The sequence below is a fragment of the Acinetobacter geminorum genome (genome assembly GCF_013009345.1).
Taxonomy (GTDB): Bacteria; Pseudomonadota; Gammaproteobacteria; order Pseudomonadales; family Moraxellaceae; genus Acinetobacter; species Acinetobacter geminorum.
Genome location: NZ_JABELE010000008.1, coordinates 57672 through 115342, shown reverse-complemented (window position 1 = coordinate 115342; position 57671 = coordinate 57672). Strand labels below are relative to the sequence as shown.

General features: G+C 39.4%; 59 protein-coding genes, 1 tRNA gene and 2 pseudogenes (1 of these 62 only partly in view). 33 read left to right on the top strand and 29 right to left on the bottom strand.

Annotated elements, in window-relative coordinates; translation table 11 throughout:
- Positions 1-34: 34 nt before the first annotated feature.
- The 4 genes from HJG58_RS09395 to map form a co-directional block, all read right to left on the bottom strand.
- A complete protein-coding gene (locus tag HJG58_RS09395) occupies positions 35-1249 on the bottom strand; it encodes an MFS transporter (protein ID WP_086265820.1) in 1215 nt (404 codons plus the stop codon).
- Between the two features lie 170 nt (positions 1250-1419).
- The gene (locus HJG58_RS09390; protein WP_170248675.1) at positions 1420-2766 is read right to left on the bottom strand and encodes an MFS transporter; all 1347 of its coding nucleotides are present in this window, start codon (positions 2764-2766) and stop codon (positions 1420-1422) included.
- Positions 2767-3170: 404 nt separating this feature from the next.
- Positions 3171-4289 carry an OmpW/AlkL family protein gene (locus HJG58_RS09385; protein ID WP_170248674.1) on the bottom strand — a complete coding sequence of 373 codons (1119 nt, stop codon included), beginning with the start codon at positions 4287-4289 and terminating at the stop codon, positions 3171-3173.
- Positions 4290-4495: 206 nt separating this feature from the next.
- Complete coding sequence (gene map, locus HJG58_RS09380; RefSeq protein WP_046811653.1) at positions 4496-5320, bottom strand: type I methionyl aminopeptidase; 825 nt, start codon at positions 5318-5320, stop codon at positions 4496-4498.
- Positions 5321-5530: 210 nt separating this feature from the next.
- Between map and rpsB the strand changes: the two genes are divergently transcribed.
- From rpsB to HJG58_RS09350, 6 genes are all read left to right on the top strand, one after another.
- The gene (gene rpsB, locus HJG58_RS09375; RefSeq protein WP_002118204.1) at positions 5531-6283 is read left to right on the top strand and encodes a 30S ribosomal protein S2; all 753 of its coding nucleotides are present in this window, start codon (positions 5531-5533) and stop codon (positions 6281-6283) included.
- A gap of 137 nt (positions 6284-6420) precedes the next feature.
- Complete coding sequence (gene tsf / locus HJG58_RS09370; protein ID WP_002118238.1) at positions 6421-7296, top strand: translation elongation factor Ts; 876 nt, start codon at positions 6421-6423, stop codon at positions 7294-7296.
- Between the two features lie 65 nt (positions 7297-7361).
- Positions 7362-7847, top strand: coding sequence for a DUF3465 domain-containing protein (locus HJG58_RS09365; RefSeq protein ID WP_170248673.1), 486 nt, complete (start codon positions 7362-7364; stop codon positions 7845-7847).
- 105 nt (positions 7848-7952) lie between these two features.
- Positions 7953-8777 (top strand): helix-turn-helix transcriptional regulator, encoded by an 825-nt coding sequence (locus HJG58_RS09360; protein WP_170248672.1) that lies wholly within the window; start codon positions 7953-7955, stop codon positions 8775-8777.
- An 88-nt stretch (positions 8778-8865) separates the two neighbouring features.
- Positions 8866-9582: an AzlC family ABC transporter permease gene (locus HJG58_RS09355; protein WP_170248671.1), complete on the top strand. Its 717-nt coding sequence runs from the start codon at positions 8866-8868 to the stop codon at positions 9580-9582.
- Between the two features lies 1 nt (position 9583).
- Positions 9584-9901 carry an AzlD domain-containing protein gene (locus tag HJG58_RS09350; RefSeq protein WP_086265825.1) on the top strand — a complete coding sequence of 106 codons (318 nt, stop codon included), beginning with the start codon at positions 9584-9586 and terminating at the stop codon, positions 9899-9901.
- A 44-nt stretch (positions 9902-9945) separates the two neighbouring features.
- Here HJG58_RS09350 and HJG58_RS09345 read toward each other — a convergent pair whose 3' ends face one another.
- The 8 genes from HJG58_RS09345 to HJG58_RS09310 form a co-directional block, all read right to left on the bottom strand.
- Entirely contained in the window at positions 9946-10395 is a 450-nt protein-coding gene (locus HJG58_RS09345) for an Mpo1 family 2-hydroxy fatty acid dioxygenase (protein ID WP_108011225.1), read from the bottom strand.
- A 574-nt stretch (positions 10396-10969) separates the two neighbouring features.
- On the bottom strand, positions 10970-11581 hold the full coding sequence (locus HJG58_RS09340) for a septal ring lytic transglycosylase RlpA family protein (RefSeq protein ID WP_086265827.1): 612 nt from the start codon (positions 11579-11581) through the stop codon (positions 10970-10972).
- A gap of 288 nt (positions 11582-11869) precedes the next feature.
- Complete coding sequence (mltB, locus tag HJG58_RS09335; RefSeq protein WP_170248670.1) at positions 11870-12871, bottom strand: lytic murein transglycosylase B; 1002 nt, start codon at positions 12869-12871, stop codon at positions 11870-11872.
- A 19-nt stretch (positions 12872-12890) separates the two neighbouring features.
- On the bottom strand, positions 12891-14033 hold the full coding sequence (gene rodA / locus HJG58_RS09330) for a rod shape-determining protein RodA (protein ID WP_170248669.1): 1143 nt from the start codon (positions 14031-14033) through the stop codon (positions 12891-12893).
- A 126-nt stretch (positions 14034-14159) separates the two neighbouring features.
- Entirely contained in the window at positions 14160-14810 is a 651-nt protein-coding gene (locus HJG58_RS09325; protein WP_033847654.1) for a hypothetical protein, read from the bottom strand.
- A gap of 23 nt (positions 14811-14833) precedes the next feature.
- On the bottom strand, positions 14834-15646 hold the full coding sequence (gene queF, locus HJG58_RS09320; protein ID WP_170248668.1) for an NADPH-dependent 7-cyano-7-deazaguanine reductase QueF: 813 nt from the start codon (positions 15644-15646) through the stop codon (positions 14834-14836).
- Positions 15643-16416: an ABC transporter permease gene (locus HJG58_RS09315; RefSeq protein ID WP_002118099.1), complete on the bottom strand. Its 774-nt coding sequence runs from the start codon at positions 16414-16416 to the stop codon at positions 15643-15645. The genes queF and HJG58_RS09315 overlap by 4 nt, the downstream gene beginning before the upstream one ends.
- Positions 16413-17348 (bottom strand): ABC transporter ATP-binding protein, encoded by a 936-nt coding sequence (locus tag HJG58_RS09310; RefSeq protein WP_002118101.1) that lies wholly within the window; start codon positions 17346-17348, stop codon positions 16413-16415. Before HJG58_RS09310 ends, HJG58_RS09315 begins: the two co-directional genes overlap by 4 nt.
- A gap of 298 nt (positions 17349-17646) precedes the next feature.
- Here HJG58_RS09310 and HJG58_RS09305 point away from each other — a divergent pair.
- The 8 genes and pseudogenes from HJG58_RS09305 to HJG58_RS09270 all read left to right on the top strand — a co-directional run.
- A pseudogene (locus HJG58_RS09305) lies at positions 17647-18232 on the top strand (site-specific integrase); the annotation flags it as partial.
- 169 nt (positions 18233-18401) lie between these two features.
- Positions 18402-18779, top strand: a complete 378-nt coding sequence (locus HJG58_RS09300; protein WP_235944497.1) for a hypothetical protein — start codon at positions 18402-18404, stop codon at positions 18777-18779.
- Between the two features lie 80 nt (positions 18780-18859).
- On the top strand, positions 18860-19285 hold the full coding sequence (locus tag HJG58_RS09295) for a hypothetical protein (RefSeq protein WP_002061969.1): 426 nt from the start codon (positions 18860-18862) through the stop codon (positions 19283-19285).
- A gap of 533 nt (positions 19286-19818) precedes the next feature.
- Entirely contained in the window at positions 19819-20286 is a 468-nt protein-coding gene (locus HJG58_RS09290; protein ID WP_110138879.1) for a hypothetical protein, read from the top strand.
- The gene (locus HJG58_RS09285; protein WP_140992034.1) at positions 20283-20780 is read left to right on the top strand and encodes a DUF1833 family protein; all 498 of its coding nucleotides are present in this window, start codon (positions 20283-20285) and stop codon (positions 20778-20780) included. The genes HJG58_RS09290 and HJG58_RS09285 overlap by 4 nt, the downstream gene beginning before the upstream one ends.
- Positions 20780-21163 carry a hypothetical protein gene (locus HJG58_RS09280; RefSeq protein ID WP_170248667.1) on the top strand — a complete coding sequence of 128 codons (384 nt, stop codon included), beginning with the start codon at positions 20780-20782 and terminating at the stop codon, positions 21161-21163. The genes HJG58_RS09285 and HJG58_RS09280 overlap by 1 nt, the downstream gene beginning before the upstream one ends.
- The gene (locus HJG58_RS09275; RefSeq protein ID WP_170248666.1) at positions 21129-23963 is read left to right on the top strand and encodes a host specificity factor TipJ family phage tail protein; all 2835 of its coding nucleotides are present in this window, start codon (positions 21129-21131) and stop codon (positions 23961-23963) included. Before HJG58_RS09280 ends, HJG58_RS09275 begins: the two co-directional genes overlap by 35 nt.
- Positions 23964-24018: 55 nt before the next feature.
- Complete coding sequence (locus HJG58_RS09270; RefSeq protein ID WP_170248665.1) at positions 24019-26523, top strand: SGNH/GDSL hydrolase family protein; 2505 nt, start codon at positions 24019-24021, stop codon at positions 26521-26523.
- Between the two features lie 26 nt (positions 26524-26549).
- Here the strand turns inward: HJG58_RS09270 and HJG58_RS09265 are convergent, their stop codons facing one another.
- Positions 26550-26963: a hypothetical protein gene (locus tag HJG58_RS09265; protein WP_170248664.1), complete on the bottom strand. Its 414-nt coding sequence runs from the start codon at positions 26961-26963 to the stop codon at positions 26550-26552.
- A gap of 172 nt (positions 26964-27135) precedes the next feature.
- Here HJG58_RS09265 and HJG58_RS09260 point away from each other — a divergent pair, with 172 nt between their 5' ends.
- From HJG58_RS09260 to HJG58_RS09240, 5 genes are all read left to right on the top strand, one after another.
- Positions 27136-27525 (top strand): acyltransferase family protein, encoded by a 390-nt coding sequence (locus tag HJG58_RS09260; protein WP_170248663.1) that lies wholly within the window; start codon positions 27136-27138, stop codon positions 27523-27525.
- Positions 27526-27759: 234 nt separating this feature from the next.
- On the top strand, positions 27760-28116 hold the full coding sequence (locus HJG58_RS09255; protein ID WP_000138208.1) for a hypothetical protein: 357 nt from the start codon (positions 27760-27762) through the stop codon (positions 28114-28116).
- Positions 28113-28331, top strand: a complete 219-nt coding sequence (locus HJG58_RS09250) for a hypothetical protein (RefSeq protein WP_001083663.1) — start codon at positions 28113-28115, stop codon at positions 28329-28331. Before HJG58_RS09255 ends, HJG58_RS09250 begins: the two co-directional genes overlap by 4 nt.
- Positions 28321-28875, top strand: a complete 555-nt coding sequence (locus HJG58_RS09245; protein ID WP_170248662.1) for a lysozyme — start codon at positions 28321-28323, stop codon at positions 28873-28875. Before HJG58_RS09250 ends, HJG58_RS09245 begins: the two co-directional genes overlap by 11 nt.
- Positions 28876-28999: 124 nt before the next feature.
- Positions 29000-29197, top strand: coding sequence for a hypothetical protein (locus tag HJG58_RS09240; protein WP_049589906.1), 198 nt, complete (start codon positions 29000-29002; stop codon positions 29195-29197).
- Between the two features lie 74 nt (positions 29198-29271).
- Here HJG58_RS09240 and HJG58_RS09235 read toward each other — a convergent pair.
- The 3 genes from HJG58_RS09235 to HJG58_RS09225 form a co-directional block, all read right to left on the bottom strand.
- Positions 29272-29348: transfer RNA gene (locus tag HJG58_RS09235), tRNA-Arg, on the bottom strand.
- Between the two features lie 102 nt (positions 29349-29450).
- Positions 29451-30080: a hypothetical protein gene (locus tag HJG58_RS09230; protein WP_170248661.1), complete on the bottom strand. Its 630-nt coding sequence runs from the start codon at positions 30078-30080 to the stop codon at positions 29451-29453.
- A gap of 144 nt (positions 30081-30224) precedes the next feature.
- A complete protein-coding gene (locus HJG58_RS09225; RefSeq protein ID WP_068563355.1) occupies positions 30225-30911 on the bottom strand; it encodes a putative quorum-sensing-regulated virulence factor in 687 nt (228 codons plus the stop codon).
- A gap of 118 nt (positions 30912-31029) precedes the next feature.
- On the opposite strand from HJG58_RS09225, the pseudogene HJG58_RS18870 reads away from it, so the two are divergent.
- A pseudogene (locus HJG58_RS18870) lies at positions 31030-31173 on the top strand (alpha/beta hydrolase); the annotation flags it as partial.
- A 32-nt stretch (positions 31174-31205) separates the two neighbouring features.
- Here HJG58_RS18870 and HJG58_RS09220 read toward each other — a convergent pair.
- Positions 31206-31358, bottom strand: coding sequence for a hypothetical protein (locus HJG58_RS09220; RefSeq protein WP_170248660.1), 153 nt, complete (start codon positions 31356-31358; stop codon positions 31206-31208).
- A gap of 60 nt (positions 31359-31418) precedes the next feature.
- Between HJG58_RS09220 and glyA the strand changes: the two genes are divergently transcribed.
- Positions 31419-32672, top strand: coding sequence for a serine hydroxymethyltransferase (gene glyA, locus HJG58_RS09215; RefSeq protein ID WP_002118126.1), 1254 nt, complete (start codon positions 31419-31421; stop codon positions 32670-32672).
- Between the two features lie 47 nt (positions 32673-32719).
- On the opposite strand, the gene HJG58_RS09210 is transcribed toward glyA, so the two are convergent.
- The 3 genes from HJG58_RS09210 to adeF are packed head-to-tail and all read right to left on the bottom strand — an operon-like array spanning position 32720 to position 38599.
- Positions 32720-34180, bottom strand: coding sequence for an efflux transporter outer membrane subunit (locus HJG58_RS09210; protein ID WP_170248659.1), 1461 nt, complete (start codon positions 34178-34180; stop codon positions 32720-32722).
- Between the two features lie 12 nt (positions 34181-34192).
- Positions 34193-37372, bottom strand: coding sequence for a multidrug efflux RND transporter permease subunit AdeG (gene adeG, locus HJG58_RS09205; protein ID WP_170248658.1), 3180 nt, complete (start codon positions 37370-37372; stop codon positions 34193-34195).
- 6 nt (positions 37373-37378) lie between these two features.
- Positions 37379-38599: a multidrug efflux RND transporter periplasmic adaptor subunit AdeF gene (gene adeF / locus HJG58_RS09200; protein ID WP_170248657.1), complete on the bottom strand. Its 1221-nt coding sequence runs from the start codon at positions 38597-38599 to the stop codon at positions 37379-37381.
- A gap of 200 nt (positions 38600-38799) precedes the next feature.
- Between adeF and HJG58_RS09195 the strand changes: the two genes are divergently transcribed.
- The 5 genes from HJG58_RS09195 (at position 38800) to HJG58_RS09175 (ending at position 43066) form a co-directional block, all read left to right on the top strand.
- A complete protein-coding gene (locus HJG58_RS09195; protein ID WP_170248656.1) occupies positions 38800-39828 on the top strand; it encodes a LysR family transcriptional regulator in 1029 nt (342 codons plus the stop codon).
- 175 nt (positions 39829-40003) lie between these two features.
- Positions 40004-40789 carry an ABC transporter substrate-binding protein gene (locus HJG58_RS09190; protein WP_005068246.1) on the top strand — a complete coding sequence of 262 codons (786 nt, stop codon included), beginning with the start codon at positions 40004-40006 and terminating at the stop codon, positions 40787-40789.
- Positions 40790-40880: 91 nt separating this feature from the next.
- Positions 40881-41570, top strand: coding sequence for an ABC transporter permease (locus HJG58_RS09185; protein WP_170248655.1), 690 nt, complete (start codon positions 40881-40883; stop codon positions 41568-41570).
- Complete coding sequence (locus HJG58_RS09180) at positions 41567-42280, top strand: ABC transporter permease (protein WP_170248654.1); 714 nt, start codon at positions 41567-41569, stop codon at positions 42278-42280. Before HJG58_RS09185 ends, HJG58_RS09180 begins: the two co-directional genes overlap by 4 nt.
- A 9-nt stretch (positions 42281-42289) precedes the next feature.
- The gene (locus HJG58_RS09175; RefSeq protein WP_170248653.1) at positions 42290-43066 is read left to right on the top strand and encodes an ABC transporter ATP-binding protein; all 777 of its coding nucleotides are present in this window, start codon (positions 42290-42292) and stop codon (positions 43064-43066) included.
- Positions 43067-43139: 73 nt separating this feature from the next.
- On the opposite strand, the gene abeS is transcribed toward HJG58_RS09175, so the two are convergent.
- The 4 genes from abeS to HJG58_RS09155 all read right to left on the bottom strand — a co-directional run bounded on the left by abeS (position 43140) and on the right by HJG58_RS09155 (position 46859).
- Positions 43140-43469, bottom strand: coding sequence for a multidrug efflux SMR transporter AbeS (abeS, locus tag HJG58_RS09170; protein WP_017402972.1), 330 nt, complete (start codon positions 43467-43469; stop codon positions 43140-43142).
- Positions 43470-43711: 242 nt separating this feature from the next.
- Positions 43712-43963 (bottom strand): YfhL family 4Fe-4S dicluster ferredoxin, encoded by a 252-nt coding sequence (locus HJG58_RS09165; RefSeq protein WP_170248652.1) that lies wholly within the window; start codon positions 43961-43963, stop codon positions 43712-43714.
- A 2-nt stretch (positions 43964-43965) separates the two neighbouring features.
- Positions 43966-45336 carry a prephenate-dependent tRNA uridine(34) hydroxylase TrhP gene (gene trhP / locus HJG58_RS09160; protein WP_170248651.1) on the bottom strand — a complete coding sequence of 457 codons (1371 nt, stop codon included), beginning with the start codon at positions 45334-45336 and terminating at the stop codon, positions 43966-43968.
- A gap of 56 nt (positions 45337-45392) precedes the next feature.
- Positions 45393-46859, bottom strand: coding sequence for an aminotransferase-like domain-containing protein (locus HJG58_RS09155; RefSeq protein ID WP_170248720.1), 1467 nt, complete (start codon positions 46857-46859; stop codon positions 45393-45395).
- A gap of 230 nt (positions 46860-47089) precedes the next feature.
- Here HJG58_RS09155 and HJG58_RS09150 point away from each other — a divergent pair, with 230 nt between their 5' ends.
- The gene (locus HJG58_RS09150; protein ID WP_170248650.1) at positions 47090-47959 is read left to right on the top strand and encodes a PhzF family phenazine biosynthesis protein; all 870 of its coding nucleotides are present in this window, start codon (positions 47090-47092) and stop codon (positions 47957-47959) included.
- Between the two features lie 54 nt (positions 47960-48013).
- On the opposite strand, the gene HJG58_RS09145 is transcribed toward HJG58_RS09150, so the two are convergent.
- Positions 48014-48793 (bottom strand): ferredoxin--NADP reductase, encoded by a 780-nt coding sequence (locus HJG58_RS09145; RefSeq protein WP_002118187.1) that lies wholly within the window; start codon positions 48791-48793, stop codon positions 48014-48016.
- A 101-nt stretch (positions 48794-48894) separates the two neighbouring features.
- Between HJG58_RS09145 and tsaA the strand changes: the two genes are divergently transcribed.
- The gene (gene tsaA, locus HJG58_RS09140) at positions 48895-49629 is read left to right on the top strand and encodes a tRNA (N6-threonylcarbamoyladenosine(37)-N6)-methyltransferase TrmO (protein WP_170248649.1); all 735 of its coding nucleotides are present in this window, start codon (positions 48895-48897) and stop codon (positions 49627-49629) included.
- 6 nt (positions 49630-49635) lie between these two features.
- On the opposite strand, the gene HJG58_RS09135 is transcribed toward tsaA, so the two are convergent.
- Positions 49636-50907: an MgtC/SapB family protein gene (locus HJG58_RS09135; protein ID WP_170248648.1), complete on the bottom strand. Its 1272-nt coding sequence runs from the start codon at positions 50905-50907 to the stop codon at positions 49636-49638.
- Positions 50908-51195: 288 nt separating this feature from the next.
- Here HJG58_RS09135 and HJG58_RS09130 point away from each other — a divergent pair, with 288 nt between their 5' ends.
- The 4 genes from HJG58_RS09130 (at position 51196) to HJG58_RS09115 (ending at position 55500) form a co-directional block, all read left to right on the top strand.
- On the top strand, positions 51196-52953 hold the full coding sequence (locus tag HJG58_RS09130) for a type IV pilus assembly ATPase TfpB (protein WP_170248647.1): 1758 nt from the start codon (positions 51196-51198) through the stop codon (positions 52951-52953).
- Between the two features lie 80 nt (positions 52954-53033).
- The gene (locus tag HJG58_RS09125; RefSeq protein ID WP_170248646.1) at positions 53034-53393 is read left to right on the top strand and encodes a NirD/YgiW/YdeI family stress tolerance protein; all 360 of its coding nucleotides are present in this window, start codon (positions 53034-53036) and stop codon (positions 53391-53393) included.
- A 107-nt stretch (positions 53394-53500) separates the two neighbouring features.
- Positions 53501-54163: a response regulator transcription factor gene (locus HJG58_RS09120; protein WP_170248645.1), complete on the top strand. Its 663-nt coding sequence runs from the start codon at positions 53501-53503 to the stop codon at positions 54161-54163.
- Positions 54160-55500: a sensor histidine kinase gene (locus HJG58_RS09115; RefSeq protein WP_170248644.1), complete on the top strand. Its 1341-nt coding sequence runs from the start codon at positions 54160-54162 to the stop codon at positions 55498-55500. The genes HJG58_RS09120 and HJG58_RS09115 overlap by 4 nt, the downstream gene beginning before the upstream one ends.
- A 72-nt stretch (positions 55501-55572) precedes the next feature.
- Here HJG58_RS09115 and hemP read toward each other — a convergent pair whose 3' ends face one another.
- Positions 55573-55743, bottom strand: coding sequence for a hemin uptake protein HemP (gene hemP / locus HJG58_RS09110; protein WP_002118129.1), 171 nt, complete (start codon positions 55741-55743; stop codon positions 55573-55575).
- 136 nt (positions 55744-55879) lie between these two features.
- Between hemP and HJG58_RS09105 the strand changes: the two genes are divergently transcribed.
- Positions 55880-56776 carry an NUDIX domain-containing protein gene (locus tag HJG58_RS09105; protein WP_170248643.1) on the top strand — a complete coding sequence of 299 codons (897 nt, stop codon included), beginning with the start codon at positions 55880-55882 and terminating at the stop codon, positions 56774-56776.
- A gap of 25 nt (positions 56777-56801) precedes the next feature.
- Here the strand turns inward: HJG58_RS09105 and HJG58_RS09100 are convergent, their stop codons facing one another.
- Both HJG58_RS09100 and mrcB read right to left on the bottom strand, forming a co-directional pair.
- The gene (locus tag HJG58_RS09100; RefSeq protein WP_170248642.1) at positions 56802-57350 is read right to left on the bottom strand and encodes a tetratricopeptide repeat protein; all 549 of its coding nucleotides are present in this window, start codon (positions 57348-57350) and stop codon (positions 56802-56804) included.
- Positions 57351-57371: 21 nt separating this feature from the next.
- Positions 57372-57671, bottom strand: the end of a protein-coding gene (mrcB, locus tag HJG58_RS09095; protein ID WP_170248641.1) for a penicillin-binding protein 1B. Its footprint extends 2097 nt past the window's final position; only the last 300 of its 2397 coding nucleotides appear in the window; its start codon lies beyond the right edge, outside the window; its stop codon occupies positions 57372-57374.

The window sequence follows — 57671 nt, the reverse complement described above, 5'->3', positions numbered from 1 at the left end:
GAGCAAAGTCATAATTGTTTTCAAAAGTAAGGCATTATGCGTCATGAATAACAGCCTCCTCATTTACAAAGAAATGTACGATTACCCCTAATATACTCAATGCTATTGAACATAGCCAAATCGCATTGTAATTACCTGTTAAATCATGGTTAACACCGCCAAGCCAACCGCCAAAGAAAGAACCGACTTGATGGGTGAAAAACACAATACCACTGAGCATTGAAAGGTATTTAACACCGAACATATTTGCGACAATGCCGTTGGTAAGTGGAACTGTAGAGAGCCATAAAAGTCCCATAATGACGCCAAAAGCATATACCGTATAAGTGCTTAGAGGTAATAGTAAAAATGCGATGATTGCGATGCCTCGGCTACCGTAAAGCGCCATTAATAATTTAGGTTTTGAGAATCGATCTCCTAGCCAACCTGCCCCATAAGTTCCTACAATATTAAATAGTCCTACTAGGGCTAGAAACACAGTACCTGTAGCTGCATCAAAGCCGTGATCTATTAAATAGCCCGGTAGATGAACACCTAAGAAGACCACCTGAAATCCACACACTAAAAAGCCTAAAGCTAACCACCAGAATGGCTTATGTTTTCTAGCAATATTCAGTACTTGTTTAAATGTGAGCTGAGGTTGAGTAATTGCTTTTGGCGTTTGGTTGCTTGGTCCTTTTAGCATCCACGCTAGGGGAATGATAAGCGCAATTAACAACGCACTCACCATTAAAGCTGACGACCATCCTACCGTTTTAAGTAAGAGAAGGGTGGAAGGTAGCATAATAAACTGACCAAAAGAGCCTGCTGCACTGGCAATACCCATTGCCATACTTCTTTTTTCTGGAGGGGCGGCTCGGCCTACTGCACTCAGTAAAACCGTAAAAGAGGTTGCTGATAAAGCTAAACCAATAATAAGACCTAAGCTTAAATTCAAAATGAGTACACTTGAACTAAAAGCCATTAAAAGTAGACCTAGGGTATAAAGTAAGCCACCAACAGCAACTACAACTTTACTGCCATATTTATCTGCAATTGCCCCGGTAAAAGGCTGAACAGCTCCCCAGATCAGGTTCTGCATGGCTATCGCAAGACTAAAAACATGCTGTCCCCAGCCAAATTCATGGCTCATTGGTACAAGGTAGAGACCGAAACCATGACGGACACCTAATGAAAGGGCCAGAATAATTGCACTGCCAATCAGCATATAGATGAGGGACTGAGAAAATTGGTTGCCAGTTTTAGTCATGATTAATGGAAAATTATAATAATGATGATTTATTGTAGAAGATATATCGAAAAATATCGATATAGTTGGAGGGAATATTTAAGAAGAATTAAAAAGTTCTTAAGGATCTTATTTTATGAGAAGAAAATTAAAGAAGCAGACATCATTTTGATCTCTGCTTCTTGTAAAAATTAAGCAGCAGAGTTACGTTCCAGTAATGCTTGTTCAAAAAGGACTTGTTCCTTTTCTTTATGTTCTGTTGTAAAGCGAATCAAAATTACGCTACAGCCAGCGACTATAACCAACCCACCTAAAATAAATAGACAAGTTTGAATATCGAGTACACCTTTTAATAAAAAACCAGCTGCAACTGCACCCACATTTCCGCCTGCACCAATAATTCCTGCAACACCACCTAAAGCATTACGATCAATAAATGGTACGAGAGCATATGTCGCGCCACAAGCCATGTGAGTAAACAGGGCAAAAATCGTCATAGAAATAATTGCAAGAGCAACCACATTCATTTGAGAAAAGAGAATTAAGAATAAGCCTTCACCTAAAATCATGAGTACCAGTACTTTAGTGCGGCCATCTAAACCTTTTTTGAGTGCGACTTTATCGGAAATAATACCGCCAAGTGCACGAGCAAAGAGTGCAAGAAGACCAAATATCCCCGCGGTTAAACCAGCAGTTTTTAAATCCATTTTGAACTGATCAACATAGTACATTGCTGCAACGTTATGGATAAAAATTTCAATCCCGAAACATGCACCGTAAGCCACAAATAAAATCCAGACACGGTAGTTGCGAGCAGCTTGCATTAAAATAGCCATACCACCTTTTTTACCACTGCCAACTTCAATACCTTGTGCGCGGACTTCTTTAAAGTTTCCTTGAGGGCAGTCTTGGGTGAGTTTCCAATAAAGAATACCAACAATGATCATCATTACGCCTGGTACGATTAATGCAACACGCCAACCCATAGCTTGTTCGACACCGAACATTACAATCGCACCGAGCAATAAAGGCATTAAGGCTTGAGTTGCACCGCCACCAGCATTACCCCAACCAGCAGCAGCTGCATTTGCCGTGCCTACAACATTAGGTGCAAACATAACACTTGTATGGTATTGCGTAATAACGAAGCTTGCGCCAATTGCACCAATTAGTAAGCGGAAGAATAAAAAAGACTCATAACTGTTGGCAGCAGCAACACCAAATACAGGAATACTGCCAAGCAAGAGAAGGGCTGTATAGGTAACCCTCGGTCCATATTTATCACAAAGCGGACCTACGACAAGTCGTACTAAAATCGTAATTGCAACGGCGGCAATATTAATATTGGCAATCTGGTCTTTGGTTAAGCCGAATTCCCCTTTAATAACTGGCATGAGTGGAGCACAGGCAAACCATGCGAAGAAGCACACAAAGAATGCGAGCCATGTCATATGGAAAGCACGCATTGCAGGAGTAGAAAAGCTAAATAATTTTATTTCAGTTGCTTTTTTTGTATCTCGATTGACATTTGAAGACATACGGCGTCCCTCTGAACTGAACGAAATTTTAATTTGCAAGGCGATTTATTGCCTATCTGCAAACCGATCAGAGCGGACATCGTTGGCCGTCTTGGTTTATTCATTGAATCATCGTTGACTCATCTTGCTATGAATAAAGCAAAGCTTGTGCCAAAAAAATAATTTTACTAAAAAGGAAAAATTACTTTCTAATTCTATTGAGTTAGTTTATTAAAAATAAAATTAATTAAAAAATAGAAATAAATCAGTAAATACTCATAAGAGAGGAGAGTAGTAAATTTTTTCTATTGGCTTCATGAAAGTGCTCATTTTTTTAGCATTTTGATTTAAAAAGAAGCAAAATCTACAAAAAAGAAAGCTATAAAAACGTGCATAAGTTTTTATAGCTTTGTGTGACACAAAAGTTAGAAGCGGTAACCGATACCAACATATGTAATGAGTGGGTCAATATCAATTTTGGTGTTCGCTTTAATTAGTTCTTTACCTGTATTTTGATCAGTCACATAGATTTTTGCTTCACTATTCATTTTGGAATATGAAACTGAGCCAACAGCAAACCAGTTTGGATTGAAGTCATAAGATGCACCTAAAGTTACAATAGGGGCAAAAGTATCGGTCGCTTCTAGTTTAACGATAGGATTTGCTGATGATGTTTTGCGATCTAATGCTGCACCAGCTTTACCATCATGGATATTCTGGATCATGTGACCCGCTTGAATTAAATCTGCCTCAATACTGGGATTCATTTTTAAATCATTAAAGTATGCATACATCACGCCAGCTCCGATATAAGGACGGAACTTATTTACTCCTGATTTACCAAATTGATAATGTAGTTCAACGGCTGGTAACCATGCACGAGCAGTCGCAGCCTTACCCCCCTGAGAAAGATCAGTAATATGCAGGTCTTGTTTTAAAGGAATATCTCCACCCGCCTCGGAAATTCCATCTCCTATGATTCCTCCTATTAAAGATCCGTCTTTTAGAGGAGTCGCTTTTCCAGAAAGGGGAGCATAAATATTACCTTTTCCATTAATATCTACTTTAGGTGGAATACCACCTTTAATTTCTAAAGATAAATTGTCCGTAAAGTTGTAATTAAACATAAGACCAACAGTATCAACATCAGCAGCTTCTAAGCCAGAACCTTGTTGTTGCCATTGAGAAAGACCATTAACTTCTGCTGTACCTGCAAGTGATGAGGGAAGAGTGTCTGTAAACTTATCAAGAAGGCTAATAGTGCTATACCAGAATTTTCCTGAAGTTTTACTTTGGTCGATTGCATCTAAAACGGCTTTTGTAGATACATCTCCAACTTTAGATGTTGTACCTTCTGCAACGCTAGTATTGATATTAACAGGGTTTCCTGAGCCTTGAGGCATGGCATGGAGCCAACCAGCTGAGACAGAAAAACGTTTGAAGCCATCGCCATCTTTTAAACTAAAATATGGAGATGCAGCGTAAGTGGCTGTTGGCAGAGCAAAAAAGGCAGCTGTCATACAAAATAATGACTTTTTCATCATAAAAGGACTCCATGTCCGGCATTTGTTTACTGATTTTTATTGAGCCCACCATAGCGTGTTTTATTAAAATGATTGTGTATTAAAAATTAATAATTGTAATTTTTTTGAAATATTTGTTTATATTTAGAAAGATTTATTAATGAAAAATACATAATAAATAATAAAAGGCTACATAAAGTAGCCTTTTATTTAAGTTTGTTAAACTATTAGTTGAAGCGAGATAAGTCTTCTTCAGGACGAGCAGTTAAGACTTCAATGCCCGTTTGAGTAACTAAAATAGTATGTTCATATTGAGCTGAAAGTTTATGGTCTTTGGTTACGACAGTCCATTTGTCACCTAACAATTTAGTTTGCCATACACCTGCATTTACCATAGGTTCAATCGTAAAAGTCATACCTGCTTCAAGACGCATACCTGTACCAGCTTGACCATAGTGTAATACTTGAGGTTCATCATGGAAAACGGTTCCAATACCGTGACCACAATATTCTCGTACTACGCTAAAACGTTCTGATTCGACATACTTTTGGATTGCATGGCCGATATCGCCTAAATATGAACCATCTCTAACGGTTGCCATCCCGCGATACATCGCTTCTTGAGCAACTTTACATAGACGGTTGGCTAAAATAGAAGTTTCACCACCAACGACATACATCATGTTGGTATCGCCGTGATAACCATCTTTAATGACAGTGACGTCAATATTAAGGATGTCACCATTTTTTAAAATTTTATTTTCAGAGGGAATACCATGACAGACAACATGGTTAACCGAAGTACAAATAGAGTGTTGAAAAGCAGGGCGCCCAGGAGCTCCACCATAGCCTACACATGCAGGAATAGCATGCTGCACATTTTCAATGTGATTACGACAAATGGTATCAAGTTCAAGTGTACTTACACCTGCCTTAATATGGGGCTTGATCATCTCTAGAACTTCAGCTGCCAGTCGTCCTGCAATGCGCATTTTTTCAATTTCATCTGGAGTTTTGATTAATCGACGTGGAGCTGTATAAGTACTGTTCATGATCTCTAAAAACTTTTGGTAATTTACAAGCGTCTATGGTATAAATAGCCGCCCATTTTATCAAATGCTTTTCGTGAATATCTTTTACGAAGAATTTTGATAGATGGAGTAAAAAATCCGCACATATATCGTCACATTACTCTGGGTGCCTGTAAAAGGGTGGAGAATGCGGATATATGGAGGCCTAACCCAACTTTTAAGGTAAAGAAAATGGCAGATTACAACGTAAGCATGCGCGACCTTCTTCAAGCAGGTGCGCACTTTGGTCACCAAACTCGTTTCTGGAACCCAAAAATGCGTCAATACATTTTTGGCGCGCGCAACAAAATTCACATCATCAACCTTGAGCACACTGTTCCTGCGTTAAATGATGCTTTGAACTTCGCTAACCAATTAGCAAGCAAAAAGAACAAAGTTTTGTTCGTTGGTACAAAACGTGCTGCTTCTAACATCATCCGTGAACAAGCTCAACGCGCTGGTCAACCATATGTAGATCACCGTTGGTTAGGTGGTATGTTGACGAACTGGAAAACACTTCGCCAATCTATCAACCGTTTAAAAGATCTTCAAACTCAATCTCAAGATGGTACTTTTGCTAAGCTTACTAAACGTGAAGCTTTAGAACGTGCTCGTGAGATGGAAAAACTTGAGCGCTCTTTAGGCGGCGTTAAAAACATGGGTGGTTTACCTGACGCATTATTTGTAATCGACGTTGATCACGAAGCGATTGCAATCAAAGAAGCGAAGAACTTAGGTATTCCTGTTATCGGTATCGTTGATACAAACTCTAACCCAGATAACGTTGATTACGTTATTCCTGGTAACGACGATGCGATCCGTGCAGTAACTCTATATGCTTCAGCTATGGCTGACGCAATTCTTGCTGGTAAAGAATACGCTCAATCTCAAGCGAACGCTCAAGCAAAAGGCGATGACGCTGCGAAAGACGCTTCTGAGGCTTAATGCGTTTTGACGCAGGCTTGTCATTTTTGCGACATGTAATGGTGGCAAATTAAGCGTCGAGAGTGCAAACGGCCCAGAGTTTCTTTGGGCCGTTTTTGTTGAAAAGATTTATTTTCTACCGATTTTAGGAGATCAACATGACTGCAATTACTGCAAGCATGGTAAAAGAATTACGTGACCGTACTGGTCTTGCAATGATGGAATGCAAAAAAGCATTAACAGAAGCGAACGGTGACATCGAGCTTGCTATTGATAACCTTCGTAAATCTGGTCAAGCTAAAGCTGCTAAAAAAGCTGGTAACATTGCTGCTGACGGTGCAATCACAATCGTTCAAGAAGGCAACAAAGCAATTTTAGTTGAAGTTAACTGTCAAACTGACTTCGTTGCTAAAGACGAAAACTTCTCTAACTTCTCAAAAGCTGTTGCTACTGCTGCTTTAGCTGCTGGTGAAACTGATGCTGCTAAAATCGCTGAATTAAAATTAGCAGACGGTCAATCAGTTGAAGAAGCTCGTATTGCACTTGTTCAAAAAATCGGTGAAAACATCCAAGTTCGTCGCGCGAAAATCGTTGAAGGCGAAAACTTGGCTATCTACAAACACGGTTTAAAAATCGGTGTTGTAGTTTCTTATACTGGTGATGCTGATACTGGTAAAGGTATTGCAATGCACGTTGCTGCATTCAACCCAGTAGCTGTAAATGCTGAAGCTGTTCCTGCTGACCTTATCGCTAAAGAAAAAGAAATTGCTGAAGCGAAAGCGTTAGAATCTGGTAAACCAGCTAACATCGTTGAGAAAATGGTAACTGGTTCAGTTGATAAATACTTGAACGAAGTTGCTCTTGATCGTCAAATGTATGTAATCGACAACGACAAGAAAGTTGCTGATGTATTAAAAGCAACTGGTACTACTGTTGCTGAATTCGTACGTTTCGAAGTTGGTGAAGGTATTGAGAAGAAAGCAGAACTTAGCTTCGCTGAAGAAGTTGCTGCTGCTCAAGCTGCTGCGAAGTAATTCGTATCACAATAAAAAAAGCCCCATTGGGGCTTTTTTTATCTCAGTTAAAATAAGGGTATACAATGACAAATAAAAAAAATCTCAGTATTGGTGGTGTGATTATTTTATTGATTGCTGCGTATTTTGGTCTGGATTTATCTGGACATAAGCAAAGTCAATCACCATCATCAACTATACCCGCAGCTCAGCGTAATGAAACTACACTTTCAAATAATGGGGTGGACACTGTAAAAGCTGCTTATGAGCAGAGACAAAGTAATGTTCAAGTGCAGGGAAGTGGTCGAGTCAAAGCAATTTTAAGAGATGATAATGATGGGTCAAGACACCAGAAATTCATTCTAGTATTAGAAAATGGCCTTTCAATTTTGGTTGCACATAATATCGATTTGGCACCTAAAATTTCTAATCTAAATAAAGGTGACATCGTTGAGTTTTATGGCGAATATGAATACAACCCAAAAGGTGGTGTACTACATTGGACTCATCACGATCCACAAGGTCGTCATGAAGGTGGATGGCTTAAACATGACGGACAGATCTATCAATAAAGCCCAAGTAAACGTTTAATCAGATTATTTTCATAGAGCAATTTTGTTCTATTCAGTTTGTTAAAACATGCTATGGTTTTTTTATTGAATAGATGAGACGTATTTATGCAGCGGGAGCAAGCCGATTATCTGCATGTGCGAGAGTTGGGCGGTTTAGAGTTACTAAAAGCACATTATCACCAAACACAATTTTCAAAGCATACTCATGAAGGGTACTGTATTGGGGTAATTGAAGAAGGAGCACAGTCTTTTTTTAGGACGGGACAGCTACATGTAGCTCCTAAAGGCGATATTATTTTAGTAAATGCTGACGAGATTCATACTGGCTCATCGGCTGTTGAATCGGGGTGGCGTTATCGAGCGATCTATCCAACACCTGAAATGTTGGCAGAAGTTAGCCAAGATTTTTTTGAAAATCCACATGGTGCACCATGGTTTCCTCAAGCTGTGATTCGCGACCTAGGTTTGGCTCAACAGCTTTGCTTGCTTTTTGATTTATTAGAACAAAAAGATAATTTTCTACTCAAAGAAACGATGTATTTAACGACGTTAGCTTGTCTTATGAAGAGGCATGGTAAATCAAATCATACTTTTTGTGAGTTACCTGAAGCATATTCAAAAATATTAAGAATTAAAGAATTGCTCGTAGAAATGCCTGAAACCAACTTTTCTTTACAAGATTTGGCTGACATGGTCGGCTTGAGCGCCTGGCATTTCTTAAGGCAATTTAAAAAATATGTGGGCTTGCCACCTCATGCTTGGCTTGTACAAGCACGTTTACAAAAAGCAAGACAATTATTAAAGCAGGGGGACCAAATTGCCATGGTGGCACAACAATGTGGTTTTTCTGACCAAAGCCATTTTAACCGTCACTTTAAAAAAGCAATGGGCGTCACACCCACTCAATATGTAGCAAGTTTGAACATATAAATAAATTAGTTTTAAAGCAATTTTATCCAATATAAGTCGGCACTCATCAAGCATGGTATAGAGATGTTTCTTATATTGGATTTTATATATGAATATTCAGCTTAATCAGCCAGTTGGGTTTTCAAAAAATAAGCCATCCTATTTATTTTTACGTGGTGCAATGGATATTTTGCCCTTGTCAATTTCTATTATTCCGTGGGCAATCTTAGCGGGATCTATGGCAATTCATGCAGGATTATCTTTCTATAAAGCACTCGCAATGTCTGGGCTCGTCTTTGCTGGAGCTGCTCAGTTGGTTAGCTTAAGCATGGCTATGGAAGGAGCATCTGTTTTTACAATTTATTTGACTATTTTCTTTTTAACGGCTCAGCATTTTATTTATGCATTAACTTTAAGAAATGACATTGCTATTTTGTCCCTACCTAAACGATTGAGTTTAGGCTTTTTATTAACAGATGAATTGTTTGCGGTGAGTGCTCCATTTGAAAAAAGAAGTTCGGAATATCTGCTCGGAGCTGGACTGTGTTTTTATTTATTTTGGGTTGCTTTTAGTTTGGTGGGAATACTGCTGGCAACTGTGATACCTGATCTTTTAAATTACCATTTGGATTTTTCGATCGTTGCTATTTTTATTGCCATGATTGTGCCGTTATGTAAAGGATTTCCGGTCATAGCTGGTGTGCTAACAACTTGTTTAAGTGGGTTTTTATTTAAATTTTATCAAATTGAGGGGGCGATTTTACTTTCAGGATTGATGGGAATGTTGATTGCAGTTTTAACTGAAAAAATGAGTAAGGAGAAATAGCATGTCTTGGTTTATGATTCTAGGCTTGGCAGCAATCGTCTTTTTTAATCGCTATTATTTTTTAGAACCTCAAGTAAAAATTAAACTGCCGCTTATTCTGAATAAGATGCTTAACTATTCTGCACCTTGTTTGTTAACTGCAATCTGTATTCCAGTTATTTTTTTCGATGGTGACCATTTAAGAGGTGTGATAAATAATTCTTATATTTATGCAGCAATATTTTGTATTGTAATCGCTATTTACCTAAAAAAAGTTCTTTTAAGTGTGATAGCAAGTTTAGGATTTTTTTATTTTATAAATTTTCTAATAAATTACTAACATGTAAAAGCTGAATCGAAAGGATTCAGCTTTTAAATTAATCTTTAAGCAAGAGCTTGTTTTTGTCTGCTTTTCCATTTAGGTAAGATTTTTGAGAGATAAGCATCCATACACCAAACTGGTCCAATTAGTAGGAATTGTAAATCTTTAAAGAAAGACGGTTTTTTGCCTTCGACTTTATGTCCGTAAAATTGTCCAACCCAAGCAATCACAAAAATAGCGATATAAAATCCGACTCCTACAGGTAGGGTGTAAATGAGCCATGCCATAACAACAAGTAAGGCAGCCATTGCAACAGCAAGTACAAGATCTAAACGTGCATAAAATACTAAGGTCAACACAAGTAATAAAGCAGTAAGCAATGTGCTGAAATGCGCAATGATTCCAATAATAGAAAATAAAATGGCGGGAACGCAAAGCCAGTGAATTTGTTTATTGGTTGGATTTTGATGACTTTCGCTATATTCAGCAAACCATTCAGTAATGGATTTCATTAGTAGCACACTCCTTGTTTTAACTTTGATTTATTTTTTGTGAGTATATTTTAGCCTGTTCTTGAGGATCTCGACAAGAAACTAACACTATTCAACTATAGGGAGCATTGCGTTAAAAAAATCTAGGAAAGAGCAGACGAAAAAATAATGTGACTGTGATTGAAAAAAATGGTCAATTCGACCTCAAAAATGATGCAATTTTTCATAATATTTTTTTTGTATTGCTCAATGATGAAATCATCTAAAAAAGGGTGATTTTGAGATTGATGGGAAAATTGTATGAAAAAGCTCTACTCATCTACTCTAAAAACGCCATAAATAGCCTTTATTTTGGAAAAATGGTACTAGGGTAGCGCAAATTTAATAAAGTCGCTCTAAACGCAAATTAGAGTTGAAATTGACTTGTACTAAATAAACATGGTTTTTTGTTTAAAAAATATTCAAATTCGGAGTTAGATAAGGGTTAAAAAAGAGGATTTTTTAACTTTAAGTTAGGCATCATTTTAATAACTTAAAATATAAAAAAAGCCGCAAAAAAATTGCGGCTTTTTACATGAACTCGAGAGGCTATAACTTATGAAGTTGGGCCATCAACACGCTCAATATTTACTTTTGCAGTTCCGGCATTAGTAATACCAAGACGTTTAGCTGCACCGTATGATAGGTCAAGTACACGATTGCCATGGAAAGGACCACGATCATTTACTTTTACAACTACACTTTTACCATTGTCCTTATTCGTTACGCGAATGTAACAGTTCAATGGTAGGCTACGGTGAGCAGCAGTTAGAGCATTCATATCGAATGTTTCACCACTTGCAGTTTTACGACCATGGAATTGGCGACCATACCAAGATGCTACACCAGTTTGGCTAAACTTACGAACAGTGTTTGAAGCTACTGTGTTAAGTTTTTCAATCACTGAAGGCTCATCTTCAGGGATTTCAATTTTTGCTGCGATAGCTTGACGACGGATTTGATCGCCAGAACGTTCAGTGATTGAAAGACTGTTAATGTTAGAAAAACGAGAATTAAAGTTTTGAGTATCTTTACTCAATACACGTGCTGCTAGATTAGGACCATCTACATCACTGTTTAATGATGATGACTGCACCATTTCAGCGTGCAGTGGGGCCATACTTAAACTAGCCGTCAGTGCAAGAACGTATTTCAGCGATAACTGCATTTGTATAAACTCCTGAGAACATGTACTTTTTTCTTTCAGCCATTGACTGAAATTTAAAGTGAACATGCCTTATTATTCACTTTTGCAATTGCTATATTGGGGTGGATAATATTCATCGGTTACGGAGAGTGTCTAGTCTTTAACGAGAAATCTTTACAAAAAGGGCAAAAACTTACAGTTTTAGGTTAAAAAGTAATCAATAATGTAACAAGTTATTAAAAATGTATGTATTGTGATCTATTTAACAAAAATATTTATTGACTTTTACATAAAGTATAAAAAGCTAGCCTATCGGCTAGCTACTTCAGTGCCTAATAACCATACAGCAGTAGCGTACATGCGGCTCTTGTTATAAGTCGTAATCACTTGAAAATTTGGGTAAGTTAAATAGTAAATTGGACCATTATAGTCTTGTAATTGAATAACATTCACCATATCGAGATCATCAATTTTAACTAAAGGATTCAACGGAGAAATACCGAGCGTCTTTAATGCGCCATATGGAAAAGGTTGCGTTAAATCTTTAGCAATAATGCTTTCCGGATTTGACCCAGTGTAACGTGCCATAAACCCAATTGGTTGATCCCGTTGCCAACCCTTTTTTGCTAAATAGTTTGCAATTGACCCGATTGCATCTTCTGCTGAATTTCTTAAGTCGATATGTCCATTACCATCATAATCCACCCCATATTTACTAATATTGCTTGGCATAAATTGTGGATAGCCAATCGCCCCTGCATAGGAACCTACAATACTATTTGTTGGGTAGCCTTCTTTATAAGTCCATGCAATAAGAGCAGCTAGCTCATCACCAAAATATTCAGCACGGCGAGGGTAGCCAAAAGCAAGTGTGGCCAAGGCATCACGTGTAATAAAAGAACCTTTATTTGCGCCATAACCTGTCTCAACACCCAAAATGCCTAAAATGACAGATTGAGGTACGCCATATTGTTGCTCTGCGCGATTTAAAGCATCTGCATATTGATTTTTAAAACGGACACCGCGTTGAATTGTTCCTTCAACCAAAAACATAGAACGATAGTCATACCAAGGCTTACTTTCACCTGGGCGAGTCATAATATTTAGAATGTTTGGTAAATTTTTTGCACCACTCATGGCTGCATCGACTTGGACGCTACTTAAACCATAAGCGCTCATGGCTTTTTGTTTAAAATTCAAATAATCAGGATGTGTGGCAAAATCGTTGGCCTGAGCGAAATGACTTGTACTGATTAGACCAGTACACAAAGCGAGCATTTTTAAAGTTTTATTTAAGTGTTGAGACAACATATCGTTTTAAAATTCCAGATTATCGATGTGTATGAATGGACATGACTAAACCAAAGGTGGCCATTAAAGTAATAATAGCTGTTCCACCATAACTCATAAAAGGTAAAGGAACACCTACTACAGGTAAAATACCACTGACCATTCCCGCATTTACAAATACATAAACAAAAAAAGACAAACCAAAGGCGCCAGCAACTAAACGTCCATAGTTATGGAAGCTTTGTAAACCGATCTGGAATGTTCTAAAAATAATAGCAAAATAAAGAATTACTAAAATTAGTACACCAATAAGCCCAAATTCTTCGGAATACGCAGCAATAATAAAGTCAGTATGTCCTTCGGGTAAAAAGTGTAAGTGAGATTGTGTACCTTCGAGGAAACCTTTGCCTGAAAAACCACCAGAACCAATTGCAGTTTTAGATTGAATAATATTCCAACCCGTACCGAGTGCATCTGCCTCGGGGTCAAGTAAAGTTAAAACCCTTTGACGTTGATAGTCGTGTAAAAGAAATTCCCACGCAATCGGAATTATTATCGCTGCACATGCTACTGCAGCTCCAATCATCCGCCATGATAGTCCACTTAAAAATAAGACAAATATACCGCTTGCTAATACTAAAAGTGATGTCCCTAAATCAGGTTGTTCTGCAATCAGTAAAAAGGGAATACCAATTAACATTAATGATAAAACAACTTGTGAAAAACTAGGGGGAAGAGGTTTTCGTGCTAAAAACCATGCAATCATCATTGGCATACCGATTTTCATGAACTCACTGGGTTGCACACTTCCGAAACCGGGAATATCAATCCAGCGCTGAGCACCCATTCGGACTTCACCGAATACCATAACTGCCACAAGCGAAAATAGGCCAAACAAATAAAAGTAGGGGGAAAATGCTTGATAGACCTTAGGCGGAATTTGGGCTAGACCAAACATCACTAAAAAGCCAATACCAAAACTCATGGCTTGTTTACTGACTAACCCTACATTCTGTGCCGAAGCACTATATAGTACAGTTAAACCTAAGAGTGCATTTAAGAGCAAAAATAGACATAACCAAGGGTCAATGTGGAGTTGTTGCCACTTAGATGGTTGCATAGCGGTGCTAAGACCATCTCGAGGAGCTTGGCGTAAAAACTTATATTGTGGGCTAGGAGACATGCGGTATTAACTAGGTCAATCAGTGCTTGGCGCATGCTAACATAAACCTGATTAATGGCAATGTATATCAATATTTTGCAATAAAAAAACCTAGCTCTTGCTAGGTTTTCGATAGGCTATTTTTTATTAGTTAAAGAATAAACTGTCATGATATTCAGCCATCGCTTTTAGCTCAGTGCGATTTAAGCTAGGGATTAATTTATCGATCGCAATATGAACTGCTTTTGTTACAGCTGCCGCACCAATATCAGCTGCTTTACGCTTGATCATGCCAAGATCTAATGTCTTGTTAAAATCAGACATAAAGTGTCTCACCATAGCATCACCAAACTGTTTATATAGTTCAGCTAACGCTGCTTTATTAATGTCATTGCCTGCCTGAAGTTCTGCAAAATTATGCTTAAGGTTGGTCACTAGGCCAGCATCTAAAGTTACACCTACTTTATATTGACCTTGTGGATCTTTAAATAAGCTTTTTTCAGAGAACTCTACTGATTGTTTAACAACATCGTTCGGTGCTTTGCTTAACAATTGTTTTAAAAGAACAGCAACTGTTGATTTGACATAGCCTGCAAGTTTTTCGGCAGTATCGCGCTTTTCACTTGCTGGGAAGTGCTGAACTAACTGAATTAAGACATTATCAATAATCTCTTCATTAAGTTGTAAAGCAATCTTATCGCGAAGTGGATATAAAGGTTCACTAGAATTTTTATTCGCAATTCCAGTTTGTATATCGTTCAATAAGCCTTCAGAAGGGGTAAAACCAAAAAACGGCATGGTATATCCTCAAATTATTCGTTTTATTGTCGTGCCAATCGAATCGGTTTTGGCATCCATGAAAGATCCGATACTCGGCAAGGGTTAATATCAAGTCCGCCGCGACGAGTATAAGTTGCATAAACCATCAGCTTTTCAGGCTGCAAATTTTGCCAAATATCAGCAAAAATCTGCTCGACACACTGTTCGTGAAAGCCGTTATGCTGACGGTACGAGATAATATAAGCTAAAATACTACGATAACAAGGTTTTTTGCCCTTAAAACGGATAAAAACTGTACCCCAATCCGGTTGTCCCGTGACTGGGCAGTTACTTCTTAAAAGATGAGAATACAGTTCAATTTCGACTTCTTCGTCAGACGCATCTCGTTTCAAAAGAGTCGCATCTGGATGTTGCTCTAAACGCTCTGGATCTAGGTCATCAATACAAATGCCTTGAGGCTTAGAAATCTCTAAATCATCTACTTGAAATAACGTTAACTCAACTTTTGCACCTGCCGCAGCAGATAGGTCTTTTTCAACCGTTTCAATAAACGACTGTTTAGAATCAAACTGAGTGAAGTTAAGGCTATTGAAGTAAAGTTTTAAAGACTTTGATTCAATCAAATTTGGTGAAGAGGCGGGCAGTGTAATTCTGCCAATAGCAACTTGCGGGATGGCATGAGCATTTAACCATGAAATTTCAAAAACATGCCACCAATCTTTACCTTGCGTAATACCTTCAATATGCGAATAAGCCTCACGAGACTGAGCACGAGCAATTGGAAATAAAACATCAGGTTGATAGTTAGTTGGATATTGAGTTTCTTTACCCAATAAAGATTGTTCGACACTCATTCACGCATTCCTGAACCACGAGCAAGTAAATAGTAAGCAATTCCGTAAAGTACAGCACAGCATAATGTCACAATGATTAAAGAGAACGTAACGTTCACGTCACTATGACCTAAAATGCCGAAACGGAAAGCGTTAACCATATACACAATAGGATTAATTAAAGAAAGTTTTTGCCAAAAAGGGCCAAGTGCACTAATGGCATAGAACACACCACCTAAATAGGTTAAAGGTGTAAGGACAAAGGTTGGAATAATAGAAATATCATCAAATGATTTTGCATAAACTGCATTAATAAAACCACCTAATGAGAAAAGAACCGAGGTAATTAAGACTGTATATATAGTCACGAACCAGTTATGTATAAAAAGGTCTGTAAAGAACATACTCATTGTCGTCACAATTGCTCCGACCAATACACCACGGCAAATACCACCAATGACATAGCCCCACAAAATAATATGTAGTGGTACAGGACTCATAATCAGTTCTTCAATGCTCTTTTGGAATTTCACACTAAAGAAACTTGAAGATACGTTAGCATAGCTGTTGGTAATAACAGCCATCATGATGAGGCCAGGCACGATAAACTGCATATAGCTCACGCCACCCATTTGTCCAATGCGAGATCCCACCAAATTACCGAAAATGACAAAGTACAAACTCATCGTAATCGCAGGTGGTAATAGGGTTTGTGGCCAAATACGCAAAAATCGGCGTACTTCTTTACGCACTAGAGTCCAGAGGGCAATTTGCAGTTGGCTAAAATTCATTTTGCCTCTCCTTCAAGATTTTTCTCGACCATTTTGACGAATAGCTCTTCTAGACGGTTCGATTTGTTACGCATACTACGAACACGAATACCTTGTGATTCTAAAAGTTGGAATAAGTCATTTAATGTATGTGCTTTATCCATCGTCACTTCTAAAGTGCTGCTATCAATTAAGTTGAACTTCACACCAATAATATTTAACTGGAGTGGGGCAATAGGTTCTGCCAAATCGAAAATAAAAGATTCTTCACTCAGCTGGTTTAAGAAACTTTTCATGCTGGTGTCTTCTTTAATGACACCGCGGTCAATGATAGCAATTTGACGACATAACATTTCTGCTTCTTCAAGATAATGTGTAGTCAAAATAATAGAAGTACCGCTTTCGTTCATTTCGGTCAGAAAATCCCACATAGAACGGCGTAACTCAATATCTACACCTGCGGTAGGCTCATCTAAAATAAGAAGTTTAGGCTCATGCATCATGGCACGTGCAATCATGAGGCGGCGTTTCATACCACCAGATAACATGCGTGCTTGTATATTACGCTTTTCCCATAGACCTAGTTTTTCTAAATAATGTTCAGCGCGTTTTTCTGCAATCTTTTTATGAATGCCGTAATAGCCAGCTTGGGTGACTAAAATATCGAACGCTTTTTCGAACTGTCCAAAGTTAAATTCTTGAGGCACAACACCAAGTTGTTGTTTTGCCAAGGATGGATGAGTGTCGAGATTATGTCCAAAAATCTCAACTGTTCCTTCGGTTTTTTTCGTGAGGGAACTGATAATACCAATGGTTGTCGATTTGCCGGCCCCATTTGGGCCTAACAACGCATAAAATTCACCTTCAGGCACAGTGAGGTTAATACCTTTTAACGCCTGAAAACCATTACGATATGTTTTGGACAAATCTCTTAAAACCAAAGCATCAGTCATGAAATTCTCACATTATGAAAGAGGGGTATATTTTGAGCGATAATGATTAATAAACCAAGTAAAATAGTCGGAATTTTATAAAATTGAGATAAGTTTATGAAGTTATTATATATAAACTGGTGCGCCCGGCGGGCACTTGACTAAAAATAACAACTTCTTAGGTTTTTTTATCTTTTCTTATTATTTCATACAAAACAATCAAATGCCAAATTAGCCAATAATCTGTACTTCTATTATTTCTTATTTTTTCCTATTATTTCGGTTATCACAATTACGCCAAGATTACGCCACAAAAATTATGGCTTCATTTAGACAACGCAACGATACATGGCGAGCCGAGATAAGTGTAGACGGAATTCGCGAAAGTGCAACCTTTGATACAAAAGCTCAGGCTAGGGCTTGGGCCTCAAAACGTGAGACTCAATTACGCGAACAGTCACATGGAAAACTTCCGGACCATTCATTTTTAGAAGCTATTGAACGCTACTTAAATGAAGTGAGTGTTAAAAAGAAAACTCATGAGAATGAAGTAAAGCGAATGGCTTTCTTTAAACGTGAGTATAAGAAATTATGCCAAAAACAGTTGTCAAAAGTTACCACTGACGATTTAGTCCAGTGGCGTGACTCCCGGCTAAAAGAGGTGCAGGGCGCTACTGTCAGACGTGAAGCAAATATTTTAGCCTCCTTATTTACTGTTGCCCGAAAAGAATGGAAGTGGATTAAAGAGTCCCCAATGGCCGACTTGACTTTACCCCCACCATCAAAGCACCGTGATAGACGAATTGCTCAGGATGAAATTGATAGATTATGTCTTGCAGCAAATTGGGATAACAATGTCCCAGTAAATTCAACTCAGCAAATTATTATTGCCTTTCTCTTTGGGGCTTGGGTTTTCCTGCAAATATTCCTGTCTTGGCGCAAGTTGCAGCCCAAGGAGCTACCATACTCAGTAATATTAGGGCAATTGCTGATGTCGGTTTCGCCACTGGCGGCTACACTGGTCGAGGTGGAAAGTATGAACTGGCTGGCGTTGTCCACAAGGGTGAAGGAGTTTTGACTCAAGAAGAAATCAGAGCTTTAGGTGGCCCACAAGGTTTCGAGAGTTTGCGAAGGTCAATTCGTGGAGGCTACGCGACTGGTGGACAGTCAGATTTTATTGCTTCTCAGCGTGAAATGAACCAGTACAACGCGATTAACTCCAATCCTACTAATGGTAGTGCAACTGTCCTAGAACCAATCGTGAATGTCTATGTCATGGAAGGTCAAACTGCTGACGTGACTAGAAATGATGATGGTTCTTTAGATGTTCGCATTAGGCAGATTGCTGGGGAGGTTGCGGAGAAAGTTTTCCTACAGGGAATTCAAAACCCTAATAGTAGAATCAGCAAGGCATTCAAGCAAAACTACAATGCAACACCTAGACGGCAATAATTGGTAGCCACTTCGGTGGCTATTAAATTTATTCTTTGATAGATTCTAATCTTCTTAATTAAACTTTATGGAAAAGAAGAATGAGTAGAAATGATACTAATTTATTGATAAAAGCAATTTCTGAAAATGCACATAGAGAAGATGATTATCCAGATTTCTATGTGACAGTCGGGGTTGGTGGCAGCGTAATTACTGGTACTGCAATCAGTGAAGAAGAATTTTTCGAACTCGAAGAAAATTCACTTTGGAAGGAATTCTTTTATTCCCATATCAAAGAGCCAAGAGAAGAGATAATTAAAAAGTTAGATGATGGTGAGGAAATTAAATTTCCAGACTCACTTAAAGAACATTTTTTGTATCTTAAAGATGCAAAATATATTCAAAACTCAAAATTGTTCCCAGCTGCGGGCAGACCATTAAGTATTCAGATCCGTGTTTCTGATATTTCAACTTTAAGCCTTGTTGAATTTTGTCAGGGCAAGCCTGCTGATGAGCAAAACCCTTAATTAGAAGTACTACGTATAAGAGAAAACTGTAAACGGAATGTAAGTAAAACCGTTTGAAGTTAACAGTATAAGAGAGAACAAACGAAGAGCTGCCTAAGGGCGGCTTTTTTATTTGGATCTCAGAAATTACCAAAAGCATTTCTAAAAAACAAAACCCCGAGAGTTCACAGCTCTTGGGGTTTTTGTTTCTAACCCACAAACCAGACTTGAGGATCAGAACATAGATGAATTTTAACCTAAATTTACAGGTTGATAAAGTGATGAACAAACTTTCAAACAGCAAAGTATTAAGGGTGTGGACTTACATCATGGCTTTTGTATTTTTAATTGGAATTTTGATTTGGCAAGCAGCACCAATATTGACAGCAACTTCTAAGTTGATTGAGGTATTGAAATGAAAGCATGGCGCTTTATTGCAATCCTTATCACTTTGATAATATGTACATATATCTGGAAAATGTAATGAAACTAAATATTTAAGCCGACCTATAAGTGGTCGGTTTTTTAATGTTTAAAATTCAGGAAAGGCAAATATGAGAAAGCTATTCTTGCCACCCAATGAGCAGGACTATAACCCAACATTGGGAGATGGGGTGTTAACCCAGCAACTCACAGTTGGGATGCCGCGACAAAGACGGAATTTTATAGGTGCAACACATGGCGTTCCGTTAAGTTGGTCGCTCGATATTGATCAAATGGAGTTATTGCTAACCTTTTATTTTGCAAATCAATATGACCCACAGCCTTTCTTGATGGATCTGATTTTAGATTACACGGAAATTAAGGAATATCAGATAGCATTCATAGGGGCTTTGAGATGGAGTAAACAGGGTAATTTGTGGCGGGCTAATATTGAGGCTGTTGCTAAGCCATCACCACGAAACCCAGATGAGGATAACCAGGTCATTGAGGCATGGAGACTTGGACTTATTCAAGCATCGCCATCATTAGAAAAATTAGCTAATAAAGCAGCAGCAGACGCTCTGGAGCCATTCCTATGAGTGATATTACTGAATTTCATTTGGATTCTAGCCCATCAGTTGTTTTGCTTGAATGTATTGAAGTTAAGCATAGCTTGTGGACAAACCCACTTCGATATGTGACAAACCATGCAAATGGCATAACAGTTACCCATGAAGATTCGACCCAAGCTGTTTATGAGTATATGCCCCTAGCCATCCAGAAAGGCAAGACCTCTGATGATCTGGACCAATCTATCAACATAACGATAGGGGAATTGGGGCAGATAGTACCGCAACTAATCAAGATCATTCTTGATGCGAACAGCGAAGAGAAGCCACAAGTAATTTATCGCTCTTATTTGTCGAGTGACTTAACTGCTCCGGTTGATGTTATTCAGGGTTTAGAAGTTGAAACAATGAATCAGGACTATCAGGCCTGTACTTTTGAAGCTGCGGCACAAAGATTAAATAGCGTTGGAACTGGACGTATTTATACAACTGATATGTTCCCAAGTTTAAAAGGGTTCTTCTAATGAAAAGTATTGATAGCTTGCTAGATCGACACTATGACCCGCAAAACTATCATTGTGTTCATTTTTTGCTTGAAGCGGCCCATTTTATTTTTGACAAGGATTACTCCAGTTCTTTTATTGGTTTGACTGGATCGCTGCACGAAACATTAAAAACATCACGCAATACAGTTGTAAAAAACAGGCGAATTGATCACCCAATTGACGGCTCCATCGTCCTGATGACAAATCACAATCAAAGCTCCCATGTGGGGCTTTTTTATTGTGGGCGTGTTTTGCACCTCACTGAGCTTGGTGTCCACTATTTAAACATTCAAGTATTGAAGAAGTTCTACAAACGGATTCGCTATTATGAGCCGATTACGCATATTCACCAATCCAATTGATGGACACGACAAAGTTCTACATGTTCGCACTGATCGGATTCTTGAAGCATTTAAATACATAAAGAAAAAACATCCACATGCACGAATTTACTTGCAGCCAGCATGTGCCCACAATGATGTAACACCTACAAATAAGATAGATGAAGCTTCACTATTAATGTTGTCAAAAAAGCACGACTTTGATGTTGTCTGTGAAGCAGGTGAGCCAGCTACTATTATTGCTGCTGTATCCCTTGTGGTATCTCTAGCCTTTTCAATTTATACAATTTTGACTATGCCAGATGCGAACAAAGGTATAGAAAAAACGTCATCTAACAATAAACTTGGCAACCGTGAAAATACACAACGTATTGGTGGTCGCATTCCTGATCCGTACGGTACAGTTCTAGCTATCCCGGATCTTATTGCTCCACCACTTCGATACTTTCAGAACAATGTGGAAATTGAAGAATGCTTGATGTGTTTGGGTCGTGGTTATTATGAAATATCAGATGTGAAAGAGGGAGAAACTTCAATCAACCAGATTGATGGCGAGTCTGTTTCTGTATATGACCCAAATCAAAGCCTTGATACTACTAACCCAATGTATCGATATGGAGATGTTTTAAATTACGCTCCGCTAGTTGGTAAGCAATCCCGAAGCATTACAGGGCAAACACTTTTAAACCCTAGTTCTGCACGAGTTGTCGAAAATACAATTACCTTTACTTATCCAAATGTTATTAATGTCGCTACAACAGCTTTCGTAAATGGCGAAACTATTTCTATTGAAGGTGCTCAATACGGGGTTAAAGATCAACTGTTATCGGGAACTGTAGATATAGGTCTTGACTATGTATTAACAGTCGCAACAAGTACAGATATTTACCAGCCTCAAAAATACAAGGGCTTAACGATTCAAGCATTACTAATAGATGATCCGGTAGAAGGGACGCTAGATTTAGCTGGCGTTTATGAAGTAAGCAATATTGTTAAAACAGGTAGTGCTGGTTCATGGGTTTATGAGATTTCATTGGTTAATCCACAGACTGTTAACCAGAATTTCTTGAAGATGACAGAAGCGGCCTCTAGCTCTATTTCTGGCACACTCACAGATAACATCGACAGTATGGACCTAGACGGAACATACACAATCAATATTAACTCTGGCACATCAATTACCTTGTCTGCGCCTGATGCCATAAATCCAGATTGGTTGAAACTCCAGAATTGGGGTAGTACAGCGGGCAATATGGTTGGCTTATATGGTTCACAAGAGAATTGGTTAGGCTGGTATGAAACCGACACTGAAGGCGACCAAATATTTGCTAACTTCAATGCGCCACAGGGCCTATATCATATTGGCGAGAAGGGCTATAAAGAGGTTATTGGCGTTCAGCTGGAAATGGAATATCAACTTCTAGATTCAACTGGTATGCCGACAGGTTCGATATATAGTATTTCTGAGAACCTTTTTGGAAATCCTCAGAGTATTGCAAGCCCGGTTGGTTTAACGCTAAAAGCAACACTGCCATCTACAAGCCGTCTTAGATATCGCCTAAGACGTCTTACTGTACATTCTTCAAAGGGTACGGTAGTAGATGAAGTTCAAGCGCATTCAGTTTACATCATGACGGCTTTAACTAAGCTTTCTTACGATGATGTAACTTTAGTTCGCACAGTTACTGTTACGAATGACATTACATCTGGAGTAAAAAAGCGTGAGTTAAATATGCTAGCTACGCGCAAAGTATTTTCATACGAATCTGGTTCTAAATCACCTGAACGCATTGCATCTAAGAAGTTCGCCGACATTGTTTGTGCCGTTACTAGAGATGATTATATAGGTCGTAGGTCTATAGACACTGTTGATATTCAAGACTTGTATGCAACTCAAAGCCAGATTCAGTCCTACTTTGGAACTTCTAATGCTATTGAGTTCAACTACACCTTTGATAGCGACAACATGTCATACGAAGAGACGCTTGCAACAATTGCATCTGCTGTATTTTGTAATGCGCGAAGGACATCTGGAAAAATCTATTTTCAATTTGAGAAGGTGAATCCATCGTCATCGATCTTGTTTAACCACCGCAACAAAATGCCTCAATCTGAGACTGTGACAACTCGGTTTGGCAAGGACAAGCAATATGATGGTGTTGAAGCAACGTGGCGAAATGCTAGTGAAAACTACACAGAAGAGTCCATTAAGCTTCCGAATGACGGTATCACCAATCCGAAGAAAATTGATTTGATAGGTGTTACGAATAAAGTTCAAGCGCATTTCTTGGCACATCGAGCATGGAACAGGATTAAGTATCAAAGAGAGACAATTCAATTCACTGCCTACGGTGAAGCGGATTTAATCACTATTAATGATCGCATTGCAGTAGTGAAAGATTCTATCCCTACTTTAGTTCCGCTGGGTGTAGATGGTGGTTTTACATCTGGAGAAATTGAAGCTTGGACTGGTCAAAACATCCAAATCTCACAGCCTGTTCATTTGGATGCTACAAAGGCATACACAATTCATTTGCAGCTATCAAATGGCTCAGTAGAAACAATGCTGGTTACGCAAGGTGTGGATGAATGGCATTTAGTTTTAGAGCGCTTGCCAATACTGCCACTGATCACAAGTTCAGATGGCAAAGTAACAGCCACAAATTACTCCATCACACTGTCAAATGAATTAGATAGTGAGGCCTATCTCATTTCCGAAAAATCGCCAAGCGCCACTTTTGAAAGTGAGATTACTGCTGTGAACTATGACGAACGTTACTACTCAAATGATAGTGATTACATCAACAACCTAATTCCATAAATCAAGATTAACCACAAGCCCGCATAAAGCGGGCTTTTTTATTGGGTGTAAAAATATGTCAGATTTACAAACCAAAGTAGATAACGCAATTGTCGACATGGGAACTGTAGAACAGTTCACTAGTAGCGATGAATTCACAGATATAATTAGTCGTTTAGGACGTGTCTATCCTAGCCTTGCAAAGGCCATTCGCACACTGATGGAAAATGGTGCATATGAGCCTTTTGCTACCGAAGCACAATTACTTGCTTCAACTCCATTGCTACCAAAGCGGGCGGCAAAAGCGCTTGATACTAAAAAGATTTGGATTTGGGAAGTCCGCGCACCACTAACAACTCCAGCTTGGTACGATACTGGTGAGAGCGAACTTGATATTGCAAAACGCTATGCAGAAAATGCTGCAGTCGCTGCACCAAAAGGCATTAAACAATTTGGTTATTACACCGGGACATCTACAACAACTCTAATTTCGCAAGATGGTCCACAAGCTTACGCAGTGCAAGTAAATGAATCCGGCTTCATCAAAAAATTTAGAACTCAATTGGCTGGCGGCCCTGCAAAAGTAAGGGTTCAAGTATATCGACCAAGTGACAAAGGGGCGACACTAATTGAGACGCGCCTATATGATGTCTCTTATCCTCAAAGTGAAGTTTCTTTAATTGACAACCCGATTCGTGTTGAAAAAAACGATTTAGTCACTTTAGCGTGGGTTAGTGGAATCTTTATTCGCGGGAAAATCGTTAGTTCTGGTGATCCGCTTGGGAGTCTTGTTATTACCCAAACATTAACAATCGGTCAGCAAGTAGCAATTAGCCGTTCTCGCAACTCACTAGAATTTCAAATTGATGTCTTAACAGATAGTCAGCTTGCAACTGTTCAAAATATTGATCCTATGACGCGCTTGGCCGTTGGATATGGGGTGGTAGAATCCATAAGCACTTTTAAGCAAGGTGTCTTGAACACCCCGAACACAACAGGATCATTTAGTTTTGCATATGGCAATATTGATGCTCTTACAAAGTTCGGGAAGTTAAGCCAAATCAAATATACAACCAGAAGTATTAGCAAGGATGTTTTATTTAGGTTATGTATCCTTGCTCCAAATGCCGATGGGACCCATAAAGTTACAACTGTCAAACAGGTTTTGGCGCCTTCCGATGCAAACGGTGTCGTTACAGCAACATCAAAGCACTTTGGTGATATTTTTGTACCAAAAGGCGGCTATGCGTTAATAGCAGGGACTACTGAAATTGATGCACCTTTGGCTCAAGTTGGAATTGCTGGTGGCTTCTCGTATATAGCTTCAACTGATATTCAGCTAAATGCCAATGTTACAGTTTCTAAAAACAGTAACAATCAACCAATTTCAGCTGAGTTTACATATGAATCATCAAGCTTAAATCTTGAAGATCGTGTGGTGGCTCTTGAGAATAACGAACTGCACGCAACGCCTCCAGTCTATTCAACTGTGCTTGATTCACAAATATTCAGTGGCAGTACAATACCTGAGCGTTGGACAGCTCCCAATTGGACTATTGACGATACGGGCTTGCAAAGCCCTGCTACAGGTGGATGGAATGTCAATGCCTTGTCTACCGGCTTCTCGGCTCTAGCTAACAGGGAATATCGGCAAGAGTTCATTGTAGCTGACATTAATAGTGTTTTTGGTTTTTGCACAGCACCCATTGAAACTAATTCAGGCGCGGCGGTGGCACTGGTTGATGGTTCTAATAAAAAGCTACACATTATGTTGTGGGACGGGTCAGCAACAGCAGGCACACCAGTAGCATCGGTAGACATGCAACCACTGGTAGCAAATACACCTTATATTCTTAGTGTTGAAAAACGTGGGTATTTTAGCACCGTTAAACTAATTAATAAGGTTACGGGCCAAACCAATACAGTAGAGTACTCGGGTACTAATCCATACGTACAGTTTCACGGTAGAGCTGGGTTTACATTCATATCTGGCAGCGTGAAGTTTAAAAACTATCGTTTCACGGCATTCTATCCTCGTGAAGTACATTTCGTCATTGAGGGTGATAGTAACTCTGAGCGCGCAGCCACTGTATTACCAAACAAAACATGGGCGTTTATGTTGGCTGATATGCGTAGAATGAATGCTGATGCTATTGTTGGTGGTCGTTCTGGTGACGAAACGCCTAACTTCTTGAAGCGTAAAGAATATGATCTTATGGCATGGCGTCCTAAATATGTTATATGGGCACTTGGTACCAATGACACATCTCAGGCTACATGGCGAACTAACATGCAGCAGAATATTGCTGACACGTTGGCTATTGGTGCAGAGCCTATTCTAGTTACGCAAATTCCAAGAAATGACTCTCAAGCACTTCGCACAGCCATGAATGATGATATACGTAACGGTTATTTTGGTCCTTATCGATATATTGAATTTGCTAAAGCTGTATCACTAAACAATGATGGTGTGACATGGGATCCTATCTATGATAGTGGTGATCATATCCATGTTAACCCAGCAGGTCAGCAAAGACTATTACAACAAGTGTTGATAGATATGCCTGAGTTGATTCGCTAAAAAAAGCACCCAAATGGGTGCTTTTTTTAAATACATGCTTTGAGTTTGTTTTGAATATCAGTTTTATACTTTGCCAAATCAAACTCGGCATTATTTGTGAAAGACGTTGTAACTTTTAGTGTATTAGCTTGGTAGATAAGGTTAAGAATCTTTTTGCTATTTTCTGCAGAAAATACACTTAGATCATCTGCAACTTTGGCATAAAGGTTCAATTCATCTTTATCACTTGTAAACCTGAACTCTTTTTCTAATACAACAGGACTTGTTATTGTTGCTTTTGCTTCTCGTTTATTTAAATCACAAGACAAAATAAGCGACATCCCAGACATATCAGGTTTAGGTACTAATCTGATGGACTGAATATCTTCATTTTTAGTTTGTGAAGCGCAGGCAGATAAAATTAAAGATGAGATTAATATAGAAAATATTTTCAAGTTCATAAAAGTTTAAAGTAGTAAGTTTTGTTCTATTTTAGTGCTAAAGGTGTAAATATCAACCATTAATTATATTTTATTGAAGTCTTAATTATATAGCCTTGCGGCTAATAATCACAAGCTCTAACTTTTTAAAAGTTAGGGCTTTTTTGATTTTACTTAATTTTGGAGAGTCAAAATGTCTGAAACGCAGTCTGCATTCGGGGTTGGTGCAGCAACAATAACGCAAAAAGTAACAGCAACTACTGGGGTAAATCGGGTTGTTTTTGCGTTGGCTTCAATAGCTTTGACATTAGGCTTCTATAAGCTAGAGATAGATTTGCCAAATTGGTTTTCTAAACCTTTTGCAAACTTGGGTGAAGCTACATATGGTGTCTACTTATTACATCCAGTCGTTTACATGTTTGTTAATAAGGTAGTTCATCAACCAGTACTTTGCATTATTGTTACTTCAGTCGCAACAATCATTGCTGCAAATATTTCATACAGAGTTTATGAAAAACCATTTATTAAGATTGGTAAAAAATCTACTACCTTTGAAGTGAAGAAGATAGAACAGGTAAGCTAGTTGATGAAAGTACTTATGGTTGTGACATTCTTTATTCTAACTATTTTAGCGCTTATCGGTGGCATAGTTTCGGGGGATAAGGTTTTTATATTTATTGCTTTCTTACTTTTTCTTGCTACATGGTTATTGAAAAGTTCACTAAAAATTGAGTTTCTAAATAAAGATTAGAAATTTTCTTGAAATGAAGCACCCAATCTGGGTGCTTTTTTATTGCCTAAACGAAAGGGGGAAGGCATGACTGAAAATGAATCATACGGGTTGAGATTTGAAAAGAAAATCGACTCCATTCAGAGTGATATTCGCATGTTGTCAGATCATGTTACTCGACTGACTTTCATTAATGAAGCGCACAAAGAGACTAGCGAACAGAACAAAAAAGATATCGATACATTGGATATCAAAGTCGCCAATTTAGAAAACCGCACAGCAGCGCAAGATGGCGGTCTTTCTGTATTGCGTGTACTGCTTGGCATCTTTGCAGGAATCGTATTTTCGCTGTGCGCTTGGGTTGGATCTTCAATTATTCAATTAAGCCAAGATCAATCTTTAATTAAAGAGAAAGTATCACGGTTGGAGGAAGCAAAAAGATGAACAGTGAAAATACTCGCGCATATCTAGCTTTCGCATTAGTGGGACTGATGTTTGTTTTAGTGATTGCTTTATTTTTTGTGGATATGCCGCGAGAAAACAGCAATCTGATTAATACGGCATTGGGCTTCATTGCTGGGGCTATGACAACTGCATGTGGCTTTTATTTTGGTAGCTCTGAATTAGAGAAAAAGAAAGGTGAATCCAATGACAACTAAACCATTCTTCGACGCTGCCCGTGTCATTGCAGGTGGTAAACTAACGCAAGCACAAGTAGATGATTTAAATAAAGTGGTCGAAAAACTTGCACCAAGTGGGAAAACGACAAGTGATGTTGGAGTGGAACTAATTTCAGGCTTCGAAGATACGCGCTTTAAAGCTTATGATGATGGTGTGGGTATCTGGACTATTGGAACTGGCACTACAGTTTATCCAAATGGTGTGAAGGTTAAGCAAGGTGATACTTGCACACCTGAACAAGCTAAAGCTTACTTTAAACACGACTTGGCCAAATTTGAAAAAACAGTAAATGAATCTGTGATAGTGCCTTTAAGTCAAAACCAGTTTGATGCTTTGGTTTCACTGACTTACAACATTGGCTCAGGTGCTTTTAATAATTCAACCTTATTAAAAAAACTGAATAAAGGTGACTATCTGGGTGCTGCTGATCAGTTCCTAGTGTGGAACAAAGCAGGTGGAAAAGTTATGAAAGGTCTAGTTCGTCGCCGAGAAGCAGAGCGAGCACTCTTTTTAAAGAAGTAACTTATATGTGTCAGCGTACTAAAATTGCATCGATCATCACATTGCTGTGCTTAATCTTCTCAGGTTGCACAGCTCACACTATTAATAGTAATGTGAACGTCTCGATTTGTGTAAGGGCTTTGTGATGTCGCAAGTCATGATCATGGTTTCGGAAGCGGGCAGGATGGAAAATACTTGCAATCTACCCGCTGATTTAGATAAGAACGGGATTGTTCTTAAAATCTATGATTACTCATTAAAAGAGTTGCCAATAAATTTAGATGGCACTGTGACATACAACGGTAAAAGATGGACCTTTGATAAGAAGCAAAATTACCTCTAAACCTGTGGATAAATAGCGCATTACGCCAAATATACGCCAAAATATAGTTAAGTTATTGATTTTGTAAAATAGATTGGTGCGCCCGGCGGGGATCGAACCCACGACCCCAGGCTTCGGAAACCTGTACTCTATCCAACTGAGCTACGAGCGCACATGTGTGGGCCACATCATAGGAAAAAAACACCAATAGGTAAAGCACGAAATAGGTAACAAGTGAGTTTAATGCTTAATTAAACAGCAGCTTGTTGCTTTTTTAGATGCGTTGTTGAATAAGTTGAATTGAATAATTAATAGAATGAAGCGTATATGCTAGTTTATGAGGTGGAATACGCGACTCCTGTAAGTTGGTAATCCATTGCATTTGGCACATTTTAAGCTCTTGAATCGTTTTTATTTGTTCTATTTTCTGAATAAGTGGTTTTGCCATAAGCCCACAATATTGACTCAAGCTTTGCTTCATCAACTGTTGTATCTCTTCAAAAGAGAGCTGTTGAACTGGAATTGATGGCTGGGTAATTTCAGTAGGTGAAAGTTGAAAAGATGATGATTGAGTAACCTGAATTTCACTAACTATATCGTTACTTTTACTATCATCTATATTATTTTTTTGATGAGCTTCTATTGTAGTTACGGATGATGATGGGAAAGATATTTGTTCATTTAATTCTGAATAATTTTCGCCAGAAGGAGCAATGAGTTTTAAGTCGATAAGCTGTTGAATAAGCTCTGGAGATGCAATACGTTTTTTAAATTCGCTATTTAAATTTTGAAAATCCTCGTGATCTATTAATAGTAGTAAACGTCTTTGTTTTGCATTTAAAGTAATGTTGCGTTGTTGAAGCGCGACTCTTCCTAAATTAGTTCGATAAAAACCAGCCATCATTTTTCCCCAAATAAAATATAAATCAGACTGTTCAATTTTCTCAGTTGAACAGTACTGTTTTTAATAAAATATAAATGGGGTTAACGATAAAACTCAAAAATGACAATATAATGAAGAATTGATGAATATCATCTATTTAAGACTTTAAAATGCGCCTTCTAACGCTTTACGTAAATAGACGTCAAGTTCATCTTGACGTAATAACCATTGAATATAGTCTTTAGGAAGTTCAGCAATTGCTGTGCCTTTATGCTTACCAAAATTAATAGTCGTAGGGATACGTGCTTCTTCAGAAACTCGGTAAAGCTCTTCAATGTCTTGAATATTTAAATGATAGACAATATGCATCAAAATATTAGCAGTCAAAATAATATCCGCATCGGCTCGGTGCGCGCCTTTGAGCAATTCTCGAGCTTTACTGCTGCCTTGAGAAATCATATAGATGAGTGCAGAAATATTATGCGCTTCTGCATCAGGCCAAGTTTTGCGCGCTAAAGCTAGAGTACAAATCGGTTTGATATTCGATACATCCACACCACAACGAGCAATCGCGGCAATATCGTAATCAATATTGTGACCAATAATATAAGTTGTAGTCTCTGGCAATTTAAAGTTTTTATAGTGGGGTTGGTTTTCTAAATCTGACTCTAATATATGGTGTACTGCCATAGCCGCGTAAGAGATAGGTGCACCAACCTGATAAAGTTGATCAAACAATTTGCTCTTATCTAAAGTCAGCTTACCTTCGTTAATTTCAATTGGTGCATACGCAATTTCAATAGGCAAACCATTTAGCGTATGTGTTTCTGTATCTAAAATAATGGTTTGCATAACTGGCCCTTTAAACAATCACGAGTAATCAAGAATGTTAACAGTTGGCTATCTACTTTAAAACATTTTCTAAGGACAGAATTAGATTAAAGTAGGCTACTAGATATTTGGTTGGAAAACAGTTTTATTGATATCTAATGCCACTGTCGTAGGCACTAAAATTAATAGTTATGTGACGAGTAACTGGGACCATGGCACGGTGATGAGCAGTAATGTAGATAATATTGTTGGAAATGTTCAGACCTTACTATCAGCTCAATAGAGTCATTGATATTTAAAAACTTTTTAATATTGTTATAAGCTAAAATTAACGATGAAGACATTTAAAATATAAGCTTTAGACGAGCTTTTTATTTGATTTATAAACAATGGCTCATTTTTTATAAAACTTGAGCCATTTTTATTTAAAACTGAGCTAACTTCATTCTGTTTAATTATAAAGTTCATGCTACAATATGCCGCAATCTTAGCACGGCTTAAAAGCCCTAATTTATAGGACCCCCGCTAATGTTTGCCAATATTTCCATTTCTGAATTTGATCCAGAATTAGCTCAAGCAATTGCTTCTGAAGGTGAGCGTCAAGAAGCACATATCGAGTTAATTGCATCTGAAAACTATTGCTCTCCTGCTGTGATGGAAGCGCAAGGATCAAAACTTACGAACAAATATGCAGAAGGTTATCCAGGCAAACGCTATTATGGCGGTTGCGAGTATGTGGATATCATCGAGCAAATGGCGATTGATCGTGCTAAAGAACTTTTTGGTGCAGATTACGCAAACGTTCAACCACACGCTGGTTCACAAGCTAACTCTGCTGTTTATTTAGCGCTTCTTAACCCAGGTGATACTGTTTTAGGTATGAGCTTGGCTCACGGTGGTCACTTGACTCACGGTGCTAAAGTAAGCTTCTCTGGTAAAACTTATAATGCAGTTCAATACGGTCTAAACGCTGAAACTGGCGAGATCGATTACGAAGAAGTTGAACGTTTAGCATTAGAGCACAAGCCACGTATGATCGTTGCTGGTTTCTCTGCTTATAGCCGTGTTGTAGATTGGCAGCGTTTCCGTGACATCGCGGACAAAGTTGGCGCTTACCTTTTTGTTGATATGGCTCACGTTGCAGGTCTTGTTGCTGCTGGTGTATATCCAAACCCAGTTCAAATTGCTGACGTAACTACAACTACGACTCACAAAACGCTTCGTGGTCCACGTTCTGGTTTAATCCTTGCGAAAGCGAATGAAGAAATTGAGAAAAAACTTCAATCAGCTGTATTCCCTGGTAACCAAGGTGGTCCATTAATGCATGCGATTGCTGCTAAAGCAATCTGCTTCAAAGAAGCTATGTCTGATGACTTCAAAGCTTACCAACAACAAGTTGTGAAAAATGCTCAAGCTATGGCTGAAGTATTCATCGCTCGTGGTTATGATGTTGTTTCTGGCGGTACAGACAACCACTTGTTCTTGTTATCTTTAATCAAGCAAGATGTAACTGGTAAAGATGCAGATGCTTGGTTAGGTGCTGCTCACATTACTGTGAACAAAAACTCAGTTCCAAATGACCCACGTTCTCCATTTGTGACTTCTGGTATCCGTATCGGTACTCCAGCGGTAACAACTCGTGGTTTCGGTGAAGCTGAAGTTCGTGAACTTGCTGGTTGGATCGCTGACGTGATTGACAGCAAAGGTGACGAAAAAGTTATTGCTGACGTAAAAGCGAAAGTTGAAACTGTTTGTGCAAAATTCCCTGTATACGCACAATAAGTTGTAAATATAAAAAAAGCGCCGTATGGCGCTTTTTTTATGTCACGTTAGTTAGTTGAAACAGCCTGCCATCCACCCCCTAATGCGCGGATTAAATCTACACTAGCCATCATTCTACTGCCGTTTAGCTGTGCAGAAAGTTGCTCTTGTTGCAAAATAGTCCGATCTGAGTCAATCACATCAAGATAGCTAATCGCACCTTCTCGATAACGTAAATGAGACAATTGATTTGCATGACGAGAAGAAGAGAGTGCTTGGCTTTGAGCCTGAATTTGCTGATCAAGTATTCTTTGATCTGATAAACCATTTTCAACTTCGCGAAATGCATTCAATACAGTTTGGCGATAGTTTGCAACGCTTTCTTCATAAGCAGCTCGTGCTTGAGCAATTCCAGCCTTACGTTGCCCGCCGTCAAATAATGGCAAAGATAAAATTGTACCTGCCACTGGACCAAGCAAGAATGTACGGCTCGACCATTTACCCAACTCACCTAAACTTGATGATTCATAACCGAGAGCACCAGTTAGGTCCAGTTTTGGGAAGAAAGCAGCACGCGCAATTCCAATACGTGCATTATCTGCTGCCATAGCACGCTCGGCAGCCGCAATGTCAGGTCGTCTTTCAAGTAAAGCCGAAGGTAAACCTGCTGGAAGACGAATGCTGTTTGCAGTTAAAGGTTGAACTGCCAAGCTAAACTCAGCTGGTGTTTTGCCTAACAATACTGCAAGTGCATGCTCTGCATTGGCTCTGTTACGAGCAATATTTAATGCGCTCGTTTGTGCTGTAGCAAGTTCGGTCTGTGCGCGAGAAACATCTAATTCACTGACTAAACCATTTCTAAAACGTGTTTGAACTAAGTCGCGTGTCTCGCCAAGTAACTTAATGGTGCGATTATAAATTGCTTGTTCGGCATCAAGCTGACGAATGAGAAAGTATCCTTGGGCAACATCTGCCTGTAACGCTAAAAGCGCCGATTGATATAGAGCTTCTTGTTGCTGTACATCAGCTGTTGCTGCATTGACACTACTGGCAATACGGCCAAATAAATCGAGCTCATATGAAACATTGGCTTGAGCACGCCATAAGGTCTGTGCAGACGTATGAGTATTGTCATCTAGACCCAATGAAGCGGGAGAAGGTTTTTGCCGAGTTGGACCAAAGCCAGCACGAATACTTGGCAAGCGTTCAGCTTGTGCTGCTGAACGTAATGCGCGGGAAGCTTGAATATTAGCAGCTGCGGCTTTTAGACTTTGGTTGCCGGCAATCGCTTGTTGTTCTAGCTCATTTAATTGAACATCATTAAAAACACGCCACCATTCACCTCGAACCTGCTGATCGGCAGGTTGGGCAATTTTCCAGTTATTATCCTCAAGTTTAGGGTCAGACTCTTTAAATTTGACGGGAACTATGACCTTTGCAGGTTGATATTCCGGAGCCAAAGAGCAGCCTGCAAGCAGCAGGCTTCCCATGAGTGAGGACAATAATAAGCTTTGTTTTGCTGTAGCCATCAAATGTCCTCCTTAATGATCATGTGGGGTAGATAAAGGTGCTTCATGAACTGCTGCCGAATGCAATTTATGTTTGCTGTTCAGTGTACGAATCAGGACATAAAAGGCAGGGGTCAGGAACAAACCAAACAACGTTACACCGATCATGCCGAAGAACACTGCAATGCCCATGGCATGACGCATTTCAGACCCTGCACCAGTTGAGGTAACAAGCGGTACAACACCCATAATGAATGCAATAGAAGTCATTAAAATTGGGCGTAAACGTAGACGACTTGCTTCAACAGCAGCTTTGAATGCAGTCGCACCTTGCATTTCAAGTTCCCGTGCAAACTCGACAATTAAGATGGCATTTTTGCAGGCCAGTCCGACCAGTACCATCAAACCGATTTGGGTAAAGATGTTGTTATCTCCACCTGTCAGCCAGACACCTGTCAGAGCCGCCAAGATTCCCATTGGTACAATTAAAATTACAGCTAAAGGTAAAGTTAGACTTTCATATTGAGCAGCTAAAACTAAGAACACCAGTAAGACACTAATTGGGAATACCCAGAGTCCTGCATTACCAGCCAAGATTTTTTGGTAAGTTAAATCTGTCCATTCAAACTTGATACCACGTGGTAGAGTTTGAGCAGCAATACGTTCAACCGCCGCTTCTGCTTGGCTAGATGAATAACCTGGTGCAGGGCCGCCGTTAATATCTGCTGAGGTATAGCCGTTATAACGAACGACCATTTCAGGACCATAGGTTTGAGTTACATTTACCAATGAAGATAACGGCACCATTTGTCCGGCACTGTTTCGGGTTTTAAGCTGCAAAATATCTTCAGGGTTCGCACGGAAAGGCGCATCGGCTTGTGCACGAACCTGATAAACACGTCCAAAGCGGTTAAAGTCGTTAACGTACTGAGAGCCTAAATAAATCTGCATGGTGTTGAAAACATCTGTCACGGCAACACCTTGCTGTTTAGCTTTTACACGGTCCAGATCTACATTGAGTTGAGGTACGTTAATTTGATAACTTGAGAACATTGGACCAAGTTCAGGGGCTGATTGTGCTGCTTTCATAAAGTTTTGTGCAGCATCATTCAAGGCTGAATAGCCTAAGGCACTTCGGTCTTCAAGTTGTAGTTTAAAGCCGCCCATGGTCCCTAAGCCCATCACTGGTGGTGGTGGGAAAACTGCAATATAGGCATCTTGAATAGCTGAATATTTCTGGTTAAGAGCACCAGCAATTGCATTTGCAGATAAGTCTTTAGCCTTACGTTCGTCGAATGGCTTTAAAGTCACAAAGACAATACCTGCGCTAGAGCTATTAGTGAAACCATTAATTGAGAGGCCTGGGAAGGCAACAGCACTTTCTACACCAGGCTGTTTAAGTGCAGTGTCACTCATTTTGCGAATCACCGCTTCAGTACGATCTAATGAAGCGCCATTTGGTAGTTGAGCAAAGCTAATCAAGTATTGCTTGTCTTGAGCAGGTACGAAGCCACCTGGAACAATATAAGAAATCCCAACGGTTAAACCTAGGAGTACTGCATAGACACCCATTGCCGAAGCTTTATGAGAGATAACACGACTTACACCTTTACCATAGTTGTCTGAAGCGCGTGTAAATACACGGTTAAACAGCGCAAAGAAACGTCCGAATACACGGTTCATAATGCGTGTTAATGCATCAGGTTTAGCATCATGTCCTTTTAGTAACATGGCTGCCAAAGCAGGAGATAGGGTAAGGGAGTTAAATGCCGAAATGACCGTTGAAATGGCAATCGTCATGGCAAATTGTTTATAAAATTGCCCTGTTAAGCCTGTCATAAAGGCAAGGGGAACGAACACGGCAACCAGCGTTAAAGCAATGGCAATAATCGGTCCGCTCACTTCTCGCATGGCGCGATAAGTTGCATCTCTTGGGCTTAAACCTGCTTCAATATTCCTCTCGACATTTTCGACAACGACAATCGCGTCATCGACCACAATGCCGATGGCAAGTACCATCCCGAATAGTGATAGTGCATTGATTGAGTAACCAAAAGTGAGCATGAGCGCGAATGTACCAATAATTGAAACTGGTACAGCAAGCAATGGAATGATTGAGGCACGCCATGTTTGTAAGAATAAAATAACAACCACAACAACCAGTGCAATTGCTTCAAGTAAGGTATGAACTACTGCTTTAATACTGGCACGTACGAATTGAGTCGGGTCATAAACAATGTCGTATTTAATTGAAGATGGAAAATCTTTTGAAAGCTCCTTCATCGTGCTACGCACTTGATCAGAAACTTGCAAAGCATTCGCACCCGGAGCTTGGAAAATTGGAATCGCGACTGCTTGTTTATTATCGAGTAATGAACGTAAGCCATATTGTGAAGCTGCGAGTTCAACACGAGCAACATCACCCAATCGGGTAACCGCGCCGTCGGGTGCAGTTTTTAAAATGATATCTGCGAATTCTTGCTCAGTCGTTAAGCGGCCTTGAGCATTGACTGAAAGCTGTAAAGGTGAATTACTTGGGGATGCACCGATTGTACCCGCTGCAACCTGAATGTTTTGTTCACGGATTGCATTCACAATTTCGGTCGCGGTGAGGTTGCGCTGTGCTACTTTTTGCGGGTCGAGCCATACACGCATCGCGTAGTCACCAGAACCAAATAATCCGACTTCACCAACCCCTTGTAAACGCGCTAAACGGTCTTTTACGTTGAGTACCGCATAGTTGCGTAAGTAGGTCATGTCATAGCGACTATCTGGTGAGGTCAGATGCACTACCATGGTTAAAGTCGGTGAGCTTTTTAAAGTAGTAACACCTAAGCGCTGTACATCTTCAGGTAAACGAGGCATAGCCTGAGATACACGGTTTTGAACCAGTTGTTGCGCTTTGTCTGGGTCGATACCGAGCTTAAAGTTCACCGTAATGGTTAAATTACCGTCGCTGTTAGCCTGAGATTGCATATACAACATGTCTTCGACGCCGTTGATTGATTCTTCAAGCGGAGAGGCAACGGTTTCAGCAATCACTTTAGGGTTTGCACCCGGATATTGAGCACGTACCACCACAGAGGGCGGAACAACTTCTGGGTATTCAGAAATCGGTAATTGGAATACCGAAAGCAGACCGGCGAGTAAAATCAGTACTGATAAAACACCAGCAAAGATCGGCCGATCAATAAAAAATTTAGAAATATTCATATGTGATTAACCTTTTGCCGGAGTTGATGTTTTATCTGTTGGCTGAGGTTGAGGAGGAGTAGCGTTAGCAGTGATTTGCGCATTTGGCATCGGAACGAGGTGTGGCGTAACAGGGTCACCCGGACGAATTCGCTGTAAACCGTTCACCACAATACGATCACCTGCTTGTAGTCCGCTATTCACGATTTGCAAACCATCTTGTTGTGCACCGAGTTTTACTTCACGGTAGGCCGTCTGATTTTTAGCATCAACTACTACGACAAAGCGTTTATCTTGATCGACCCCAACTGCGGTTGGGCTAATCAGAATTGCTGAACGAGGTTGACCACCGCCTAAACGGATTCGTGCATATAAGCCCGGTAATAAAACCCCATTTGGATTATCAAAAGTCGCGCGAACACGAATCGTACCCGAGGTTGCATCTAGGTTATTGTCAATTGAGTTGATCGTACCTTCGCGAGAGAAACCAGTTTCATTGGCAAGTCCCATATAAACAGGAACTTGTGCTGAGTTGCGCTGATTACTGATATATTTCAGATAAGTTTGTTCATCAACATCGAAAGATGCATAGAGGCGAGAGACAGATACTAAACTTGTTAAGACTTGTGCACCGTTACCCGCAGAGACTACATTGCCGACTGTTACTTCGGCACGGGAAATTCGACCACTAACTGGTGCTGTAATACGGGTGTACTCAAGATTTAAACGGGCAGATTGAACGGCTGCTCTAGCTGCTTGTAGGTTGGCACTGGCTGAGCGAGCATCATTTTGAGCTAAATCTAGTTCTTGACGTGAGACAGCATTACTTTGAATTAAACGTTGAATACGAGAAAGATTAGAACCCGTATAAGTGACTTGTGCTTCAGCTGAAGCGAGTTGTGCTTGGGCACGATTCAGTTCTGCCTCGAAAGGCCGTGGATCAATTGTAAAAAGTAAATCGCCTTTTTTAACGAGGCTTCCATCTTTGAAGTGTACGGCAATCAGTTTGCCGGAAACTTGAGGCCGAATATCGATTTGATCAATGGCTTCTAAGCGACCGGAATATTCTTGCCAGTCTGTAATGGTTTTGCTGATGACATTAGAAATATCAACAGTTGCAGCTTGTTGGGCAGAGGTCGGTGCAGCTTTTGCATCGGCATTTTCATGTAAAAACATAAAACTGCCTCCTGTTGCTAAGAGGGCAACAAAGATGGCAGACAGTGCGAACTGTTTGCGGGAAAATGACATGAGGTGCTCCTAGTTATTTGGATACCTGTTTTCAGACTTTTAGTTTTGGTCCGTATGGGAGAAACAGGGTTTATGGGATGGACGGAGCATAAAAGTTTGTCAATCACGAATAAATATATTAAATTCGATAACACTATTCGTATTTTTATAACAATTGATGTGTTTGATTAAAAAATGCATTGATTGATAGGAGTGTGCGTGTGGATCTATTTCATGCCATGAAAGTATTTAACAAAGTTGTCGAAACAAATAGTTTCAGTTTAGCGGCTGACAGTTTAGGCCTACCGCGTGCTTCAGTGACTATAACCATTCAGGCTTTAGAGAAACATTTACAGGTTCGATTGCTTAATCGAACAACCCGTAAACTTAGTTTGACACCGGATGGTGCGGTTTATTATGAGCGTACTTCACGAATTTTAGCTGATGTCGAAGACGTAGAATCAACTTTCCATGATTCGGAACGTGGGCCACGAGGACGACTGCGTATTGATGTTAAAGCTTCAATTGGGCGGCTGATTCTGATTCCGATGCTTTGTGATTTTCATTCCAAGTATCCTGATATTGATTTGGTGATTGGAATGAGTGATCGTCCGGTCGATTTGGTTCAAGATGCGGTGGACTGTGTCATTCGTATTGGTCAACTTAAAGATTCAAGTTTAGTTGCGCGCCGTATCGGAACAATTCAGTGTGTGACGGTTGCTGCACCACGTTATTTGATGGAGCATGGGGAACCCAAAACCATTGAGGATCTACAAAAACATCAGGTCGTGCATTACTTTAACAGCCGTACAGGACGCAATATCGACTGGGATTTCATGGTGAACGGTGAGATTCATAGCGTTGGTGTGAAAGGGCGTGTTTCTGTCAACGATGGTGATTCATATATTGATTTGGCAGTGCAAGGTTTTGGCTTAATTCAATGTCCATATTACATGGTAGCAAAACATTTAGAATCTGGTGCACTTAGGGAAGTATTGACTGAATGGTTACCTGCACCTATGCCAATATCAGTCGTTTATCTACAAAATCGTCATTTATCGCCTAAAGTTCGAGTCTTCGTAGATTGGGTCGCTGAATTATTTGCAGGTTGTCCATTGTTGAGTGGTTGTTCAATGTCATTGGATCAAAAATGTGAATTTGCCAGTGCCAAAGAACTTAACCATGAATATACCATTCGGACATTGGTCGAAAATGAAAATATGGCGGAAGCTTACACACTTAAAAACTAGCTTAAAATTTGAGTGATTTTTCAACATTTAAACAGTTAATAGAGTCCATTGTTTAGACACCTTCATAAATCCTTAATTTACTGGTATAGAAATTGCAATTATTTCGGCAGAAGAGTAATTTAGAAATTGCTCAAGTTTTTATCACCTTATTAGGATTTTAAGGAGAAGCTTCAAGATGGCAAGCTTTATGAAAAAAATGTTCGTTTCAACAACCTTAGTTTTGGCTGCTGTTGCAACGAATGTTCAAGCAAAGGATTGGAAGGTGATTCGTTTTGGTACTGAGTCGTCTTATGCGCCGTTTGAATATAAAACACCAGATGGCAAGTTAACTGGTTTTGATGTTGATTTGGGTAATGCAATTTGTGCAAAACTCAAAGCCAAATGTGTTTGGGTTGAAAACTCTTTTGATGGGATGATTCCAGCACTTAAAGCGAAAAAATTTGATGGCATTCTTTCATCAATGACCGTCACTGATGAGCGTGCAAAACAAATTGCATTTAGTAGCAAAATCTACAATACACCAACCCGTATGGTTGCAAAAAAAGGCTCGCCTTTATTGCCTACCGCTGCCTCTTTGAAAGGTAAACGTGTCGGTGTACAACAGGGCACAATTCAAGAAACTTATGCTAAAACCTATTGGGCGCCAAAAGGTGTAACGGTTGTACCTTATCCAGTCCAAGATTTGATTTATCAAGACATGATGTCAGGTCGTTTAGATGCAACTTTACAAGATGCAATTATGGTTGACGGTGCTTTCTTAAAACAAGCAAAAGGCAAAAACTTCAGTTTTGCTGGTGGCAATGTGGTTGATGCAAAAACACTAGGTGTAGGTGCAGCTATTGGTTTACGCAAAGAAGATGCAGATTTAAAAGCTAATATTAATAAAGCGCTTGCTGCAATCATTGCAGATGGGACATACAAAAAGCTCGAGAAAAAATATTTCTCCTTTAGCATTTACTAATGATGTGAAAAATGTCGGCTTAGTGCCGACATTTTTAGATCTATTCTCATCTCATCAATATTAGATATTGTTTTTAAGGAGAAGATGAGTCATGTTTTTTTCTGGCTTTGGGCCACTCCTGCTCAGCGGGACATGGATGACCATACAGCTTGCGTTGTTGTCACTTTTACTTTCTGTGATTATTGGCTTAATTGGTGCGAGCTCAAAACTCTCAAATATTAAAATTTTACGTTATATAGCAACAGTTTACACTACACTCATTCGAAGTGTGCCTGATTTGGTCATTATGCTGCTGTTATTTTATAGCTTGCAGTTGGGGCTTAACCAAATTACTGAAGCACTGCAAATGGACCAAATTGATATCAACCCATTTGTGGCGGGTGTGATTACTTTAGCGTTCATTTATGGTGCATATTTTACCGAGACCTTTCGTGGTGCATTTCAATCGGTTCCAAAAGGCCAAATTGAGGCAGCAATGGCTTATGGTATGTCGCCTTGGCAGGTTTTTCACCGAGTGTTATTCCCTCAAATGATGCGTTTTGCGCTGCCTGGTATTGGTAATAACTGGCAAGTTTTAATTAAGGCGACAGCACTAGTTTCTATTATTGGCCTGACTGACATTGTAAAAATTACGCAAGATGCGGGTAGAAGTACCATGCAACTGTTCTTTTTCAGCATCGTAGCTGCTGCGATCTATTTGGCAATTACAACAGTGTCGAATCTGATTTTAATGTGGCTTGAACGTCGTTATTCTGCTGGTGTAAGGAAGGGACAATTATGATTGAAATCCTTCAACAATATTGGCAGGCCTACCTTTGGACCGATGGTTTACAAATGACCGGTGTCGCGATGACTGCTTGGTTATTGGTGCTTTCTATTGGTATTGGTTTTGTGCTTGCTGTGCCCTTGTCACTTGCACTAGTATCGGAAAACTTTTGGTTGCGTGGCCCAGTTTGGTTATATACCTATGTTTTTCGTGGCACACCACTTTATATTCAATTGCTGATTATTTACTCAGGTATTTACAGCTTTGATTACATCCATGAACACCAGACTCTTGATGCTTTTTTTCGAGAGGGCATAAATTGCACGATTTTGGCATTTGCGCTCAATACTGGTGCATATACCACTGAAATCTTCGCTGGGGCGATTCGTTCTATTCCACATGGCGAGATTGAGGCTGCACAAGCTTTCGGTATGTCAAAATGGAAACGATACACTCGCATTATCATTCCGTCGATGTTACGCCGTGCTTTACCATTTTACGGCAATGAAGTCATTTTAATGTTGCATGCGACAACCATTGCATTTACAGCAACAGTTCCTGATATTTTAAAAATTGCGCGTGATGTGAATGCGGCAACCTATGACACTTTCAATGCTTTTGGAATTGCCGCGGTGTTGTATGCAATGCTGGCATTTATTTTGATTTGGATATTTCGTAAGTTGGAAAAACGTTGGTTGGCATTTTTAAAGCCATCGAATCATTAGGAGACATAAATGGAACAAGTTGCAAAACTAGTGATTCGCGATTTACACAAGACATTCGGCGATCATGAAGTGCTTAAAGGAATATCACTTGATGCAAATGCCGGTGATGTAATTAGTATCATTGGTTCATCGGGTTCAGGTAAAAGTACCTTGCTGCGTTGTATTAACTTTTTGGAACAACCGAGCAATGGCACCATTAAGCTTAATGGTGAAAAACTGCGTACAGTCTTTGATAAAAAAGGCAATTTAAAAGTAGTCGAACCAAAGCAACTACAAAAAATGCGTACCCAGCTCATGATGGTATTTCAGCATTTTAATTTGTGGTCACACATGACAGTGCTAGAAAATGTCATTGAAGGGCCGATTCACGTACTTGGGGTAAAACGTGCTGAAGCAGAAGAGCGTGCACGCAAATATCTGCGTAAAGTTGGGTTACCTGAAAGTGTTGAAACTAAATATCCGGCATTTTTATCTGGTGGTCAGCAGCAACGTGTAGCAATTGCCCGTGCTTTGGCTATGGAACCGGAAGTTATGTTGTTTGATGAACCAACCAGCGCGCTTGATCCAGAGTTGGTGGGTGAAGTACTAAAGGTTATGCAGGGCTTGGCTGAAGAAGGGCGGACCATGATTGTGGTGACACATGAAATGGGCTTCGCGCGTCATGTCTCTAATCAAGTGATTTTTTTGCATCAAGGAAAAATTGAGGAACAGGGCCATCCGGATGAAGTACTCAATAATCCGAAAAGTGAGCGTTTAAAACAATTTTTGACGGGCAGTTTGAAATAAGCTGTTCATACCGAGTATGGTGGAATTTTTAAAAAAAGGATTCGCATCGTACTCGGTTGCTTTTTAATTATATTTATAGATGAGTATTTTTAGAAAACACATTAATAATCACAATACCTGCAATCATTAAAGTAAGACCAATGCATGCAGCTAAGTCTAAATGCTGTTTGTAAAATATCCAGCCTATTGCAGAAATTAAAATAATACCTGCGCCCGACCAAATAGCGTATGCGATCCCGATCGGAATTGTTTTTAGCGTCAGGGATAATAAATAAAAAGCAATCGCATAGCCCACTACCGTAACGATGGACGGAATGGGAACAGTAAAACCTTGAGATGCTTTTAAAGCGGAAGTTGCAACGACTTCACAAGCAATCGCAATTGCTAAATAAAGATAAGACATGGGGAGCTACGCCAGAAAGAGTTTTAATCAATCTATATGAAATGTTGAAATGGTTAGATCAGCTTTAACGATTATTCAATTTTTTTGGTACCAAGACACCGTTAAACCAAACTGATCATTTGATTTTATCATTAGCAAAGTGGTCTCAGCTATTTATTCGTTTATTTATTCATTGAGCAGCTTAGTCATTGAAGAGGATCAGTAACTTTAGCCTGATCCTCTATAGACTTTTTAAAGATAGATTAGCCGAGTAAATTTAACCCTTTAAATTTCTCTAGCAGTTGCTCTTTATTTTCAATATGCGCAGGGTCTGGTGTTATACAATCGATAGGGCAAACCGCTTTACAGGTTGGAGTATCATAAAAGCCTACACACTCGGTACAACGCAGTGGATCAATCTCATAAACTTTGTTCCCTTCAAAAATGGCGTTGTTGGGGCATTCTGGTAAGCACATATCACAATTGATACAGTCATTCGTAATCAAAAGCGCCATTTTCAACTCGCTGAATAAGCTAATGTAGAGGCAGTAATGTTTTCCTTGGCATGAGGCAAATTGCGTATGAGTAGGGCATAACTAACATCAACATCTTGTGAGAGTGGAATCTCAATAAAATGCCCCGAACCTTTAGCATCTGTAATTGGGTTACCTTTTAAATCGCGCATTTCGTTTAAGGTAAAGGTGATATTGCCTTGAAGCGTCATCAGCTCAAGTGAGTCGCCCACTACAAAACGGTTTTTAACTTCGATGCGGATATAATCGCCGTGACGTTCTAAAACCTCTCCACAAAATTGTTGGTAGTCGAAATGCGATGAACCATCGGCATAGTTTTGATATTCACTGTGTACATGACGTCTTAAAAAGCCTTCGGTATAACCACGATTTGCCAAACCTTCGAGCTGAGACATTAAGCTTGGGTCAAATGGTTTGCCTGCTAAAGCATCATCAATAGCTTTTCGATAAATTTGGGCAGTACGGGCACAGTAAAAATATGATTTAGTACGACCTTCAATTTTGAGTGAGGCGATGCCCATTTTGGTTAAACGATCTACATGCTGTACCGCACGTAAATCTTTAGAGTTCATAAAATAGGTGCCGTGTTCATCTTCTTCAGCCGCAAACATTTCTTCATCATTGCGTTGTACCAGCAGCGTTTGAGCCGAGGTTGTTTCTGATTGTGCTGATGAGCAGTAAGACTTTTCTGACGCGTTGAGCTGAGTAACTGGAATCACATCTCCATTTGCATCTTCTTGGGCTTCATGCAACTTATAGTCCCAACGGCAAGCATTGGTACAAGCACCTTGGTTGGCATCACGTTTATTCATATAACCAGAAAGTAGGCAGCGGCCTGAGTAGGCCATGCATAGTGCACCATGTACAAAAACTTCGAGTTCAATATCTGGTACGTGTTGCTGGATTTCTTCTATTTCTTCTAAAGATAACTCACGCGATAAAATCACGCGGCTTAGACCGTAGTCTTTCCAAAATTTAACAGTGGCCCAGTTAATGGCGTTGGCTTGAACCGATAGATGAATTTGCACATCAGGAAAATGCTCACGCACCATCATAATTAAGCCCGGATCAGACATAATAAGAGCGTCTGGTTGCATCGCTACAATAGGTTCAAGATCACGAATAAAGTTTTTTAATTTACTGTTATGTGGTTGAATAATCACTACAACATAAAACTTTTTACCCAAAGCATGCGCTTCATCAATTCCGATTTTTAAGTTGTCATGATCAAAAGCATTATTACGAACACGTAAGCTATAACGTGGTTGGCCGGCATATACAGCATCTGCACCATAGGCAAAAGCATAGCGCATGTTTTTAAGTGAACCTGCGGGAGAGAGAAGCTCAGTTTTCATAAAATAAAAGGCATAAAAAATATATGGTTTTATTTTATTAACTCCACATTTGGGATTCAACCTACTGAATTAGTAGGGATTTGACCCCTATCCTTTTGTACGGGCAGCATATTTTTTGCTAGCTCTCCTAAGCGCATCAAAGCATTTAACATTTTGGGATTTAACTCAAAACACGCTGCTATTCTTAAACAATGACTAAAACGTTTATCAGCCGAACATAAAACTCCCGGCATACATAAGATTTTTTCATCCATTGCCTGGTGAAACAGTTCTAGGGTATCAATTGATTCGGGTAGTTCTAACCATAGGATAAATCCTGCTTGTGGACGACTGACTCGAGTACCGTTTGGAAAATAACGGCAAATATAAGATTTGATGGTGTCAATTTGCTGTTGATAGCGTTTTTTGAGTTGACGTAAATGCAGGTCATAACCACCATTCTCTAAGAAAAGTCCTAAAGTTTCTGTGAGTAAAGCTGGCTCTGCAACAGTGGTTGTAAATTTAAGCTGCTGCACAATATTACGAAAGCGCCCAGCTTCTAACCAACCAATCCGATAGTCGGGTGCTACAGTCTTTGTATAGCTACCACATACCAAAACCCATCCGTTTTGGTCAAACGCTTTGATGTTGGGTAAGAGGGGCTCGGTGAGTTGCAATTCGGCATACATCGCATCTTCAATGACAGGAACTCGAAACTGATTAGCTAACTCTGCCAAGCGACGACGGTTACTTTCAGGCATGCTAAAACCGAGAGGATTGTGTCCTGTTGGAATGGTTAAAATGGCTTGTACACTTTGAGATTTTAATAGTTCTTCAAGAGTATCTATGCACATACCTGTATGTGGTGAGGTCGGCACTTCTACAATTTTTCGACCTAAATTATGAAGGAGTGGGTACAGGTTGTGAAATGTAGGAATCTCAAGCGCTACACTGTCGCCCGCTTGAGTTGTTGCCATGATCGCGAGACTTAAAGCCTCCATCGTGCCATGAGTGAGCACAATATCATCTGCTGAAAGAAACATACCGAGTTGTAAGCTTCGCCTAGCAATTTGAGTGCGTAAACGTATAGAACCGGGCGGTAAAGTATAGTTTTTAAAAATGTCTGGTTGTGTCCGTAAAACTTGAGCAGTTAAGCGTTTTAAACGTTCAATTGGATAGAAATTTTCCCCAGAAGGGCAAGCTAGGGCCAAATTGACATAGTCGGGGTCCATTTGCTTTTTAACAATTTGTGCGAGAAAACAGCTAATTCCTGAAAGAGATACTTTTTCTTCACTGACATACCGCTCTTCGAGTTCTAGTAAGTTGGACGGCGCATGACAAACATAGTAGCCAGACTGTGGGCGAACTGAAATTAAACCTTGATCTTCAAGCTGGCGATAAGCTTCTTTTACGGTGTTAATACTGACCTGATAATGCTGGGCACAATCTCGAATTGATGGCAGCCGAGAACCAATAGGCTGCCTGCCATTCTGAATTTGAAGAGTGAGGTCATCACTTACTTCTTTATATTTGTACATATCAATTCATTAAAAAGACAAAGCGATGGATACACTTTATAGTGATCTCTTATTTATCTCAAATATTGTGATTACTTTTGATCAGTTCATTTAACGCAAATCTAAACTTAAAAACTGTGTCTATTATTTTTTATATTAATTGATACTGTGACCATTAAAAATAAATCAGTAAGATCAAAAAATGGTAAGGACTTAAAAGCCATATTTTTTAATTTTAAAATCAGTAGGAGAGGTCTATGTCTGTTGTTGCATTTAAACAAGTTGATGTTTTTACTTCACACGCATTTAAAGGTAATCCTGTCGCAGTTATTATGGATGCCAGTACCTTAACATCTGAGCAGATGCAGGAAATTGCGAACTGGACCAATCTTTCTGAAACCACATTTGTGCTCCCCGCGACCGATTCACAAGCTGACTATCAGGTTCGAATTTTTACTCCACAAAGTGAATTGCCATTTGCAGGACATCCTACAATTGGTACTGCCTATGCTTTGCTTGAGGCTGGTCTAATTAAAGCGAAAGAAGGTAAGCTGGTACAGCAGTGCGGTGCTGGTTTGGTGACTCTGACTGTGAGTGAATCAAGTCATATTTCATTTGAACTACCTAAGCCTAAAATTACTCCACTAGATGCAATGCACACTGAGAAATTAGCAGAAATTTTAAAATGTGCAGTTAATACTCAATGGAACGCTGCATTGGTGGATGTAGGGGCGCGCTGGATTGTATTGCAAGCTGTTAATGCTGACGCTGTTTTAGATAGCCAACCAGACTTTGTTGCTTTAAAAGAACATGACTTAGAAATGAAAGTTACGGGTGCGACAATTTTTGGTTTTCATGAAAATAATGATGAACAAAAACACATAGAAGTTCGTTCATTTGCTCCTTCATGTGGAATAAATGAAGATCCGGTTTGTGGTAGTGGTAATGGTAGCGTAGCTTCATTTATTCGTTACTATGGGATTCTTCCTGCACAAAATGATGTCGTACTTTCTTCACAAGGTTGTGCGGTAGGTCGAGACGGACAGCTTCAACTTGAATTGTATCAAGATAAAATTTTAGTGGGTGGAACCGCTGTCACCTGTATCGATGGCACAATTAAGTTGTAAAAACAGACATAAAAAAACCGAGGACTTTGCCTCGGTTTTTTATATCTAGAAAAATTATTTTTCTACAAACGCACGTTCAATGACGTAGTCGCCCATTTCACCCATACGAGGTGATTCAACTAAACCGTGTTGGTCAAGTAATGCAGCAACGTCTTTTAAGAATGCAGGGCTACCGCAAAGCATTGCACGGTCAGTTTCACGGTTGAAGCGTGGTAAACCGATTTTTTCGAATAAAGCGCCAGTTTCAATTGCAGTTGTTACACGGCCTTGAGTGTGAAAAGGTTCACGAGTAACAGTAGGGTAGTAAACAAGCTTATCTTTAATACCTAACTCTTCAAAGAATTCATGGTTTGGTAATTCGTTCAAGATAAGGTCTTGATAAGCTAATTCAGAAATATAGCGTGTACCGTGAACAACGATGACTTTTTCAAAGCGTTCGTAAGTTTCTGGATCACGAATAATTGATAAGAATGGAGCAAGACCAGTACCAGAAGATAAAAGGTATAAGTTTTTACCTGGTAAAAGGTCATCATGAACCAAAGTACCTGTTGGTTTTTTAGAAACTAAGATTTCGTCACCAACTTGTACTTTTTGCAAAATCGAAGTTAAAGGACCATCTTGTACTTTAATTGAGAAGAATTCTAACTCTTCTTCGTAGTTTGCACTTGCAATCGAATACGCACGCATTAACGGTTTGCCATTCACTTCAAGTCCGATCATTACGAACTGACCATTTTTAAAACGTAAGCTAGTGTCGCGTGTAGTTTTAAAACTGAAAAGAGTGTCATTCCAGTGGTGAACATGAGTAATGCGTTCAACGTTAAAAGCAGCCATTAAAGGTCTCGATCACGATTAAAAGAAAACAGATTGCTATTCTAATCTAATTTCATTCCCGATAAACTGAATATATTTAATTGTGTTTATAAGAAAAAGTGATGATCAATTCTGTCACCTTACCCATCATTGGCCATATGTGCTCTCCCTATCGTGAAAAATTTGGTATTCCACGCCAGCCTAATCTGGTCAATATCGAGTCTTATATTGATATGGTAGAACCATATAATGACTTATTAGCCTTTGAGGGAATTGAGCAATTTAGTCATCTCTGGTTAGTTTGGCAGTTTCATAATAATAAAAATCAAGGCAGCGCAGATAAGTTCCGTCCACAGGTTCGTCCGCCACGTTTAGGTGGTAATGAAAAAATTGGGGTATTTGCTACACGAAGTATGTATAGACCTTCTCCAATCGGGCTTTCAGTCGTAAAACTTAATAAAGTGGAAAAAGTGGGGAAGTCTGTCCGTGTCTATGTCACAGGAAGTGATTTGTTAAATGGCACCCCAATTTTAGATATCAAACCCTATATTCAATATTCTGATGCAATTGCGGAGGCTCAAAGTGGTTATGCACATGCAGAACCTGAACGAAAGGCAGTCATTTGGACTGAAGCTGCATTAACAGCGCAAAAATATTTTCTGCAAAATAAAGAAATAGATTCGCAGTATATTGATGAGCTTGAGCAAGTGTTAGCTTTAGATCCTCGGCCTGCTTATCAAGAAGACCCTGAACGAATCTATAAAATGAAATTTTCAAACTTTGATATTCATTTTAAGGTCGATCAATTTGTAGTTACCGTCATCGATGTAGTGAAGACTTCTTCGCTTGCACAATAGAAATTTTTAAAACCAATGGATATTGAGCCAAAGTAAAGTAATCAATATCCCCATGTGAATGAGTTGGGCGGGAACGAAAGCAAGGGCATAGTGTAGCCCGCCCGAAATTGCAGAATTCACACTTTTAGCAAGTGCATGAACTGCAAAGCCTCCTAAAAAGGCAATTAATAAGGATGTCCTATGTGCGCTATCAGGTTCACCTTGCACAATGACCGCTGCTATAGCTGCATGTATTTCAAATAATGAAGCAAGTAACGTTCCCGCGATTAATCCCGCATCGCCTAAAGATATACTTAAACCATAAACACCTGCCTGAATAAGGGTAAGTGTACCTGCAATAATAATGGCCTCTTTTAAGCTGAACATTCTTGAGTCAAGCTCGGGCGAAGCCGTACTAGGCTCGGCTTTACGTAATAAAATAAAGGCCCATACTGCTAAAACTATTAATGCAATAAGTGTAGGAAATATAATTAGCTTGAACCAAGCAAAGCTAATACCGATCACAATAATTAAGGTTTGAATCAGTGTTGAAACGCAAGACATCAATGCAGCACCTGCATTGGTCTTTGCATTTGCTCGACCAGAACGAACTTCTAAACCTAAACTGGCAATGGTCGCCGTACTTGAAACAAAACCAGAGGCTAAGGAAGAAAGTAATAAAGCATTTTTAGAGGAGAGTAATCGCTTTGCAATATGAGCGAGTGCTTGCACAAATAAAATTAAAGTCAGTAATTTTAAAATCACATGTGGATTTAGAACTGGTCCCCAAAAAGGCTTATTGGGAACTAAAGGCAAAGCAATTAAAAGTAAGGCAAGCAGAAAAATACCATCACGCAATTCCGATTCGGTAATCCACTGACTGGCAATGCCATGCATAGACTGCTTGGCTATTAAGATAGTTGTCATGATCACAGCTAGGCCAGCAGCGAGCGAAATATTCCAAATACAAAGTGCCCCAATGAAATAAGTCATAATAAAGGCGAGTTCGGTAGTTACGCCCGGGTCATTTGGCTGATTTTTTAGGGAAACGATGCTAATTGCACCGATGATTAAAGCTCCAACAATCCCAATTGAAGTGCCGAATAAAAAACAGATCGCGCCTAATAAAGCACTAATTGCAAAAGATCTAAAACCAGCGAAAGTTTTATATTCGTGTTTGAGCTTACTGCGCTCTCGTTCTAAGCCGATTAATAAGCCACAGCCAAGGGCAGCTGCAATGACTGTAATGAATTCTTCAAAGGATGTTGTTTGTAATGACATTGTCATTGGAAGTTCCATATTACTTCCTCTTATGCTTATCGTTATATGTAGATTTGAATCATTTTAAAATCATGTATTCATGTTCAGTTTATGCTTTTTATGAGACTGATCATAGTATCTTTTTTAGACAATGCAACATACAAAATATTTTTATAAACATGACCTATGACGCAAAAAAATATCAAGTTGAGAATTGGTTTAATTATTTGAAGTTGAAGGATATTTAAATAGTGGATTTAACGATTTTGGGGTGAGTTAAATCTAAAACATCTCTGCTATATTATAAAAATATATTGGGGATAACGCATGAATGCACATGTAGAAATAGATACTTATTGGTGTCTAGAACAACTATTACAAGAAGGCCGTATCACAGAACGAGATAAATTACTGGTACAGTCAAGCCACCGCCAAAAAGACCAGTTAAAGTGGCATCCATTACAGTGGATCGCACATTTTAATTTAAAAGATCAGCAGCATACACATGCCCATTTGAGTTTAAACCGCTTGTGTTTATGGTTTGCAGATCGGGTTCAGCTACCACTATTTGTAATAGATCCTTTAAAGGCAGATGTAAGCGCTTTAACGCAGGTCATGTCACAAGAGTTTGCGATTCGCAATCATATTTTAGCTGTTGAAATTCATGCTGACCGAATCGTGATAGGAACAGATCAGCCCTTTCAAACAGATTGGCTCAATAATCTCGAACGAAGTCTAGCGCCTAAAAAAATTGAACGGGTACTGCTTAATCCCGAACAGTTACAGCGTTATTTGCGAGAATATTATCAGGTAAGTCGCGCGGTAAACTCGGCTCAAAAAGATGCGGCTCATGACCGCGACGCTAAAAATGTTGAAGCACTTTTGCAGCTTGGCGATAGTCAAAACCCAGATGCGAATGATCAGCATATAGTGAAGTTGGTCGACTGGATTTTACAGTTCGCATTTGAACAGAGTGCCAGTGATATTCATATGGAACCGCGCAAAGATAATGGTAAAGTTAGGTTCCGTATTGATGGCGTTTTACACACCATTTATAACATGCCTTCAAATACACTGACCGCCGTGATTTCTCGAATTAAAATTTTAGGGCGTTTGAATGTAGCGGAAAAGCGTAAACCACAAGATGGTCGCTTAAAAACACGTACACCAAAAGGGCAAGAAACCGAACTACGCCTATCTACTTTGCCAACAGCATTTGGTGAAAAACTGGTTATGCGAATTTTTGATCCTGATGTGCTGGTGCGTTCTTTTCAGCAATTGGGTTTTGAAGAGCGTTTATTACAACAGTGGCAACAATTAACAAAAAATAGCCACGGTATTATTTTAGTCACGGGACCCACAGGCTCTGGTAAAACGACCACGCTATATTCATCTTTAAAGCAGCTTGCAACCGAGCAGGTCAATGTATGTACCATTGAAGATCCGATTGAAATGCTAGAGCCTAGTTTTAACCAAATGCAGGTCAATAATGCAATTGAATTAGGCTTTGCAGACGGTGTGCGTGCGCTTATGCGTCAAGACCCTGACATTATTATGATTGGGGAAATTCGTGATCAAGATACAGCGAATATGGCCATTCAGGCAGCATTAACAGGTCATTTGGTTTTATCAACTTTACATACCAATGATGCACCGTCTAGTTTGACTCGTTTGCATGATCTAGGTGTACAGCCATTTCTGACAGCTGCAACAATTTTAGGTGTTCTCGCGCAGCGCTTAGTCCGCCAGCTTTGTCCACACTGTAAGCAAAAAACTCACATTAATGAGGATGAGTGGGAACACCTAACCTTTGACTACATTATGGAAATGCCTGAAACGGTTTATCAAGCGGTAGGCTGCGAAGAATGTCGTCATACAGGCTATAAAGGGCGAGTCGGTATTTACGAATTTATGCCGGTCAGTCTTGAGCTTAAACACCTTATTAGTAGTCATGTGACATTAAATGATTTAAGAACTCAAACTAAAAAAGAAGGTATAGAACCTTTAAGAATTGCAGGAGCCCGTAAAGTGATTGAAGGACTTACGACATTAGAAGAGGTCTTGAGGGTTGTGCCATTAAATTAAGTTTTTCTTAAGATTCACCTCATTTATGCTTGATTTAATCGCTTTATCCCAAGAGGGAACCATAAACAGAGGGTAATAATATGAATATGCTTAAAGTAATGTTGATGACTGCTGGTATGACTGCTGCTAGCGTAGTTGTGGCGAATACACCAGTGAATCAAGCTGCAATTGCTCCGGCAACTGTCACCACAGTAAAACAGGCATTAATCTCAAAAGATAATACACCGATCAAATTACATGGTCAGGTTGTAAAATCTTTAGGTGATGAAAAATATCAATTTCGTGACAAGACAGGTAGCATTACAATTGATGTAGATGATGAACTTTGGCAAGGTCGCCCTATTTCAGCCAATACAAATGTGACTTTAATTGGTGAAGTAGATATTGACTATAAACCTTTAAAACGCGTAGAGATTGACGTAGATCAAGTTCAGTTCTAATGAATGAATCTCTAGATTTACTACTTTTAGCCGCATTTAAATCATGCGGCTTTGCTTTTTTTATAAAGGCTTGGCAAGATCAAATCAGGATATAACAGGAAAAATAGATGAGAATTTTGCTTGCAGAAGATGATCGCTCTCAAGCTGAAAGCATTCAATCATGGTTAGAGTTAGACGGTTATCAGGTAGATTGGGTCGAAAGAGGTGATTATGCACTTACGGCAATCGAACAGCATGATTATGACTGTATTTTACTTGATCGGGGACTACCTCAACTGGCTGGTGAAAAGGTTTTAACGACGATTCGCCATAAACAAAAAAATGTTCCTGTTATTTTTATTACAGCTCGTGACAGTATTCATGATCGGGTAGAGGGGCTAGATTTAGGCGCAAATGATTATTTGGTTAAGCCTTTTAGTTTAGAAGAGTTATCCGCCCGAATTCGCGCTCAATTACGTAAGCACACGTTGAGTCAACAATCAATTCTAACATGGGGCGACCTACAACTTGATACGCAAGCGAAAGTCGTATTAAGCGCTGGCAAGTCTATCGATTTAACGGCAAAAGAATTCCAAATATTGCGTAAGCTTATGGTGCATCCCGAGCATATTATTACCCGTGATCAATTAGAAGAAGCCCTTTATGCATGGGGCGAGGAAATTGAAAGTAACGCGATCGAAGTGTTTATTTATCAACTTCGAAAAAAAATCGGAAGCAGCAGCATTAAAACCATACGGGGACTAGGCTACCGTATGGGAGATTTAAAATGAAATCGAATCGCTCATCTTTGCAGTCGCAACTGATTAAAACCACGATGTGGAGTAGTATCGTGGTGGGATTGTTGGCTTTAAGCTTACTCACCATATTTTCGATCTATCACAACATGTCAGTGCAAGACGAAATCATGGATGAAATTTCAGATACTTTACTGGTTTCCGATCTTTCTGAACACTCCATGAAACAGTTTGATGAGCTAAGTGATGAATTTGATATTCAGTATGAGTTATTAAACACAGGCCAAGTACTTACTCATTCTCATACCTATCAGCATGAACTTTTTGAACAAGGTAACTTATCAGAAGGTTTTTCGTATTTTTGGTTTGATGGACAATTATGGCGTAGTCTAGCTGCACAACAAGAAGACTCTCAACTACAAGTTGAAGTTTTTCAACCAATGAGTACGCGTGTTGAAGAGGTACTTAAAGCACTTGCTGGATATAGCGGTCTTATGTTGTTGTTCTGGCTATTACAATGGGTGATTATAAGTTGGCGTACCGAACATGAATTGGCCGCGTTAAATCTACTCTCTAGACGGATTGCTCAAAAAACTGCATCAAATTTAGAACCGATTCAGGAACCAGATGTCATTACAGAAATTCAACCTGTTATAGATGCTTTAAATCAATTGCTTGCAAGACTGCAAAGAGCTCTCGTTGCTGAACAGCGTTTTACTGCGGATGCTTCGCATGAGCTACGTTCTCCGTTATCTGCCATACAAATGCGCCTTCAGGTTTTGCAGCGTAAATACCAACATCTTCCAGAACTTCATCAAGATTTTGAACGCATACAAGAAGACGTCTCTAGAAGTACAAAAATACTTGAAAATTTGTTACTTCTTGCTCGTTTGGAACCCAATGAGGCTGAGCAGCCCGAACTGCCTAAGACAGTTATCGATTTAAATTATTTGTTGGCAAGAGTGATTGAAACTGTAGATTTAGATGCGAAAACTAAACAGATGTTGATAGAGACAAATACTTTATCGACAGAAACTAAAACATATGCGAATGAAGAATTGCTGTTTATTGCTTTTAGAAATTTATTTGATAACGCCATTCGTTATAGCCCGAATTTAGGTTCTATTCATGTTGAGATTAGTCAGTATGAACAGCAAATTAAGGTGTCTATTGAAGACACGGGAAATGGGGTAGATGATGAAGTGCTATTACGGTTAGGGCAGCGCTTTTTTCGGGTGCTTGGTACTCAGCAGCAAGGTTCTGGGTTAGGAATTTCAATTACTCGAAAAATTATTGAATTGCATAATGGCAAGTTACATTTTATGCATGCTGAACAAGGTGGTCTGAGGGCAGAGATTATTCTTCCTTCATAAAAAATAGCATGGTTACCCATGCTATCCATTTTTTGTTTTCCCACGAATATTATTGAAACGCGAGTATGTTTTTTATTTAGTTAAAATTAGGCGATTGTTGCGAGTGAGGCGTAAACGATATTCCTCGCCAGCATGCATAATGCGAATTTCACGACCTAATGCAAAGAGGTTATTAGAATGTAACATTGGTAAGGCGTGAGCTGTGTCATTGTTACGGGTAAATAAGCTAAAAGGTGCGTTCATTTGTTGTGCTCCGTGGTATGTTCTTGAACGATTTAAATGATAATCATTATCGAATAGATCTGTCAATGAGATTTTTAAGATTTTATAAAATGATAAAATTTGCTTACACTTGAGAAAAGTTTTAGAGAGTAAAAAGATGCCCAAACCAATAGTCGATGTCGCTATAGCAATCTTGATCCATCGTGGAAAAATATTAGTTGGATGGCGCGAAGAGCAGCAACATCAAGGTGGAAAGCATGAGTTCCCTGGAGGAAAGGTTGAGCAGGGTGAAACACCAGAAGAAGCCTGTCGCCGTGAAATCTATGAAGAAGTGGGTATTGGTTTAAAAGATTGGCACCAGTTTGATTATATTCACCATGAATATGATGACATTATTGTCAATTTACATTTGTTCCATAGTTATGTGCCTGATGAACTATTAAATCTTATTCATCAGCCATGGGCATGGTATACACGTGAACAATTGCTTCACCTAAACTTTCCAAAAGCCAATAAAGACATCATAAAGAGGCTATACTGGCCTCATCTCATCAAAATTAGCAATACGCTTTCAACGGTAGAAAGTAGTGATGCTTTATTGTACTGGCGTATCGAAGAATTTGAGCCGCAGTATATAGAGCAATTAACTGCTTTAGATGAAGAACAACGATCAAGTTTAATTGTAAATGTAGATATTTGGCAGCAATTAAGCCCTGAATTACGAAAACAGATTAAGACCGTTCATTTAAAACAATCTCAACTCATGAATTTGCATAAAGGCGATTTAACAGTGGGCGTACGTTATATTGCTGCTTGTCATGATGCGGTTTCTTTAAAGCAAGCTCAGCAGATTGGTTGCGATGCTGTTTTTATTAGTCCTGTAAAACCAACAACGACTCATCCAGAAGCTGTGGCATTAGGTTGGGAACGTTTTAGGGATCTCGCCCAAAATAGCCAGATTCCGGTTTTTGCATTGGGGGGAGTGCATCCTGATAATTTAGCTACTGCACAACAGCATGGTGCATATGGCTTAGCAGGTATTCGTAATTTCTAATAAGAAAATAGAAAAGCATTAAAAGCTAGAGGGCTTTTAATGCTTGTTGCGCTTCTTGAACAGTTTTTTGATTATTGCGTTGTTGTCCAGCTTTTAAGATGGTCAACCAAAGTTGCTTTTTCATGGCCTGACTTTGGGCAAAACTTAAACCACGTCGTGCTAGAGACTCGGCATTAGAATATTGCTGTTTATGATTTGCCGTAAGGGCAAGAAATAGATATGTTTCTGCGGCTTGAGGAGCTAAACGCTGTGCTTGAAGCGCATAGCGTTCAGCTTCTGACCATTGCTGGTTTTTATAAGCCTGCTGTGTTTTTTGCATTAAAACTTTAAATGCAGGTAACTGGCTACCATCATCACTAAAATGTTGAGGCTTTTTCTGTTGAGGAACAATCACCTGTAAATTTTTACGTTGAATTTCTGGGTGATCATAAGGCGTAATTTTTACACCTGATGAAGTTTCCGTCTTTTTGACTGGAGGAGTAGGTGTTTTCTCTTGGGAGTCAGAATGATCGGGCAGAGTTGTACAGCCGACCATAAGAACAGCACCAATATAAAAAACACCTTTCTTCAACATATCCTAATTTCCTGTTAACGCTTAGTTGTTATAACTACCACTTGAAATTACACGTGAGTTGTTTGACAGATCTTGTTCCATCTGGTTTTCACTTTCACGAATATAACTGTCGGTATTATCATCCTGAGAATCAGGAATTGTGTTATCACTTTGTGGTGTATATGTTGGATCAACTTGATAATAAGGTGCTCCACATAGCGTAGCACGGTGCGGAACTGTATGGGTTAGCATCGGAATATACATTGCACCATCACATGCCTGAGCAGATAAATCACCCGTTGCACGGTCAATCCACTGCCACTGTACTGTGTCTGGTTGACG

Excerpts from the sequence above, each read along its gene's own strand:
- HJG58_RS09395 (WP_086265820.1), bottom strand. The coding sequence starts at position 1,249 with ATGACTAAAACTGGCAACCAATTTTCTCAGTCCCTCATCTATATGCTG.
- HJG58_RS09390 (WP_170248675.1), bottom strand. The coding sequence starts at position 2,766 with ATGTCTTCAAATGTCAATCGAGATACAAAAAAAGCAACTGAAATAAAA.
- HJG58_RS09385 (WP_170248674.1), bottom strand. The coding sequence starts at position 4,289 with ATGATGAAAAAGTCATTATTTTGTATGACAGCTGCCTTTTTTGCTCTG.
- map (WP_046811653.1), bottom strand. The coding sequence starts at position 5,320 with ATGAACAGTACTTATACAGCTCCACGTCGATTAATCAAAACTCCAGAT.
- rpsB (WP_002118204.1), top strand. The coding sequence starts at position 5,531 with ATGGCAGATTACAACGTAAGCATGCGCGACCTTCTTCAAGCAGGTGCG.
- tsf (WP_002118238.1), top strand. The coding sequence starts at position 6,421 with ATGACTGCAATTACTGCAAGCATGGTAAAAGAATTACGTGACCGTACT.
- HJG58_RS09365 (WP_170248673.1), top strand. The coding sequence starts at position 7,362 with ATGACAAATAAAAAAAATCTCAGTATTGGTGGTGTGATTATTTTATTG.
- HJG58_RS09360 (WP_170248672.1), top strand. The coding sequence starts at position 7,953 with ATGCAGCGGGAGCAAGCCGATTATCTGCATGTGCGAGAGTTGGGCGGT.
- HJG58_RS09355 (WP_170248671.1), top strand. The coding sequence starts at position 8,866 with ATGAATATTCAGCTTAATCAGCCAGTTGGGTTTTCAAAAAATAAGCCA.
- HJG58_RS09350 (WP_086265825.1), top strand. The coding sequence starts at position 9,584 with ATGTCTTGGTTTATGATTCTAGGCTTGGCAGCAATCGTCTTTTTTAAT.
- HJG58_RS09345 (WP_108011225.1), bottom strand. The coding sequence starts at position 10,395 with ATGAAATCCATTACTGAATGGTTTGCTGAATATAGCGAAAGTCATCAA.
- HJG58_RS09340 (WP_086265827.1), bottom strand. The coding sequence starts at position 11,581 with ATGCAGTTATCGCTGAAATACGTTCTTGCACTGACGGCTAGTTTAAGT.
- mltB (WP_170248670.1), bottom strand. The coding sequence starts at position 12,871 with ATGTTGTCTCAACACTTAAATAAAACTTTAAAAATGCTCGCTTTGTGT.
- rodA (WP_170248669.1), bottom strand. The coding sequence starts at position 14,033 with ATGTCTCCTAGCCCACAATATAAGTTTTTACGCCAAGCTCCTCGAGAT.
- HJG58_RS09325 (WP_033847654.1), bottom strand. The coding sequence starts at position 14,810 with ATGCCGTTTTTTGGTTTTACCCCTTCTGAAGGCTTATTGAACGATATA.
- queF (WP_170248668.1), bottom strand. The coding sequence starts at position 15,646 with ATGAGTGTCGAACAATCTTTATTGGGTAAAGAAACTCAATATCCAACT.
- HJG58_RS09315 (WP_002118099.1), bottom strand. The coding sequence starts at position 16,416 with ATGAATTTTAGCCAACTGCAAATTGCCCTCTGGACTCTAGTGCGTAAA.
- HJG58_RS09310 (WP_002118101.1), bottom strand. The coding sequence starts at position 17,348 with ATGACTGATGCTTTGGTTTTAAGAGATTTGTCCAAAACATATCGTAAT.
- HJG58_RS09295 (WP_002061969.1), top strand. The coding sequence starts at position 18,860 with ATGAGTAGAAATGATACTAATTTATTGATAAAAGCAATTTCTGAAAAT.
- HJG58_RS09290 (WP_110138879.1), top strand. The coding sequence starts at position 19,819 with ATGAGAAAGCTATTCTTGCCACCCAATGAGCAGGACTATAACCCAACA.
- HJG58_RS09285 (WP_140992034.1), top strand. The coding sequence starts at position 20,283 with ATGAGTGATATTACTGAATTTCATTTGGATTCTAGCCCATCAGTTGTT.
- HJG58_RS09280 (WP_170248667.1), top strand. The coding sequence starts at position 20,780 with ATGAAAAGTATTGATAGCTTGCTAGATCGACACTATGACCCGCAAAAC.
- HJG58_RS09275 (WP_170248666.1), top strand. The coding sequence starts at position 21,129 with ATGAGCCGATTACGCATATTCACCAATCCAATTGATGGACACGACAAA.
- HJG58_RS09270 (WP_170248665.1), top strand. The coding sequence starts at position 24,019 with ATGTCAGATTTACAAACCAAAGTAGATAACGCAATTGTCGACATGGGA.
- HJG58_RS09265 (WP_170248664.1), bottom strand. The coding sequence starts at position 26,963 with ATGAACTTGAAAATATTTTCTATATTAATCTCATCTTTAATTTTATCT.
- HJG58_RS09260 (WP_170248663.1), top strand. The coding sequence starts at position 27,136 with ATGTCTGAAACGCAGTCTGCATTCGGGGTTGGTGCAGCAACAATAACG.
- HJG58_RS09255 (WP_000138208.1), top strand. The coding sequence starts at position 27,760 with ATGACTGAAAATGAATCATACGGGTTGAGATTTGAAAAGAAAATCGAC.
- HJG58_RS09250 (WP_001083663.1), top strand. The coding sequence starts at position 28,113 with ATGAACAGTGAAAATACTCGCGCATATCTAGCTTTCGCATTAGTGGGA.
- HJG58_RS09245 (WP_170248662.1), top strand. The coding sequence starts at position 28,321 with ATGACAACTAAACCATTCTTCGACGCTGCCCGTGTCATTGCAGGTGGT.
- HJG58_RS09240 (WP_049589906.1), top strand. The coding sequence starts at position 29,000 with ATGTCGCAAGTCATGATCATGGTTTCGGAAGCGGGCAGGATGGAAAAT.
- HJG58_RS09230 (WP_170248661.1), bottom strand. The coding sequence starts at position 30,080 with ATGATGGCTGGTTTTTATCGAACTAATTTAGGAAGAGTCGCGCTTCAA.
- HJG58_RS09225 (WP_068563355.1), bottom strand. The coding sequence starts at position 30,911 with ATGCAAACCATTATTTTAGATACAGAAACACATACGCTAAATGGTTTG.
- HJG58_RS09220 (WP_170248660.1), bottom strand. The coding sequence starts at position 31,358 with ATGAACTTTATAATTAAACAGAATGAAGTTAGCTCAGTTTTAAATAAA.
- glyA (WP_002118126.1), top strand. The coding sequence starts at position 31,419 with ATGTTTGCCAATATTTCCATTTCTGAATTTGATCCAGAATTAGCTCAA.
- HJG58_RS09210 (WP_170248659.1), bottom strand. The coding sequence starts at position 34,180 with ATGGCTACAGCAAAACAAAGCTTATTATTGTCCTCACTCATGGGAAGC.
- adeG (WP_170248658.1), bottom strand. The coding sequence starts at position 37,372 with ATGAATATTTCTAAATTTTTTATTGATCGGCCGATCTTTGCTGGTGTT.
- adeF (WP_170248657.1), bottom strand. The coding sequence starts at position 38,599 with ATGTCATTTTCCCGCAAACAGTTCGCACTGTCTGCCATCTTTGTTGCC.
- HJG58_RS09190 (WP_005068246.1), top strand. The coding sequence starts at position 40,004 with ATGGCAAGCTTTATGAAAAAAATGTTCGTTTCAACAACCTTAGTTTTG.
- HJG58_RS09185 (WP_170248655.1), top strand. The coding sequence starts at position 40,881 with ATGTTTTTTTCTGGCTTTGGGCCACTCCTGCTCAGCGGGACATGGATG.
- HJG58_RS09180 (WP_170248654.1), top strand. The coding sequence starts at position 41,567 with ATGATTGAAATCCTTCAACAATATTGGCAGGCCTACCTTTGGACCGAT.
- HJG58_RS09175 (WP_170248653.1), top strand. The coding sequence starts at position 42,290 with ATGGAACAAGTTGCAAAACTAGTGATTCGCGATTTACACAAGACATTC.
- abeS (WP_017402972.1), bottom strand. The coding sequence starts at position 43,469 with ATGTCTTATCTTTATTTAGCAATTGCGATTGCTTGTGAAGTCGTTGCA.
- HJG58_RS09165 (WP_170248652.1), bottom strand. The coding sequence starts at position 43,963 with ATGGCGCTTTTGATTACGAATGACTGTATCAATTGTGATATGTGCTTA.
- trhP (WP_170248651.1), bottom strand. The coding sequence starts at position 45,336 with ATGAAAACTGAGCTTCTCTCTCCCGCAGGTTCACTTAAAAACATGCGC.
- HJG58_RS09150 (WP_170248650.1), top strand. The coding sequence starts at position 47,090 with ATGTCTGTTGTTGCATTTAAACAAGTTGATGTTTTTACTTCACACGCA.
- HJG58_RS09145 (WP_002118187.1), bottom strand. The coding sequence starts at position 48,793 with ATGGCTGCTTTTAACGTTGAACGCATTACTCATGTTCACCACTGGAAT.
- tsaA (WP_170248649.1), top strand. The coding sequence starts at position 48,895 with ATGATCAATTCTGTCACCTTACCCATCATTGGCCATATGTGCTCTCCC.
- HJG58_RS09135 (WP_170248648.1), bottom strand. The coding sequence starts at position 50,907 with ATGGAACTTCCAATGACAATGTCATTACAAACAACATCCTTTGAAGAA.
- HJG58_RS09130 (WP_170248647.1), top strand. The coding sequence starts at position 51,196 with ATGAATGCACATGTAGAAATAGATACTTATTGGTGTCTAGAACAACTA.
- HJG58_RS09125 (WP_170248646.1), top strand. The coding sequence starts at position 53,034 with ATGAATATGCTTAAAGTAATGTTGATGACTGCTGGTATGACTGCTGCT.
- HJG58_RS09120 (WP_170248645.1), top strand. The coding sequence starts at position 53,501 with ATGAGAATTTTGCTTGCAGAAGATGATCGCTCTCAAGCTGAAAGCATT.
- HJG58_RS09115 (WP_170248644.1), top strand. The coding sequence starts at position 54,160 with ATGAAATCGAATCGCTCATCTTTGCAGTCGCAACTGATTAAAACCACG.
- hemP (WP_002118129.1), bottom strand. The coding sequence starts at position 55,743 with ATGAACGCACCTTTTAGCTTATTTACCCGTAACAATGACACAGCTCAC.
- HJG58_RS09105 (WP_170248643.1), top strand. The coding sequence starts at position 55,880 with ATGCCCAAACCAATAGTCGATGTCGCTATAGCAATCTTGATCCATCGT.
- HJG58_RS09100 (WP_170248642.1), bottom strand. The coding sequence starts at position 57,350 with ATGTTGAAGAAAGGTGTTTTTTATATTGGTGCTGTTCTTATGGTCGGC.